The following is a 42,856-nucleotide window of genomic DNA, read 5'->3' on the forward strand; positions in this document are numbered from 1 at the left end:
GAACGTTTGAGCCTCGACTAGATACGGTTCTCTAATCGGTTGACGCGCGCCGCCCGTTCGGGCGGTGCGGCGTTCAGGCATGCGGATGCTGCGACGCACACGCGCGTTGCGGGCTACAGCTTCGCGCTCACGCGCACCCATGCGGTACGCCCCGGCTCCATGACCGGCGCGTTCGCCGGATAGCCGAAACCGGCATTGCCGGCGAGATTCAAATGCTCGGTGTAGGCCCTGTTCAGCACGTTGTCGACGCCGACCGAGATCTGTACGGTCTTGCCGACGTTGTACTGCGTATGCAGCGACAGCACGCCGAATCCGGCGCTTGGGCCGAAGTCCTTGCCGACCACGTTGCCCTCGTTCATCGCATAGCGATGCTGCGGCGCAACGATGCGCCACAGGCTGCCAGCCGACCACGCGCCGCGCGTGTATTCGAGCCCGATGCGCGCTTCGAGCGGCGGCATTTGCGGCAGCGGATCGCCGCTCGCCACGTTGCGCCCCCACGCATACGCGAGCGACGTCTCGACGCGCAGCGGCGCGACGGGCCGCCACGACACGCCGGCTTCGCCGCCCATGATCTGCGCGTTGACGTTGGTGGCCTGCGTGGTCGGGCCCATCATGCCGGCCGCATAGTTGAACAGGATGAAATCTTGTACGTAGCCCGCGTACGCGGACACCCACGCATCGAACCGGTCGCTCTTGTATTGCGCGCCGATATCGAGCTGGGTGGTCTTCTCCGGCTGCACCGCCGAGAACGCGTTGACCGAACCGGCCGGCCCGCGCGTCGCGGAAAACAGTTCCCAGTAGTCCGGATAACGCTCCGCATGGCCGATTCCCGCGTACCACGTAACGGGCAACGACGCGAGATCGCGCTCATAGCGCATGAAGCCGCTCGGCAGCACCTTCGTCCGATCGTCATCGAAAGTCGGATTCGGCTTGCTCGTCATCATCCCGCTCTTCATCGGGCGCTTGTCGCGTGCGCTCGCATAGTCGATGCGCGCGCCGCCGATCACGCGCGCGACGTCGCTCGCATACCAAGTCAGCTCGCCGAACACGCCCGCGTTCCACATCGTCGCCTGGGCATCCCACGGCAGGTCGCGGTAGTTCTGCCGCCCCATCGACGAACGCGAGTCGAGCCGGTTCGACTGCGCATCGACACCCGTGACGAGCTTGACGTCGTCGCCAAAACGGAACGTCGCGGCCGCACGCGCGCCGACCGTGCGGCGCCGCACGTCGGCTGCCATCCGCATCGGCATGCTGCTCGTCGGGTCGGGCTGCCGCAACGTGGTGTTGTCCATCACGTGATCGGCTTCGTTGTAGTACACGCGCGCCTCGATCCGGTCGAGCACGTCGCCGAGATGCCGCTTGTCGAACGACAGGCCGAACGTCTCGCGGCGGAAATGCGCGCCGTCCATCCCGCGGCCCGCGTAGCGCGCATAGCCGTCGCCGGTGCCGGCCGTCAGCTCGACGCGCGTATGGTCGTCGGGCGTCCAGCCGAGCGCCGCGTCGGCGTTCCACTTGTCCCACTGCGACGGCACGGTGTCGCCGTTGCCGTCCCGGTAGTCCTGCGCATGCGCGTGGTTCGCTGTGACGCGGCCATAGACGTCCGGCGTGCCGGCGGTCAGGTCGATGTTCTGGTCATTGCGGCCGAACGACCCGCCGACGAGGCTGCCGTCGAAGCGCATGCCGGGCCGCTCGAAACGCGGCGTCACGCGTTCGAACAGCACGGTGCCGGCCGACGCGCCCGGACCGTACAGCACGGTCTGCGGCCCCTTCACGACGGTGACCTTGTCATAGCTTTCCGGCGCGATGTACGACGTCGGCGCATCCATCCGGTTCGGGCACGCGCCGAGCGTCGGCATCCCGTTCGCGAGGATGTTCAACCGCGATCCGAACATCCCGCGCAGCACGGGGTCGCCGTTCGTGCCGCCGCTGCGGATCGACGTGAAGCCCGGAATCGTCTTCAGGTAATCGGCGCCGTCGCTCGCGGGCAGCGGCTGGCGCGGCGCCTTCGGGTCCGTGACGACGACGAGCGGTGTCGACAGCGGCGATGCGACGACTTCGACGGGCGGCAACAGCATGGCCGCATCGCCCGTCGGCGCACTTGCGGCACGCGTGGTGTCGGCGGCGGCAGCGTTCGCGGCCAGCGCGCCGACGGCCAGCGCGGGAACGGCGAGTTTCAGCATGCGCGGCAGAGGCCGCGCACCGGCATTGCGTGGCGCCCGCGGCGCACGCAACTGGAAATTGGTCATGATCGAAAGCCCGAGTGACGCCCTCCACGCGGCCTCGACGGGCCGCACGGATATCGGCGGTAATAAGAACGGAATAAACGCGTCAGGCGCGCTCGGGCGGTGCGCGCGGATAGGCGCGCGGATAGCGGTCGCCGCGTGCCGCGACGGCAGGCGACGCGGCGGCGGAAACGAAAACGACGGGAAGGGAGCCGACCGATGCGGCGGCAGGCGCGCCGATGACCGGGCTATGCGCGAAGAAACCGCAGTAGCCGCACGCGTCGAGATGCAGCGCATGATCGTGCATGCCGCGTGCATTGGACGAATGATTCGCACCATGCTCGGTACTGCAGACGATCGCATCGGGCGTGGCCGCCCGCGCGATACGCCACTGAGACACCAGCGGCGCCGCGATCGCGATCCAGATCGCGAGCAGGCCAAGCCAGGCAGTCAGGTGACGATGTCGGTGCAGCATGTACGGCAACGAGTCAGCGGAATGTAAAAAACAGCCGCGATGTTACAGAATGTTCTACGCGATGGCCAGTGCGGGCGACGGTAAACGAACCGGGGCGCATGGTTGTCAACACAACCATGCGCCCCCGCGTGCCGCGCGCGCCGGCAGCCGAACGATCAGGGCATCATGCGCCGCAGCACGTCGTCGCGCCGGATGAAATGATGGTAAAGCGCGGCCAGCGCATGCAGTCCGATCACGAAGTAGAACGCATTGCCGATCAGCTCGTGCGCCTCCTTGATCGTCGGTCGCAGCGCCTTGTCGGGGCCGAACAGCGTGAACGACACGCCGAGCCAGTCGAGCGACACCGGCTTGCCGCCCATGTTGATCATCATGATGCCGAGCAGCGGCTGCGCGATGATGAACGCGTAAAGCGCGAAATGCGCGAGCTTCGACAGCCAGCGCAGCAGCGTCGCCTGGACAATCGCTTCCGGCACGCGGCTGACGACTCGCCACAGCACGCGCAGCACCGATAGCACGAGGACGCACGTACCGGCCGTCAGGTGCACGTTCATCCAGAACGCCCGGCTGTCGCTGCCCTTCGGGCCGCGTATCTCGATGGCCAGGTAGGCCAGCGCGACCAGCAGGAAGATGGCCCAGTGGAAGAAGATCGCGGGCGAGCTGTAGCGCGTCTGTTTCGCGAGGATGTTTTTCATGCTTCGTCTCGTGTCGTATGCGGGGAGGGCGCCCACTGCAAACGGCCTGCGCCCGGCAAAGCTGTGGCGATTGTAGCCGCACGGGCGTCCGGTTTTGCACGGCGCGGTCAAATATCCGATGAATCGTCGGCGCGCGCCGCGCGATGGCTCGCCCTATGGAAAATCCGCATCGCGCGCGCGGGCCGCTGTGGCACGATGAAGCTTTGGTGCGACGGCGCGCGGGCATCATGAGCAAAGCGTTCTTCGTTGCGGCCTACCGGCTGCTCGCCGCACTACTCGCGGTGTCCACCACACTGCACAGCGTCGCCAACTATTGGCGCCTGCCAAGCTTCCATCTCGGCAACTACCTCAGCTACTTCACGCAACTGAGCAGCCTCTACGCGGCCGCGATACTGGCCGCGGGGCTGTGGCGCATCGCGCGCCCCGGCTCGACCCGCTACGAATCGATGCGCGGCGCGGCGGTGCTGTACGTGCTGATCACCGCGATCGTCTACGAGCTGCTGCTCGCACGGCTCGATGCGCTGCACCACGTCACGCCGGCGCTCAACAACTGGGTACTGCACCGGATCGTGCCGCTCGTGATGCTGTGCGACTGGTTGTATGTCGAGCCGCGCTCGCCGATTCCGCGCCGCAGTGCGTTCGCGTGGCTCGGCTTTCCAGTCGTCTATCTCGGCTATACGCTCGTGCGCGGCGCGGTGGAGAACTGGTATCCCTACCCGTTCGTCGATCCGCGGCCGCACGGCTACCTGCCCGTCGCGATCCAGTGTTCGCTGATCGCGCTCGGCGCGGCGGCGCTCGCGTTGGGCATTTGCTGGCTCGGCAATCGTGCGAGACAGTCCGGCTGCGCGACGCTCAACGAAGGATGAAAGTGGAAAAGGTGAAGGAGGCGGGAACGTGTGCGCCGCCCGGCGCACACGTGGCGATGCCGACGATCAGCCGCCGTTGCGCGGCAGGAAGTTCATCGGATCGACGACCTTGCCGTTCTGGCGCACTTCGAACTCGAACGTCGAGCGACCGCTCGCGTCGGTGCCCATTTCGGCGACCGGCTGACCTTGGCGCACCGCGTCGCCTTCGTTGACGAGCAGCTTGCCGTTGTGCCCGTAGGCCGTGATGAGCCCGTTGTCGTGCTTCAGGATCACGAGCGGACCGTATGTCTTGACGCCGGAGCCGGCGTACACGACGCGCCCGTTTGCCGCGGCCCGCACCGAATGATCGGGCCCGGATGCGGCGATCACGACGCCGCGCGTCTTGCCGGCCGAGAATGGCGTCGCGACGACGCCCGTGGCCGGCCATGCGAGCGAGCCCGGCTGGGCGGCCGCCGCCGGCGGTTGCCCGTACGAGGTCGCGGTCTGCGGCGGCGCGACGCGCAGCACCTGGCCCGGCGACACGGCGTCGGTGGGCGCCATGCGGTTCCAGTTGGCGACGTCCTGCACGCGTTGCCCGTAGGCGTTCGCGATGCCCGCCAGCGTATCGCCCGGGTTCACGCGGTAATAACCGGCAATCACGCCCGGCGTCGCCGCCGACGTGGACGCCGGCTGGCGCGTGGGCTGCCAGTTGTCGGTCCATGGCGTCATCGTGCAGCCCGTCAGCGCGATGGCTGCGGCGACGAGCGCCGCCTGCGGCAGCCAGCGCGTGAGCGCGTCGTGGATGGGAATAGTTTCTCTCAAGGGTCCTCCCGGATTTGCGTCGTTGCGCCGCCCACCGCCCCTGGCGTGCGACGCACGATGTCCGGCCGAACGGCCGGATCAATCAGTATCCGACCGCTTTCGCGGCCGTCAGTTTCCACAGCGGAACGTGGGTGCGAAGCGCTCACCGGCCCTTTTTTCGCATCGTCCCGATCGGCAAAGATACCATTTGTCGCGGTCAAGGCCCCGATAGTTGCCCGATCCGGACACAATCTTGCGGCGCCGCGCGGGCGCCGGCGGCCCGCGAGCCGTGCCGGGCGGGCCGCCCAGCGGCCGCTTGCGGCTTTTTCTTCGGAGGCGCCCTCGTCGCGTGCCGCCTCGGCGCCGTCATATTGTCCGCTTCGATCGCCGCCTATACTCGGTGATGCGCAGCGCGATCCAACGACAACGAGGAGCATGACAATGAACAACGCGACGTTTCTCTCCGTGCAGCTCGACGCCGACGATTTCGCCGGTTCCAGCGGCCTGGTCGAATTGCTCAACCGGCACCTGCTGTTCGCGACGGACGTCGCCGAAGCGGCCGATGCGCTCGTCCAGCTGGCGAGCGTCACGCACCTGACCGGCGCCACGCGTCACAGCGTCGAGTTGCCGGTCCTCGCGATCGAACGGCTGCGCGACGCGCTCGACACGCTGAGCGGTTACGACGAAACGTGGCTGCAGGTGCTGGAACCGGCCGAAGCGCTGTTCCGCGATATCGGGCGCGGCAGACGCCCGCTGCACTGAATACCGGCGCATTACGCGCCGCCCATGAAAAAGCCCGTCGTTCCGCTATGCGGAACGACGGGCTTTTGTACTACAGGGGGTCGGATGCGGTCGCCAGCGCGGCCGTACCATTAACGACCCTTGTAGACCGGTGCGCCATCCGAGATGCGCTTGACTTGCCAGCCGGTCTTGGCGGCAACCGGTGCGCCCGATTCCTGGCCGGCGGCCGGTTGTGCGCCGTAGCCGGTCGTGTCGGCGGCAGCGACGTTCTGTTGCGGGTTCACACGCGCTTCAGCAGCCTGGATGCTTTCCGGGTAGTTCGTCCGGTCGCTGCCCAGCTTGTAGCCGGCCTGTTGCAGTTGAACCAGTTCGGCCTTCACCTGGGCACGGGTGACGGGCGCGTTCTGTTGGGCGAACGAGACGGCGGGGACGGCGAGGACAGCAGCAGCAGCGAACGTTGCGATCAGCGATTTCATGATTACCTCCGAGGATTTTTTGCTCCGCCGCACACACCATGTCTGCAGCGATGGAACAGAGTTTAGTCCCGGCAGCACCTAGGGAAAACCATGAAAGAACGAAAACACTGTTTCCCGGGAGCCAACAATGCTGGCATCCGGAATAGAAAAACCCTATTCAGAGAATAGATTTTCGCAACAATGCTGCCCCCGCCCGCCGGTTACGACCAGTTCGCGTGGAAGCTGCCCGGCTTGTCGGTGCGCTCGAACGTGTGCGCGCCGAAGAAGTCGCGCTGCGCCTGCACGAGGTTCGCCGGCAGCCGCTCGGAACGGTAGCTGTCGAAATACGCGACCGCCGATGCGAACGCCGGAACCGGCACGCCGGCCTTCACCGCGGCCACCACGACGTCGCGCAGCGCGGTCTGATAGTTCGCGGCGATGTCCTTGAAGTACGGGTCGAGCAGCAGGTTCGCGAGCGCCGGATCCTTCGCATAGGCGTCGGTGATCTTCTGCAGGAAGCGCGCGCGGATGATGCAGCCCGCGCGGAAGATCTTCGCGATCGTCCCGAGATCGAGGTTCCAGCCGTATTCTTCCGATGCCGTGCGCAGTTGCGCGAAGCCCTGTGCGTACGAGATCACCTTGCTCAGGTACAGCGCGCGGCGCACCGCTTCGACGAACGCGGCGCGATCGCCGTCGAACGGCGCGGCGGCCGGGCCCGACAGGATCTTGCTGGCCGCGACGCGCTCGGTCTTCAGCGACGACAGCACGCGCGCGAACACCGACTCGGTGATGAGCGGCAGCGGCACGCCGAGATCCAGCGCGTTCTGGCTGGTCCACTTGCCGGTACCCTTCTGCGCGGCGCGATCGAGGATCACGTCGACGAGGTGCTTGCCGGTCTCTTCGTCCTTCTTGCCGAAGATCTTCGACGTGATCTCGATCAGGTAGCTGTCGAGCTCGCCCTGGTTCCATTCGGTGTACACCGCGCCGAGTTCGTCGTTGGTCAGGCCCGCGACGTCCTTCAGCACCGAGTAGCTTTCGGCGATCAGCTGCATGTCGCCGTATTCGATGCCGTTGTGGACCATCTTCACGTAGTGGCCCGCGCCGTCCGGGCCCATGTACGCGACGCACGGCTCGCCGTCCGACGGCGCCTTCGCGGCGATCTGCTTGAGAATCGGCTCGACGAGATCGTACGCGTCGCGCTGGCCGCCCGGCATGATCGACGGGCCGCGCAGCGCGCCCTCTTCGCCGCCCGACACGCCGGTGCCGATGAAATGCAGGCCCGATTGCGCGAGTTCCTGGTTGCGGCGGATCGTGTCGGTGAAGTGCGTATTGCCGCCGTCGATCAGCACGTCGCCCTTCTCGAGCAGCGGCTTGAGCGATGCGATCGTCGCATCGGTGGCTTCCCCGGCCTTCACCATCATCAGGATCCGGCGCGGCGTTTCGAGCGACGCGACGAATTCCTCGAGCGTATAGGTCGGCACCAGATTGCGGCCGGGGAATTCGGCGATCAGTTCGTCGGTTTTCTCGCGACTGCGGTTGAACACCGACACCGCGTAACCGCGGCTCTCGATATTGAGTGCGAGATTGCGGCCCATCACCGCGAGCCCGATCACACCGATTGCTTGTTTGCCCATTAGTCAATTCTCCGGAAAAAACGGGGCGCGACCCGAGCCGGGCCGCGCGCACAGGCGAAAGGATAGTGGAAACCCGGCGGCGCTGCCCGCTTGCGTGTCATTGCTCCGCGTGCGGCAGGCGCCGGAACGCGACGCTCAGGTTGTTCGCCGGCATCTCGACGACCTCGATGCAGTCGAGCCCGCGATCGAGCCCCAGCGCGACGACGGTCTCCAGATCGCGCACGCCCCACGACGGGTCGCGGCTGCGCAACTGCCGGTCGAAGGCCTCGTTCGACGGCGCCGTATGGCGGCCTTCGCGACGGTAGGGGCCGTACAGGAACAGCACGCCGCCTGGCCGCAGCACGCGCGACGCGCCCGTGAACAGCGCTTCCGTACAGGCCCACGGCGAGATGTGAATCATGTTGATGCAGACGATCGCGTCGAGCGTCGCGACCGGCCAGGGCGTGTCGCGCACGTCGAACGCCAGCGGCCCCGCGACGTTCGCGAGGCCCGCATGCGCGACCCACGCGGCGATCGAACGCCGCGCCTGCGCGTCGGGATCGCTCGGCTGCCAGTGCAGGCCCGGCAACGCCTGCGCGAAGTGAACGACGTGCTGCCCGGTGCCGCTCGCAATTTCGAGCACGCTGCCGGTCGCCGGCAGCACGCGGCGCAGCACGTCCAGGATCGGCCCGCGATTGCGTTCGGCCGCCGGCGCCGACAGCCGCGCGGACGGATCGGGCGAAGCAGCGGCGCCGGTCACGATGCAGGCTCCGTCGTGTTGCCGTTGAGATTGCTTCCGAACCCCAGCCGCGCCACGAGTGCGTCGAGCGCGGGGGCGCAGCGCGCCTCGACCTTCAGCGTCAGCATCGGGTCGGCGCGCGTATGGCCGAGATTGAGTGCGGCCACCGGCTTGTGCTGCGCCTGCGCCCACACGCAAAAGCGGTAGCCGGAGTACACCATCAGCGACGAGCCGACGACGAGCAGTGCGTCGGCCGCGTCGAGCGCCTGCGACGCCAGCGCCACACGCTCGCGCGGCACGTTCTCGCCGAAGAACACCACCGCCGGCTTCAGCAGGCCGCCGCACGCGGGGCACGCCGGGATGCGGAACGTGTCGAGCGCGGCCCATTCGAGATGCGCGTCGCCGTCCGCGGCCGGCTCGGCTTGCGCGCCCACCAGATCGGGATTGTCGGCTTCGAGCACGGTCTGGATCGCCGCCCGCGCATGATGCGCGCCGCAGTCGAGGCAGGTCACGCCGTTGATGCCGCCGTGCAGCTCGATCACGTCGTCGCTGCCCGCGCGCTGATGCAGGCCGTCGACGTTCTGCGTGACGAGGCGCTCGATCCGGCCCACGCCGCCGAGCCGCGCCAGTGCGACATGCGACCCATTCGGCCGCGCGCGGCCGACCACGGGCCAGCCGATCATGCTGCGCGCCCAGTAGCGGCGCCGCGCGGCATCGGAGCCGAGGAATTCCTGAAGCTGGATCGGCGGCGAGCGCATCCATTGGCCGTGGCGGTCGCGGTAGCCGGGAATGCCGGAATCGGTGCTGATGCCCGCGCCGGTCAGCACGAGCAGGCGCGGATGACGCTCGACGAACGTGTGCAGCGCGTCGAGCGCGGCCGGATCGACGTCGGCGAGGGAAGAGTCGGGCAAGGCTGTGTCGTTCATGTTGGCAACGTGATCGATCGCGCCGGCAGGCCGTGCACCCGCACGGGCGGCCACGCACGCCAGCACATGATACAGAACGCCGTGCGATCGGGCGGGCTGCCGCCACGGCAAGCCGGCGCACGCAAAAAGACGCCCATCGCCGCTCGGCGACGGGCGCTTCAACAATTGATCCATCGGGGTAGTGGATCAACTGACAGCACAATGTTGCGACGTCCGTCGTACCGCGATCGACGGACGCTCCCCCGGACTTCACGTGTCCCGCACTGCCGCGCCCATCGGCGCGTCGCCGGCTTTCCCGACCCGATCCCGTTCGTCGCGTTCGTCGCGCTCGTCGCGCCGACACCATGCGCGGCGTGCGAACGCATTCGCCGCGCGACGACGTGCGTTGCGCCATGGCATGACGATTCGGGATCCGGGCCGCGGCCATCCGCCTGCGTTCTCGGTTCATCCTGGACGGCCGACCGGCACCGGTCGGACGCGTGCGTCACGCATGCACGCCGTCGTTCACAACGAACCCGATTGCTCGGATGGAACGGAAAGCCGCTCGCTCACGTCGCCGCGATCAACGGCGAAGTGAATACCCAGGGAGGTCGGGGATTCATGTTTGCAACATGGCATGTTGCGTTTCGGTCTTTTTTCATTCTCTTGTCCCCGTCTTCGATATATCCGACCCACTGAAGCGATTGCCGGGCCCACTGCACCTGCGATCGCGCTCACGGCCCATACAACCATGCAAGGAGCGCACCATGCTTCATGCCGCAAGGCCTCGCGGGCCCATCCGGGGCAGCGGGCAGGCATCGCGCCCCGTCAGAAAGCGCGAATGTTTCGAAACTGAAACGCACCGCGGACGTCGCCGGTATCGTCGGGTCGGCGCTTTGCCAGGCGGCCAGTCGTCTTACAATCGCCCCACAATTAGTGTCGCGCGTAACGCCCGGAGTGGGCCTTTCCCGCGGTGCGCCTCCGACCGGAACCCGCACTCGCCGCCTGTCGGACACCCGGCACGGGCTGATATCGACTACCGCATGCTGTTCTACGGCGCCGATCGCGACAACCGCGCGTCGCAATGCATCGCGTTCCGCCCCGGGCACACGTGGCGGAGCGGGTAGCACGGGGGTCGCGTCGTCCCGCTCGTGCTTCGCGCAAACACGCTAGCATTCGGACACGGGGCGCCGCGCGCGCCCGCTGCCTCGCCGCCCAGGACCCGACATGCCCCCACCCGCTTCCGCCCATCCCGACGTCGCGCATCGTGTCTTCTCGGCCGGGCGGCTGTCGATCGGCCTCACGCTTCCGCTCCTTCGCAGCGGCCACCTCGTCGCGGACTTCAACGAGCAGCTCGAACTCGCCGCGCTGGCCGATTCGCTCGGCTTTCGCGCGCTGTGGATTCGCGACGTACCGCTGAACAGCGCCGACTATCCGGACCCGGTCGGCCACCTCGACCCGTGGGTACTGCTCGGCGCACTGGCGTCGCGCACCCGCCGGATCGCGCTCGCAAGCGGCGCGATCGTGCTGCCGCTGCGTCATCCGCTGCATATCGCGAAAGGCGCGCTGTCGGTCGCGACGCTGTCGGGCGGGCGCTTCATCCTCGGGCTCGGCTCCGGCGACCGGCCGCCCGAATATGCGGCGTTCGGCGTCGATGCGGAAACCCGGCGCGAGCGCTATCGCGCGCACTGGGACGTCGTCGCGGTCGCGCTCGGCGTGCCGTCGCGCGTGCTGCCCGACCATGCGCCGCCCGATGCGCCCGCCTTCGCGCTGCTGCCGCAAACCGGCGACGCGGTGCCGATGCTGGCGGTCGGCTCGGGCGGACAGAGCGTCGACTGGATCGCACGGCATTCGATCGGCTGGATGACGTATCACCGCGATCCGGAGACGCAGCGCGCCCGCTATTCGATGTGGCGCGCGGCGGTCGACCGGCTCGCGTCGCCGGCATTTCGCGCGTTCGGCGTATCGATGCGGCTCGATCTCGCCGCGCATCCGGATACGCCCGCCACCGCGCTGCCGCTCGGTTATGCAACCGGGCGCCGCGCGTTGGTCGACATCCTGCAGGACATGCGCGCGGCCGGGACGCATCATGTCACGCTGAACCCGGGATCGGACCGGCCGGTGCGCGACGTCATCGAGGAAATCGCCGCGCATGTGTTGCCGGTATTTCACGACGAGCAACCGTGATTCATCAGGAATCCAAATTCACAGGATGCGACGCGAGCGCTGATCGTGGCCGAGCGAACGCACGCAGGCAGCGGCGCATCGCTGACCGGAACCGCCATCGGCAAACGCGCGTTACAGACGCCTTACGTCCGGGCCGACATGACGCTCCCGCCGCTATCGGGCGACCGACGGACCGTGTCCGGCACACGGCTTGCCGGCATGTGCCGCCGACGCCCACGCCGGCGCCTTCATGCCGGATTCAAAATGTCGGCGACGGAACTATTCGGTTTCGATCGCGATCATGTTAACTTCCGTCCATCGTTCAGTCTGGCGGGCCGCGTGACGAGACGCACCCGCATGCCCACTCCATGCGACATATCTTCCTCGGCTGGCTGCTCGCCGCCGTCGTCTCGGCCGCCCACGCGGCCGCTCCCGCGCCGACCGCCGCGTCGGCCGCCTCCGGCGCCGCGCCCGCACTGACGCAGCAAGAAGCGCGGCAGGCACTGAATGTGCTCGAAAACCCGCGCGAGCGTGCGCAGGTCGAAACGACGCTGCGCGCGATCGCGGCCGTCGGCGCGTTGAGCGCGCCCGCGGTGCCGGCAAGCGCAGCGCCCGCGGCCAGCGGCGCATCGGCTGCCGCGGCGCCGGCCGCGCTCACGTCGAACGGGCTCGCCTCGATGCTCGTCCGCCAGGGATCGCGCTGGGCCACGCAGATCGGCAACGCGCTGCAGGAATCGCTGCACTCGCTGCTCGATATCGGTTCGGTGGGAAGCTGGTGGCATGCCAAGCTCGTGCGCGCCGACGAACGTGCGGACCTGACTCGCACGCTCGGCATTCTCCTCGCGGTGCTGCTGCCTGCGCTCGTCGTCGAATGGCTCGCGAAGCGGCTGCTGCGACGCGCACTGGCTGGGCTAGCCGCGCGCCGCGCGGTGCCCGATGCCGCCGCATCGGACGAGGACCCCGCGCCGCCGCCCGACACTTCCTCTCCGCCCGATACGTCCGCCCCGCCCGACGCCGCAGCCGCAGCCGCAGCCGCAGCCGCAGCCGCGGACACTGCCGACACCGCGCCCTCGCAAAGCCGAGGCCACGCCCGCCGGCACACCACGCTGCTGAACCGGATGCCGCGCGCACTCGTCAGTCTCGCGCTGCGCGCGGTGCCGCTGCTCGTGTTCGTCGGCGTCGCGAGCCTGACGATATCGTTGCTCGTCGAAGCCGACACGCCAATCGAATCGGCGCTCGAAGCGTTGATCGACACCTACGTGATCTGCCGGCTCGTCACGATCGTCAGCCGGCTGTTCTTCCAGCCGGACGCACGGCAGTTGCGGCTGCTGCATATCAGCGACGCATGGGCCGAGTTCGCGCAACGCTCGATCGGGCGGATCGTGATCGTGGTCGGCGCGTGCACGGCGGCCGTCGAGATCGCCGCGAACTTCGGCCTGACCGAAGCCGGCCACGTCGCGCTGCTGAAGGCCGTCGCGCTGGTCGGGCACGTGATGATCTCGGTGCTGATCCTGCAGTGCCGCCGGCCGGTCGCGGCACGCATCCGCGCCGCCGGCGCGGATCGTCCGGCCTTCACCGTCGTCGGCAACGCGCTCGCGGACGCATGGGCGCCCGTCTCCGTCTTCATCGTGATGGCGCTGTGGTTCGTGTGGGCGCTCGACGTCCACAACGGCTACCGCGTGCTGATCACGCTCGGCGGCCGCTCGATCGCCGTGATGATCGCGATGCGGATGGTGTCGATCGTCGTGTTCGGCGCGCTCGCGCGGCTGTTCCAGCGCCGCGAGGACGACCGCACGCTCGTTCATCTGCACGCGTACCGCTACTACCCGCTGCTGCGCCAGATCGTGTCGGCCGCGCTCGGCATCGTGACCGTCGTGCTGCTGCTGCAGATCTGGGGCGTGCCGATCTTCCGCGCATTCGAGACGGGCACGATCGGCCACCGGCTCGCGTCCGCGCTGGTCACGATCGCGATCGCGGCGATCGTCGCGCTCGTCGTGTGGGAAGCGGCCAACATCGCGATCGAGCGCCGGCTGCAACGCTGGACGCGCGAAGGCAACCTGGTGCGCGCCGCGCGGCTGCGCACGCTGCTGCCGATGCTGCGCTCGCTGCTGTTCGTGATGATCGCGCTCGTCGTCGTGCTGACGGGCCTCAGCGAACTCGGCGTGAACGTCGGCCCGCTGCTGGCCGGCGCCAGCATCTTCGGCGTCGCGCTCGGGTTCGGTTCGCAGAAACTCGTGCAGGATTTCATCACCGGGATCTTCCTGCTGATGGAAAACGCGATGCAGGTCGGCGACTGGGTCACGCTCGCCGGCGTGTCGGGCACGGTCGAATACCTGTCGATCCGCACCGTGCGGCTGCGCGCGGGCGACGGGTCGCTGTATACGATCCCGTTCAGCTCGGTGACGACCGTCAACAACACGAACCGCGGGCTCGGCAATGCGGCCGTCAAGGTCAGCATCGCGTATGGCGAGGACATCGAGCGCGCGATCGCGACGCTGAAGGAAATCGGCGCCGCGTTGCGCGACGATCCGAAGTACCACGACGGCATCCTGTCGGACTTCAGCTACTGGGGCATCGACCAGGTCGACGGCGCGGCGCTCGCGCTCGCCGGACAGATCCAGTGCACGGACTCGGCACGCTGGAGCGTGCAGCGCGAATTCAACCGGCGGATCGCGGAGACGTTCCGCGAACGCGGGATCCGGATCGCCAATCCGCAGCGCAGCGTCGTCGCCTATGCGGACGGATCGCGGCCCGTCGGCCACGATGAAAACGATCCGCGCGCCGACGCGCGGAATACCGCCGACCCGGCAGCCCCGCCGCCGTCGCCCGACGAAGCGGAGCGCAAGCCGGGTTGATCGCGATCGCCCGGGGCCGGTGACCGGCCACGCTCAACGGGCGGCAGGCTTCTTCACGCGCGCCGTGCTTTTCGCGGCGGGCGGCGCGGCCCTCGGCTTCGCCGCACGTTGTTTCGCCGCGGCACCCTGCCCGCGCTTCGGCGCGGATTCCCGGCCAGTGGCACCCGCATCGCGCTGCGCATGCCATTGCTCGAGCAGCACGCGCGTCTGGTCGGCAATCGTGTCGGTCACCAGCGCCGCGCGCTCGCCCTCGAACGCGTCCCATTCGAGCAAATGCAGCGCCGAACGCTGCGCGATGTGGAACACCGTGATCTGGCCGAACAGGCTCAGCGCGCGCAATCGCGTGACGGGATCGTCGGCCGGCCGCCCGGAGATGCGGCCGATCAGCTCGGCGCTCACGTCGTTCAGCGGCTTGCGCATGCGCGTCATCAGGATTTCGCTCGCGCTCGCCGGTTCCTGGCCGCCCTGCTCGCGCGCGAAGAACATCCGCTGGTTCATCGTCTTCGGCGCGGTGAACATCCGGTCCGACAGCGCACGCAGCAGCCCGATGAATGCGTCGATCAGCGCGTCGACGCTCGCGTGGGCGTCGAGCATCGCCCGCGCATGGCCGACCGCCGGCGCGAATACCTGCCAGCCGGTCTCCGCGATCGTCTCGACGCACGCGCGGTACACGCCTTCCTTGTTCTCGAAGTAATACTGGAGCGCTGGCGCGTTCACGCCTGCCATCGCGGCGATCTCGCGCGTCGACGCGCCCGCGAACCCGCGTTCGCCGAACAGTTCGATCGCCGCCTCGATGATCCGCTGGCGCGTTTCGTCGCCGCGCGCGTAGCCGCCCGCCGACGTGCGGCGCAGCTTCTTCGCTTCGTTCATGCCTTCCTCGTCATTCGCTCGATCGACATTCTACTTGACACAATTTTATCAACTGGAATAATTATTCCACTTGGAATAAATTGGATCCCGCATGTCGACGCCACAAGACCCGCCACAGAAAGCAGATCGTCAGGAAAACGGAACAATGCCCCGCAGCGGCAACGGCGGAACGAGGCGGCGCATCCTGCTCGTGGTCGCCGTGCTCGCGGCCGTCGGCGGCGCGGTGTGGCTCGGCCGCTGGTGGACGGTCGGCCGCTTCATCGAAAGCACCAACGACGCGTACCTGCAGGCCGACAGCATGACCGCCGCGCCGAAGGTCGCCGGCTACGTGACCGACGTCTACGTGCGCGACAACCAGCCCGTGAAGGCCGGCGATCCGCTCGTGCGGCTCGACGTCCGCCAGTACCAGGTGGCGCTCGCGCAAGCGCAGGCTACCGTCGACGCCCGCCGCGCCGATATCGCGCGCGCCGAGGCCGACATCAGCCAGCAGCGCGCGAATCTCGACCAGGCCGACGCGCAGGCCAAGGTGTCGCGCATCAACGCGCAGCACGCGGGCGACGAATACACGCGCTATGCGCCGCTCGCGGCGACCGGCGCCGAAACGCACGAACGCGTGGCCGACCTGAAAAGCACGCGCGACCAGGCGCTCGCGACGCTCGCCGCGAACAACGCGTCGATCGCCGCCGCCCGCACGCAGATCGCGTCGTTCACCGCGCAGCTCCAGCAGGCGCGCGCGCAGCTCGAGGCCGCGCAGGCCAGCGCCGCGCAGGCGCAGCTCGACCTCGACAACACGATCGTGCGCAGCACGCTCGCGGGCCGCGTCGGCGATCGCACGGTGCGCGTCGGGCAATACGTGCAGCCCGGCACGCGCCTGCTGACCGTCGTGCCGGTCGACGCGGTCTATCTCGTCGCGAACTTCAAGGAAACGCAAATCGGCAACATGCGCATCGGCCAGCCCGTCGAGCTGCATGTGGACGCGCTGCCGGACGGCCCGCTGTCCGGCGTCGTCGACAGCTTCGCGCCCGGCACCGGCGCGCAGTTCGCGCTGCTGCCGCCGGAGAACGCGACCGGCAACTTCACGAAGATCGTCCAGCGCGTGCCGGTGCGCATCCGCCTCGCCGCGAACGCCCGCGCGCAACGCATGCTGTTGCCCGGGCTGTCGGTGACGGTCGACGTCGATACGCGCTCGGCCCGCGACGAGCAGCATCATGGCTGATACGCCCGCCACGATACCCATGCCGCCGCACGAAGGCCGCGCGAGCGTGACCGACTGGATCGCGGTCGCGGCCGGCGCGCTCGGCGCGCTGATGGCGACGCTCGACATCTCGATCACGAACTCCGCGCTGCCGCAGATCCAGGGCGAAATCGGCGCGACCGGCACCGAAGGCACGTGGATCTCGACCGGCTACCTGATGTCGGAAATCGTGATGATTCCGCTCGCCGCGTGGCTCACGCGCGTGTTCGGGCTACGCAATTTCCTGCTGACGAACTCCGCGCTGTTCATCGCGTTCTCGATGATGTGCGGCTGGTCGCATTCGCTGCCGATGATGATCGCCGGCCGGATCGGCCAGGGCTTCACCGGCGGCGCGCTGATCCCTACCGCGCAGACGATCATCCGCACGCGCCTGCCGCTGTCGCAGTTGCCGGTCGGGATGACGCTGTTCGGCCTGATCGTGCTGCTCGGGCCGCTGTTCGGCCCGGTGCTCGGCGGCTGGCTCGCGGAAAACGTGAACTGGAGCTGGTGCTTCTTCCTGAACCTGCCCGTGTGTCTGCTGCTGATGGCGCTGCTGGTGTTCGGCCTGCCGTCGGACCGCCCGCAATGGAGCGCGTTCTTCAACGCGGACTGGCTCGGCATCTTCGGCCTCGCGATCGGCCTGAGCTCGCTGACCGTCGTGCTCGAGGAAGGCCAGCGCGAACGCTGGTTCGAATCGCAGATGATCGTCACGCTGAGCGTCGTGTCGTTCGTCGGGATGGTCCTGATCGCGCTGTCGCAGCGCTTCGCGAAGCGGCCGATCATGCGGCTGTCGCTGATGCGCAACCCGCGCTACGCGAGCGTGATCGTGATCGTGTCCGCGGTCGGCGCCGGGCTGTACGGCGTGTCCTACCTGCTGCCGCAGTTTCTCGCGATCGTCGCCGGCTACAACGCGGAACAGGCCGGCGCGATCATGCTGCTGTCGGGGCTGCCGGCCTTTCTCGTGATGCCGATCCTGCCGCGCCTGCTCGGCAAGGTCGATTTCCGCATCCTCGTGATCACGGGGTTGCTGCTGTTCTGCCTGAGTTGCATGCTCGACATCAGCCTGACCGCGCAGAGCGTGGGCCACGATTTCGTGTGGTCGCAACTGATCCGCGGCCTCGCGCAGATGCTCGCGATGATGCCGTTGAACCAGGCGTCGATGGCGGCCGTGGCCCGCGAAGACTCCGGCGATGCGGCCGGGCTCTACAACATGGCGCGCAACCTCGGCGGCTCGATCGGGCTCGCGATCATCGGCACCGTGATCGACCGGCGCACGACCTTCCATACGGCCGCGCTGCGCGAATCGGTGACCGCGAATTCGCTGATCGGCCAGGACCGCCTGTCGGCCTATGCGGTCAACTGGTTCGCGCACACCGGCGATCTCGCGTATTCGAACATGCGCGCGCTCGGCCAGCTGGCGCAGCAGATCCAGATCCAGGCCGTCGTGATGACCTACTCCGAAACCTTCTATCTGCTGGGCCTCGCGCTGCTCGCCTGCGTGCCGCTCGCGCTGCTGCTGAGAACGCCGCGCGGGCCGCAACCGATGTCGTCCGGCCATTGACCCGTCATACGCGATGAAATCCTTTTCCCTGCCCCGCCGCCCCGCGCTCACCCTGTGCGCGGCCGCGTGCCTGCTCGCCGGCTGCACGGTCGGCCCCGACTATCGCGGCGCGCCCGCCGCACCGGATGCGCCGACCTTCGTGCGTGCGCCGGCCACCGGCGTCGACACCGCCGCGCCTGCACCGAGCGCGTGGTGGCACGCGCTGAACGATCGCCAGCTCGACGAGCTGATCGTCGCCGCGCTCGTGTACAACCCCGATCTGCACGCGGCACAGGCCCGCTTGCGCGCGGCGCGTGCGCAGCTTTCGCAACAGCGCGCGGCGCAGCTGCCGAAATCGTCGGCCACCGTCGCCGCCATCCGCATGCGCGAACCGGACGTCAGCGCGCTCGGCTCGCTGTTGCCGTCGAACGGCTCCGGCCAATCGAGCGGCACGTCGCCGTCGCTCGGCGGCTCGGGGCCGCTGCAACTCTATTCGGCGGGCTTCGACGCGACCTGGGAAATCGACCTGTTCGGCGGCACGCGCCGCGCGGTCGAAGCCGCATCCGCGCAGGCCGAGGCCGTCGACGCCGATCTCGCCGACACGCAGGTGTCGATCGCGGCCGAAGTCGCGAATGCGTACGTCGACCTGCGCGACCAGCAGCAACGACTTGCGTTGTCGCGACGCACCGCGCAATTGCAACAGCAGATGCTCGAACTCACGCAGCAGCGCCGCGCGCGCGGCGTCGCGGCCGATGCGGACATCGAGCGGCTGACGACGCAGGTCGAGAACACGCGCGCGTCGCTGATCCCGCTCGATGCCCAGGTGACCGAATCGCTCGACCGGCTCGCGATCCTGACGGGCCGCGCGCCCGGCGCGCTCGACGCCGCGCTGTCGGCACCGGACGCCGCATTGCCGACGCTGCCCGGCAGCGTCGCCATCGGCGATCCGGCCACGCTGCTCAAGCAACGCCCCGACATCCGTGCGGCCGAACGCCGGCTCGCGTCGAGCAATGCGCAGATTGGCGAGCATATCGCCGACTATTTCCCGAAGGTAACGTTGCTCGGCGATCTCGGCTTCAGCGCGACCGACCCCGGCCACCTGTTCCGCAAGCAGAATTTCACGTGGGTCGGCGCGCCGTATCTGCAATGGAACATTCTCGATTTCGGACGCACGCGCGGTGCGGTGCGCGCGGCCGAAGCATCACGCGACGAAGCGGAAGCGAATTATCAAAAGGCCGTGCTCGGTGCCTTGCAGGATGCCAACACTGCACTGCAGCGTTACGGGCATCAGCGCGAGCACGTCGTCGCGTTGACGAAGGTGCAGACGTCGGCCGTGCATTCGCGCGCACTGATGGACCAGCGCTATCGCGCAGGCGTCGCGTCGATGATCGACCTGCTCGACACGCAACGCGAAGCGCTCGCCACGCAGCAGAACGTGATCGCCGGGCAGGCCGAACTGATCAAGGATTACGTGTCGGTGCAGAAGAGCCTCGGGCTCGGATGGCAGGCAAACGCCGGTTGACGGCGCGGCCACAAATCATGCACGACCGATGCGTCATGCTCGTCGAAACAATTCGGCCATCACTCATTGCGCGCGCAACAATACTGCTGCGTTCCCTGCGCGACGAGCAGGCTCGCGCCGCATCGACGCCGCGGCTATCGAAAACATATCGAATTTCAATTAGCCAATCGTCTGACGATATCTTCTAATTCAGTCGGCTTCCCCACCACCGATCGGATTCAAGGAGTTCCATCGTCATGTCCTCATCTTCCCATCGCGTGCTGCGGCACGCAGTCGCCGCGATCTGCGTCGCACTGTCCGCCTCTCCGTACGCCGCCGAACTCACGCGCGACACCGGCGCGCCTGTCGGCGACAACCAGAATTCGCAGACGGCCGGCCCCGCCGGCCCGGTGCTGCTGCAGGATTCCGCGCTCATCGAGAAGCTGCAGCGCTTCGATCGCGAGCGCATTCCGGAACGCGTCGTGCATGCGCGCGGCACCGGCGCCTTCGGCGAGTTCGTGCCGAGCGCCGACATCTCCGACCTGACGAAGGCGAAAGTCTTCACGCCGGGCACCCGCACGCCGGTGTTCGTGCGCTTCTCCACCGTGATGGGCTATCGCGGCTCGCCGGAGCAGGCACGCGACCCGCGCGGCTTCGCGGTGAAGTTCTATACGCAGCAAGGCAACTGGGACATGGTCGGCATCAACTGGCCGGTGTTCTTCATTCGCGACGGCATCAAGTTCCCCGACTTCGTGCACGCGAACAAGCCGAGCGCCGTGACCGGCGTGCAGGACCCGAACCTCGCGTTCGACTTCTTCGCGCACACGCCCGAAGCGACCCACATGCTGACGCGGCTGTACACGGACGAGGGCATGCCCGATTCGTATCGTCACATGGACGGCTTCGCGGTGCATGCGTTCAAGTTCGTCAATGCGCAAGGCGAGGTGCACTACGTGAAGTTCCACTGGAAGAGCCAGCAAGGCGTGCACGGTCTGCGTCCGCAAGAAATCGCCGCATCGATCGGCCGCGACTGGAACCTGATGACGAACGACCTGTACGGCGCGCTGAAACGGGGCGATTTCCCGAAGTGGGACCTGTACGTGCAGGTGCTCACGCCGAAGGACCTGAACCGCTTCGACTTCGACGCGCTCGACGACACGAAGGTGTGGACCGGCGTGCCTGAACGCAAGATCGGCACGATGACGCTCAACCGCGTGCCCGACAACTACTTCCAGTCGACCGAGGAATCGGCGTTCGCGCCGTCGCGGCTCGTGCCGGGGATCGAGCCGTCCGAAGACCGGATGCTGCAGGATCGCCTGTTCGCGTACGCCGACACGCAGATGTACCGGCTCGGCGCGAACTACATGGACCTGCCGATCAACCGCCCGGTCGTGCCGGTGGTCAACAACAACCAGGACGGCAAGATGAATGCCGGCGACCGCAAGGGCGAGGTGAATTACGAGCCGTCGACGCTGAACGAACTCGCGCAGGATCCGCAGTACAAGTCGGTCCGCATGGCGCTCAGCGGCACGACGCAGCAGGAAGCGATCCGCAAGAAGCTGCCGTTCCGTCAGGCGGGCGAGTACTACCGCAGCCTGTCGCAGCAGGACAAGGACGACCTCGTCACCGCGCTGTCCGGCGACCTCGGCCAGGTGAAGAACGCGCAGAACCAATACGCGATGCTGTCGTACTTCTACAAGGCCGACGCCGACTACGGCACGCGCCTCGCACAGGCCGTTCACGCGAACGTCCAGCAAGTGCAGTCGCTCGCGGCGAAGCTGGGCGACAACTGATCTCGCGACGCCGGTCGCCGCCGACGTGTGCGCTCCCGCCGCGCACGTCGGCCCGCCCCTTTCATCAGGACTTCCCCATGCGATCCGAACGCTTCACCCACGCGATTCGCGCGGCCGCGGCGGCGCTCGCGCTGACTGCACTCGCCGGCTGCGCGCACCTGCCCGACCAGCCGACGTACGGCAAGGCCGACCCTGCCGCGCTGCACCGCTATGACGACGACTGGTTCGACGCCGCGCGCGTCGGCCGCGTCGATATCCTCCGCGCGCTGCATGACGCCGGCTATCCGGTCGACGCGACCGACAGCCACGGCTATACGGCCGTGATCCTCGCGTCGTACGACGGCCAGCCCGCGGCGCTCGACTACCTGTTGTCGGCGGGCGCGGATGCGTGCATCGGCGATCGTCACGGCAACACCGCGCTGATGGGCGCGCTGTTCCGGAACGAACCCGACATCGCGCGGCGCCTGATCGACACGCGCTGCCCGATCGACCAGACGAACGGCGCCGGCGAAACCGCGCTGGGGTTCGCGACGCTGTTCAACCGCTTCGAGCTGATTCCACTGCTCGTCGCGCATGGCGCGAATCCGAACCATGTCGACCGGCGCGGCCAATCGCTGCTTCAGCTCGCGCTGACGCACGACAACACGTATGCCGCGGACGCCCTGCGCAATGCCGGCGCCAAACCGTAGCGCGCCTGCGCGTCGAATCGAGCGCCCCATTCGCTGACCCGATCGGCGTCGCCGATCGCGCGAGGCGCCGTGTCCCCCCACGCGTGTGCCCAGCGGCCCCGTCGTCGCCGGCCAGTTGCTGGCGCGCCGCCTCGTCGGATGGTTCGGCTGGCGCCGACGAGCCCCGGCGATTCGAACGTTTCCTCGATAACGAACGGCCGTTTCAATACGCATCGGAAAGGATCGGCGAGTCGCTTTCTGCATTACCTGTCATGCCGGTTTCGAACATTACAAAATGCCGCCGATCTTTCAAAATCATTGCGTCTTATTCGATTTAATATTGTTTCATATAATCAAAAAAAGTTTGACACCGTACTTTCGTTCTTGATACCGTCCGATGCAAGCAATCCGACGGATTGCCCGCCACGCAATCGATTCCGCTCCACGTTTTTTCGCTTCCGCTGCACCGAAGTACGCGCTGCCGAATGACTCGTTCGCTCGCCGGCGCGTGCAGCATCCCGATGCATTTCACTGGACGGCTGCCATCCGGCAGCGGGCCGAAGGATCGAATCAAATGAGCAGGATAACGAAGCTGTTGCTCTAGCAATCCCGCCCGCGCCGACTCCGGCGCGACTGCCCCGCCCTGCGGTGCAGCCTTTCCCGTTACCGCGTTTTCCGTATTTCGCCCCCGGAGAAAAACCACTTTCCGGATCGGGCGAAAGGCCCTGTCGCGTCCGTGCCATCCGCCTGCATGCGACAGAAAACGGCGGTGCATGACCCGCACCGCCGTCGACCGTTGTTGTTCGTGCCGTTCGTTGTTCAACCGGAGGGGTAATTCAAATGAATCAGGTTGCAAACAAGAAACAAAAGCACATTCGCACCGTCAATCTCGCACTCGCCGTCGCCGCAGCCGCCGCTTCGTTCGGCATGGCGGCCGCCCATGCCGCGCCTGCGGCCGGCTGGACGGAAACGCGCACCAAAGGGTTCCTGCCGCTCGTGCAGCAGAACGAAGCCGGCACGACCGGCGCGCCCGCCGCGAGCACGGCCGCCGCTGCCGCCTCGGCCATCGACATGGCGCCCGGTGAATCGGTGGACATCGTGCTCGGGCTGAACCTGCGCAACGAGGCCCAGCTCGACCAATACCTGCGCGACCTGCATACGCCCGGCTCGCCGCACTACCGGCAGTTCCTCACGCCTGCGCAATTCGCCGCGCAATACGCACCGACCGACCAGCAGGTCGCGTCCGTCGTCGCCCACCTGCGCAAGGCCGGCTTCGTGAATATCGTGGTCGCACCGAACCGGCTGCTGGTCTCCGCGTCCGGCACCGCGGCAACCGTCCAGGCCGCGTTCCGCACGACCCTCAAGCGCTTCACGCGCAACGGTCGCAGCGTCTATGCGAACACCGACGCCGCGCAGGTGCCGAATGCGATCGGCAACGTCGTCGGCTCGGTGCTCGGCCTGCAGAACGTCGAGCTCGTGCATACGGGCGCGGGCAGCAAACCGCAAGGCAACACCAGCAACCTGACGATCCCGGCCGGCGCGTCGGCGGTGCCGCACAATCCGACCGAGTTCTCGTCGATCTACGGCGGCGACGGCACGCCGACGGCCTCGCAGACCACGGTCGGCATCATCTCCGAAGGCGACCTGTCGCAGACGGTGAGCGACCTCAATACGTTCGCCGCGAACAACGGCCTCGGTACGATCAGCAGCAGCATCGTGAAGACGGGCCCGTCCGGCAGTTCGTACACCGACACCGACGGCACCGTCGAGTGGAACCTCGACAGCCAGTCGATCGTCGGCGCGGCCGGCGGCAGCGTGAAGCAGGTCGTGTTCTACGTCGCGCCGTCGATGACGCTCACCGCGATCACGGCCGCCTACAACAAGGCCGTGACCGACAACGTCGCGAAGGTGATCAACGTATCGCTCGGCGTGTGCGAATCGTCCGCGAACAGCACCGGCTCGCAGGCGACCGACGACACCATCTTCAAGCAGGCGGTCGCGCAAGGGCAAACCTTCTCGGTTTCCGCCGGCGACCACGGCGCGTACGAATGCGCGAGCGGCACGCCGTCGCGCTCGACCTACACGGTGAGCGAGCCGGCCACGTCGCCGTACGTGGTCGCGGTCGGCGGCACGACGCTGTTCACCAATACGTCGACCAATGCGTACAACAGCGAAATCGTCTGGAACGATCCGAGCTGGCAGCCGGGCACCGTGTGGTCGACGGGCGGCGGGTACAGCAAGTACGAGACCGCGCCGACGTGGCAGTCGTCCACCCTCACCGGCTCGACCAAGCGCGCGCTGCCCGACGTCGGCTTCGACGCCGACCTGCGCACGGGTGCGATTCTCGTCGTGAACGGCCAGACGTCCGACACGCTGTGGGGCTCGGGCTATCTGAACAACGAAGGCGGCACGAGCCTCGCCGCGCCGATCTTCACCGGCATCTGGGCGCGGCTGCAGTCGGCCAACAACAATGCGCTCGGGTTCCCGGCGTCGAGCATCTACAAGTACTTCCCGACCAACGCGGCGCTGCTGCACGACGTCACGTCCGGCAACAACGGCAGCGGCACTTACGGCTACAAGGCGAAGGCCGGCTGGGATGCGACGACGGGCTTCGGCAGCGTGAACATCTCGAAGCTGAACGCGTTCATCCAGAGCACATCGGATTTCGCACGCTGATGAATCGCTGACAGAACCGGGGGCGGGAGCGCGACGTATCACGCGCGCCGGGGCCGCACCCCACCCATCGCGTTGAATAAACCCGCGAAGGCTGCGAAGCCATCGCGGGTTTCTGCATTCAGCACCCAGTCGCCACGCGCGGCGAGCGACACGCGCGCCCCAACCTTGCAATCGTTGCGCAAACAACTTTCATGTGGGTTACCGCGCGCCCGCCTGCCTGCTTACGCACTGCAAGGTACACACTGTTACACAACACCGCGACAACTTCCGTGCATATCGTGCGTTTAACTAAAGGTATCGATTCGTCGCGGGCCAACCACCATGCGAACACGATCCAGCCGCCCGATCCGGCCAATGCCACCGGAATCTGCGCGGACGTCCGCAACACGGTGTTCAAGTCGATCGCGCGGCCCGCGTGCCTGCCAACGCTGCCATCACACAGAACGAACAACATGAACCACACACGTGCACACCGCCCCGTCAGGACGCTGATCGCGTCGTCCGTCATCGTGTCGCTGCTCGGCCTGTCGGCCTGCAAGCACGACGACGGCAGCACCGCCGCGCCGGCCAGCGATGCGAACGCCGCCTCGGCGGCCCAGCCCGCGTCGACGCCCGTCGCGTACACGCCGCCGAGCGCCGACCAGCTCTATCAAATGGTCGCGCCGATCGCGCTGTTCCCCGACAAGCTGGTCGCATTGGTGCTGGCGGGCGCAACCTATCCGGACCAGATAACCGCCGCGAATACATGGGTGACGCAAAATCCGTCGTTGAAGGGCCAGGCGCTAGCGACCGCCGCCGATGCACAACCGTGGGACCCGTCCGTCAAGGCGCTGACCGCGTTCCCCGCGGTGCTGTCGCAAATGGCGTCGAACCAGGCCTGGACCACCTCGCTCGGACAGGCGTACTACAACGATCCGACCGACGTGATGAATGCGATCCAGGTGATGCGCCAGCGCGCGCAGAAGTCCGGCCATCTTCGCTCCAGCGGCCAGATGCGTGTCACGCAAGTCGCGCAGGCTGCGCCGGCAGGCTACACGCCGGCCACCGACGCACCGGTGGTCTACAGCGGGCCGGCGATCGTGCCGCCGCCCGAACAGGCGATCGCGATCGAGCCCGCGCAGCCCGATGTCGTGTACGTGCCGTCGTACAACCCGGCCGTCGTCTACGGCGAGCCGGTTTCGTCCTATCCCGGCTACGTGTATCGGCCGCCCGCCTACAACACCGGCGAGATCGTCACGGCCGGCCTGATCACGTTCGGCGTCGGCGTCGCCGTCGGCGCCGCGATCTTCGGGCATCACGACTGGGGCTGGCATGCATGGGGCGTGAACTGGGGCGCGCCGCGCCCGGAAGGCCCGGCATGGCACGGCGGCTGGCAGCGCCCGGCCGTGGTGTACAACCACACCACGTACGTGACGAAGTCGACCACGGTGATCAACAACATCACGAACATCCGCAACACACGCATCACGAACAACTACGGCGGCAACGTCACCAACAATAGCGCGACGATCGAGCGCAATACGATCCGGCCGGGCGCGGAGCCGATGCATGGCCAGGCCATGGCGCGGCATCCGGGCGCCGCGCCGATGACGATGCCGCACTTCGTTGCAAACGACGCGCGCCCCGGTGCGCGACCAGCGCCCGAAGCATTCGCGCAGAATCGCGCGAATGCGCCGCATGCCGAGGCGCCCGCGTCGCATCCGCCCGGTGCGACGCACGACGAGCGGCAGCAGGCGATGCAACGCGAGCGGGCCGCGCAGGAAACTCGCGTGGCGCAGCAACAACGGCAACGCGAGGACATGCAGCAACGCGACGCAGCCCGGCAGCGCGAAGAAATACAGCAACGCAATGCCGCGCAGCAGCAGGCACGCGCTCAGGCGCAGCAACGCAACGAAGTGCAACAACAACAGCAGCGCATGGAAGCGCAGCAACGTAACGAGGCTCAGCAGCAACAGCGGAGCGAGGCGGCCCAACAGCAACAACGCAAGGAGATGCAGCCGCACCCCGAAGCGCCACCACACGAACATGCGTCACCGCAGCCTCGGCAAGCGGCGCCCGAGCATGCGCACACGTCGCATCCGGCCGAGTCGCACCCGCAACACGAGTCGCGCGAACATCGGCCGGGTTAACGCACGACGCGCCGGCATCTCGGCCATGCGGGCGCGATACGGCCCGTCATGCCATTCAATCGGCCCAGTTCCGGACATAGTCCGGCACCGGCACGTTGCCGCCCGCATGAACCGGTGCGCCACGTGCCGTCTTCAGCGGCAGGATCCCGGCCCACACCGCCAGCCCGAGATCCTCTTCCTTGTCGGACGGCAGCGAATCGCTGATTTTCACGGCCGCTTCCGCCATCGAAATCCGCAGCACGCTCGTCGCATTGATTTCCTTCGAATTGCCCGGCCGCGCTTCGTGCTTGCGGCCTGGCGCGATCTTGTCCATCAACGCATCCAGCGCGGCGAGTTTTTCCGCGCTGCCTTCGATCATGTCGAACTGCCCGTAGATCACCGCGGACCGATAATTCATCGAATGGTTGAAGGCGGCCCTGGCCAGCACGAGACCATCCAGCAGCGTTATGGCGACGCACGCCTGCGCGCCCGCCGACAGCGCCTTGATCATCCGGCTGCCGTTGGACCCGTGGATATAGAGCACGTCGCCCGTCCTCCAGTGCGCGGTCGGGATGCAGTGGGTGTTCTGCCCGTCGCCGAACGCGACGTGACAGACGTACGCGTCGTCCACGATGCGGTAGAGCATCGTGCGATCGTGACTCGCCAGTTCAGGCAGGCGGCGAATGGTCGTGCGTGGTGTGGAAGAGAGCGTGGTCTGTTCATTCATATATCTGTACTGCAAAATTAATTGTATCGGTATCGTGCAGTATCCCGGCGTGAGCACGCGATTGCCTAGCCCATCGACAGTTGCTCGCCGAATCGAGCCAAATACACGCACATCGAAAGTGGCTAGTCGCGCCGCTCGCCGGCCATGTGCGGCGCTGAGCACCGCTCACAGTTGCGATTCGATCGGAAACAGCCCGAGGAACCACACTTCCATCCGCCGCCCGGCGGACACCTCCGGCTCGTGATCGATTTCGGTGACTTTCCCGTCCGCATCGGTCTGAACCCACTTGAGCCGCCCTTCGCCCGCGGGATCGGTTCTGGCTTCGACACGCCACGCGATCCGGTCGAGCCGCGATTCCAGATCGTTGGCCACCTGCGACGCAATCGCAGGGCTCTCGCAGTAAAGGCCGATCTCCGTATTGAGGTTCAGCGAGCGCGGATCGAGATTCATCGATCCGATGAAGATGCTCGTGTGATCGAACACGTAGGTCTTCGCATGCAGCGACGCGCGCGACGAGCCGATGATGACCTGCTTCGAAATGCTCTTGTCGCCCGAGGGCCGGCGCTCGTAAAGCCGCACGCCTGCGTTCACGAGTTCGCTTCGATAGCGCCGGTAGCCGGCATGTACGGCCGCCACGTCGGTCGACGCGAGCGAATTGGTCAGCACCGTCACGCGCACGCCGCGCGCCACGAGCGCGCGCAGCCGCTCGACGGCGTCCTTGCCCGGCACGAAATACGGCGACACGATCAGCAGGTCGTGCTGCGGCTGCAACGCAAGCGCACGCAACTGCGGCATCAGGTGCCCGTCGCGGTCCTTCGGCGGGTGCGCGATCTTCGACGGATCGTCGTACAGCACCGTCGCATGCCCCCACGACAATTCCGTGCCCTGCCCGTGGACGATCCGGTCGAGCCGCTGGCGGGCCTCGAGCACGTACGGATTGTCTTCCATCTCTCTCAGGTAGTCGCGCAACCGTTCGCGCTCGTGGTCGAGGCCGCCCGGCGCCGCCTCGTGCCCGACCAGCGTATCGACCGGATACGCATACGGCGAATTCCAGAACGTATCGAATTCGGTCGAGATGTCCTTCACGACAGGGCCGTGGACGACGACGTCGAGATCGCCGAATTCCAGCATCGACGATGCGCCGAAATATTCGTCGCCGATATTGCGGCCGCCGACGATCGCCGCCTGGTTGTCCGCGATCATCGCCTTGTTGTGCATGCGCCGGTTGACGCGCGAGAACTCGAACACGGTGCCGATCTTCTTGAACCGGCGCGTGGCCACCGGATTGAACAGCCGGATCTCGATGTTCGGATGCGCGCTGATCTCGAGCAGCTTGCGGTCGTCCGCGTTGGTGCCGAGATCGTCGAGCAGCGCGCGCACGCGCACGCCGCGATCGGCCGCACGCATGATCGCGTCGGCCAGTTGGTGCCCGGTCAGGTCGTCGTGCCAGATGTAGTACTGAAGGTCCAGCGAGCGGTCGGCGCGGTCGGCGAGCAACACGCGCGCGTCCAGCGCGTCGACCGGATCGGTCAGCAAATGAAACGCGTCCTGCCCCGGATGCGCGGCAGCCTGCTGGCGAAATGCCACGCCGAGGCGCGTGTCGTCGGTATCGGCGAATGCATGCGTCGGTGCGCGATCAGCCAGCGGCGGCAGGCTCGCGCATGCGACAAGCATCAGCAACGACAGAATCGCACTCCACGAACGCAGCATGATCATGTTGGCCGCCCCCCACTGTCGGGCGAAGTCGGATTGTGTTTGTTCTGGCTGGGCTGCCGGACGGAGCGCGGCGCGGCTCCACGGTGCGCGCTACGGAGCCGCGTGCGACCGGATCGCGCTACAGCATACTTCGATTGATATCGGGGCGGCACGCTTTCCGTGTTTCCGCGGTGGCGAAGATGCGACAGGCGGCGCCGGTGCGCCAAAGAAAAACCCGCGACGTCATGCGGCATCGCGGGTTTCGCGGCTTCCGCGGACAACCGTGGAAGCGAATCTGGTGGGCCCCCCGGGAGTCGAACCCGGCACCAACGAATTATGAGTTCGCTGCTCTAACCAAGCATGAGCTAGGGGCCCAGACGAGAAGCAAGGCGTGCTACACGCCACCCCGGCAACGAGGCCGGGCCGGCATTGTAACAACAAAGACGACAAAGGGAACGAACGCCACCGGCATCATGCGGATACCGGCGGCGTTCGTGGCAGAGACGCCGGAAATCAGTTCCCTTCGAGGAACGACTTCAGCTTGTCGGAACGGCTCGGGTGACGCAGTTTGCGCAGCGCCTTGGCCTCGATCTGACGGATCCGCTCGCGCGTGACGTCGAACTGCTTGCCGACTTCCTCGAGCGTGTGATCGGTGCTCATCTCGATACCGAAGCGCATCCGCAGCACCTTCGCCTCGCGCGGCGTCAGCGAATCGAGCACGTCCTTCACGACGTCGCGCATGCTCGCATGCAGCGCGGCATCCGCCGGCGCGACCGTGTTGGTGTCCTCGATGAAGTCGCCGAGATGGGAATCGTCGTCGTCGCCGATCGGCGTTTCCATCGAGATCGGCTCCTTCGCGATCTTCATGATCTTGCGGATCTTGTCTTCCGGCATCTCCATCTTCTCGGCGAGCGTGGCCGGATCCGGCTCGAGACCGGTTTCCTGCAGGATCTGCCGCGAGATGCGGTTCATCTTGTTGATCGTTTCGATCATGTGAACCGGAATACGGATCGTGCGCGCCTGGTCGGCGATCGAGCGCGTGATGGCCTGACGGATCCACCACGTCGCATAGGTCGAGAACTTGTAGCCGCGACGGTATTCGAACTTGTCCACCGCCTTCATCAGGCCGATGTTGCCTTCCTGGATCAGGTCGAGGAACTGCAGGCCGCGGTTCGTGTACTTCTTCGCGATCGAGATCACGAGACGCAGGTTCGCCTCGGTCATTTCACGCTTCGCCTGACGTGCCTTCAGTTCGCCGGCCGCCATCTGGCGGTTGGTTTCCTTCAGGTCCTTCAGCGGCAGCACGACGCGCGCCTGCAGGTCGAGCAGGCGCTGCTGCTGTTCGCGGATCGCCGGAACGTTACGCGACAGCACCGCACTGTACGAATGGCCTTCGGCCGTGATCTTCTCGGCCCAGTCGAGATCGGTCTCGCTGCCCGGGAAGCGCGCGATGAATTCCGAGCGCGGCATGCCGCACTTGTCGACGACGATGTGCAGGATCTGACGCTCGACCTGACGCACTTCGTCCACCTGCGCACGCAGCGTGTCGCACAGGCGTTCGACGGTACGCGCGGTGAAGCGGATCGTCATCAGCTCGCTCTGGATCGTTTCCTGCGCCTTCAGGTAGGCCTTCGACTTGTAGCCTTCCTTTTCGAACGCGCGGCGCATCTTGTCGAACCACTCGCTGATCTGCGAGAACTTCTCGAGCGACGCACGCTTGAGGGCTTCGAGTTGGGCGGCGTTGGCCGATGCCTGCGCGGCACCGTCGTCTTCCTCCTCTTCCTCTTCTTCCTCTTCCTCTTCGGCTTCCTCGTCCTCGTTCTCGATGGCTTCCGCTTCCTTCGCGGAGAAACCGTCCGTATCGGCGGAGTCCGAAGCATTCGGATCGAGCAGGCCGTCGACGAGCTCGTCGACGCGGATCTCTTCGTTCGCGACGCGTTCGGCCATCGCGAGGATGTCGGCAATCGTCGTCGGGCACGCGGAGATGGCCATCACCATGTGGCGCAGGCCGTCCTCGATCCGCTTCGCGATCTCGATTTCGCCTTCGCGCGTGAGCAGCTCGACCGTGCCCATCTCGCGCATGTACATCCGGACCGGATCGGTCGTGCGGCCGAATTCCGAATCGACGGTGGACAGCGCGACTTCCGCTTCCTCCTCGACTTCGTCGTCCGACGACGCGGCGGGCGCGTTGTCGTTCAAGAGCAGCGTTTCCGCGTCCGGCGCCTGCTCGTAAACCGCCACGCCCATGTCGTTGAACGTGCCGATGATGCCCTCGAGGGCTTCCGTCTCGGTGAAGTTGTCCGGCAGGTGGTCGTTGATTTCGGCGTACGTGAGGAAGCCGCGCTCCTTGCCGAGCTTGATCAGCGCGCGCAGCTTCACGCGGCGCTCTTCGAGCTCCTCGGCCGTGCCCGGCGTGCTCGTCGCGAACGCTTCCTTCAGCAGCGCCTTTTCCTTGGCGCGACGATCGCGCACCTTGGACTTGCCCGGTGCAGCCGCGGCTGCGGGCTGCTCGTCGCTCTGATTTGCGTCGTCTTCGACGGATACTTCGTTCAGCTTTTTGGTCATGGAGTTCGCCGTACCGGCTATATCGACTCGCGGCTGCTGGACGACAGCCGGTTGAACCGTGGGTGCATGAGTAGTACGTACTGCCGTTTCGTCCGCGTCGGCAGTCGTGTCCCTTGCGCTTTTCGCACTTGCCCGCTTCGCCGCCGGCTTGGCCGGCCCGGAGTCGGGTCTCGCGGCAGCCCGTGTTCTGGCTGCCGGCGCCGGCGCAGCCTGAGCAGTGCCGGCCGCGGTTTTCTTTCCTGCAGGGGCTGACGTGGCTGAAGACGTTGTCCTGGCGGAAGAAGCAGACTTGGCCGCTGTGACCTTCTTGGTCGGCTCCGTCGAGCCCTTGCCTGCTGCTTTCTTTCCGCCTGTCGTCTTTGCCATCGCGATTCTCGCCTCTGCTTGGAAAACAAACCGCTGGAAACCTTATATTATAGCATGCTGGGGAGCCCTCTCTAAGCGCCCCGGCCGCCTACAGCCCGAGCCGACGCTTCATGTCGGTTCGCTGCTGGTTCAAGTCCGTCAATTCGGCCAATTCCTCGGGGGTGAAGGTGGATTGCCGCGCCAGCCTGTCCAGCCGGTCGCAGCAAGCGTCATAGCGCATCTTGAGCACCGCTGCCTGCAGCTCCTCCCCCGCAATCCGCTCCTGCTCACGCTGCCGCTCGGGCACCGTCTCGTCTTCCGGATTCTGTAACAGCAAATCGCGGACGTTTTCATCATAGTCCAGAATTTCGCGGAAGATTTCCTCGTAAGTCGCCCCATTCGAGGACGTCCTCAGGACATCCGACAGCAGCCGGAACTCCGCGCCGTCGCCCAGCGCACGCGCATGATCGACGACTTCCGCGAACAGCTCGCCGATGCGCGGCAGCGCGCGCAGGGTCGCAATCTGTTCGTCGTCGAGCTGCGATGCGACGCGCGGATGCATCACCAGCGTACGCAACGCGCGCTTTTCGCTGTCCGTCACGCGGCGCCGCTCGCTGCGCGCGGGCGCCTGCCGCGGCGGCGTCGCGATGCGCGTATCGACGTCGGACAGCGCAGCGACCTCTTCGAACGGGATATCGAGGCGATCGGCGAACATATGCATGATCTGCGCGCGCAACGCGTTCGCGGGCAGCGCCTGCAACAGCGGCTTCGCATCGAACAGCGCCTTCGCGCGGCCTTCCGGCTGATCGAGCGCCTTGCCGGCAATTGCTTCGTTCAACAGAAATTGCGACAGCGGCATCGCGCGTTCGACCTGCTCGGAGAACGCATCCGCGCCGAACTCGCGCACGTAGCTGTCCGGATCGTGCTCGGTCGGCAGAAAAAGGAACCGGATCGTGCGGTTGTCGCCCGCATGCGGCAGGCAGGCCTCGAGCGCGCGCCGGGCCGCGCGCCGCCCGGCCGAATCGCCGTCGAAACTGAAAATGACCGTGTCGGTCTGGCGCAGCAGTTTTTGCACGTGAATCGGCGTGCACGCGGTGCCGAGCGTCGCGACCGCGTTCGGAAAGCCGAGCTGCGCGAGCGCGACGACGTCCATGTAGCCTTCGACGACCAGCACGTACTTGCGCTCGCGAATCGCGAGGCGCGCCTCGAACAGCCCGTACAGCTCGCTGCCCTTGTTGAACAGCGGCGTTTCCGGTGAGTTCAGATACTTCGGCTCGCCGCTGCCGAGCACGCGGCCGCCGAAACCGATCACCTGCCCCTTCACGTTGCGGATCGGGAACATGATCCGCTCGCGGAACCGGTCGTAGCGGCGCGCGACGCCCTGCGCGTCGGTTTTCTCGCTGACGATCACGAGCCCCGCCTCGACGAGCGATTCGTCGCGATAGTCGGGGAACGCGGCTTCGAGGTTCTGCCAGCCGTCCGGCGCATAGCCGAGACCGAAGCGCGCGGCGATCTCGCCGGTCAGGCCCCGGTTCTTCAGGTACTGGATCGCGACGGTCGCGCCGCGCAACTGCTTGCGGTAGTAGTCGCACGCGGCCGTCATCGCATCGGACAGCGCGGTCGCCACCGATTTCGACACGGGCGCCGGATAGTCGCCGCCACCGCCTCCGCCGCCACCGCGCATCGACGGCTCGTGCGGCACGGTCAGCCCGACGGATTGCGCGAGTTCCTGCACGGCTTCCGGGAACGTGAGCCCCGCGTGTTCCATCAGGAAGCCGATCGCCGTGCCGTGCGCACCGCAACCGAAGCAGTGATAGAACTGCTTGGTCGGGCTGACGGTAAACGACGGACTCTTCTCGTTATGGAACGGGCACAGCCCCATGAAGTTGGCGCCGCCCTTCTTGAGCTGCACGTACCGGCCCACCACGTCGACGATATCGACGCGGTTCAGCAAATCCTGCAGGAACGAATGCGGAATCACCGTGGGATCGAGCGAAAAAAGACAATACGACGCCCGGCGCACGCATCGCTGGGCGCGCCGGGAACGGGTTTTACTTCGTGAGCGCGGCCTTGACCTGCGCGGAAACGGCCGTCATGTCGGCACGGCCGGCGAGCTTGCCCTTCAGCACGCCCATCACCTTGCCCATGTCCTGCGGACCGGCTGCGCCGGTTTGCGCGACCGCCGCCTGGACCTCGGCCGCCACTTCGGCGTCCGACAGCTGCGCGGGCATGTAGCCGCCCAGCACGGCCAGCTCGGCCTGCTCCTTCGCGACCAGATCGTCACGGCCGGCCGCCTGGAACTGGCTGATCGAATCCTTGCGCTGCTTGATCATCTTGTCGATCACGGCCGTGATGCCCGCGTCGTCGAGCGTGACCCGGTCGTCGACTTCGCGCTGCTTGATCGCGGCCATCAGCAGGCGAATCGTTGCCAGGCGCTCGCTTTCCTTCGCGCGCATCGCGGCCTTCATGTCTTCGCTGATCTGCTCTTTCAAACTCATCTTTCACCCGGGATGGAAACGTGAATCCGACGCCCGCGAACGGGCGTCAACACAAAAACCCGCTTGGGACAGTGTCTCAAGCGGGTTGCTCGAATCCGGCATCGGCGACTCGCCGCCTGATCGGCTGCGCGACCGCACCCGATCGCACGGAGTCGCCGGTGCGCCGCTCAGCGAACCGCGCGGCGCCCAATCGTTCAGTACAGTTTCTTCGGCAGCGTCTGGCTGCGAATACGCTTGTAATGACGCTTCACCGCAGCGGCCTTCTTACGTTTGCGTTCTGCGGTCGGCTTCTCGTAAAACTCACGCGCACGAAGCTCGGTCAACAGACCGTTCTTCTCGATCGTGCGCTTGAAGCGACGCATTGCAACTTCGAACGGCTCGTTCTCTTTAACGCGAATGATCGTCATGATCCGACACGAATAAAGGTTTGCAGGGAAAGACTACCGAGTATAGCAGAGCGATGGGTCAAAGGCACGGACCCCATCCCCGCCGGAACGTCGCCGGCCGGCGCGTCAGGCGCCTCGCGCGTACTCGGCCGCGGCCTGCCCGGCCGCCGTGCCGGACGCCCACGCCCACTGGAAATTGTAGCCGCCCAGCCAGCCCGTCACGTCCACCGCCTCGCCGACGAAGAACAGCCCGGGCACGCGCGCGCTCATCATCGTCGCCGACGACAGCTCCCGCGTATCGACCCCGCCCTTCGTCACTTCGGCCTTCTTGTAGCCTTCGGTGCCGTTCGGCGTCAGCGTCCAGCCGGACAGCGCGTCGCCGATCTGGCGCAGCGTCTTGTCGGGCAGATCCGCGAGCCGCGCGTCGGCCGCGACGCGATGCGTATCGAGCCACGCATGCGCGAGGCGCGACGGCACCCACTCCGCGAGCAGCGAACCGATCTGGCGCTTCGACGTGCGTTTCGCGTCGAGCAGGTCGGCCACCGTGTCGCGCTGCGGCAGCAGGTCGATGCGGATCGGATCGCCGGGCTGCCAGTAGCTCGAGATCTGCAGGATGCCCGGCCCGGACAGCCCGCGATGGGTCAGCAGCAGGTCCTCGACGAATTCGCCACCGCGTTTTTTGTCGCCGGTCGATACGCGCACTTCGAGCGACACGCCGGACAGCGCCGCGAACGGCGCCCAGTCCTGCGGCGCGAACGTCAGCGGCACGAGCGCGGGCCGCATATCGACGAGCTTGTGGCCGAACTGCTTCGCGAGCCGGTAGCCGAAGTCGGTCGCGCCGATCTTCGGGATCGACAGGCCGCCGGTCGCGACGATCAGCGCGCGCGCGCCGATCGGGCCGGCCTGCTGCGTGTCGAGCGTGAAGCCGCCGGCCGGCGCATGGCGCACCGCGTCGACGACGACGGGCCGGCGCCACGCAATGCCGCCCGCGTCGCACTCGTGCTTCAGCACGTCGATGATCGCGTCGCTGCCGTGATCGCAAAAGAGCTGGCCCTTGTGCTTTTCGTGCCAGCTCACGTGATGGCGCTTGAGCAGCCCGAGGAAGTCGCGCGGCGTATAGCGCGCCAGCGCCGAACGCGCGAAATGCGGATTCGACGACAGGTAGTTGTCGGGCCCGGCGTACAGGTTCGTGAAGTTGCAGCGGCCGCCGCCCGAGATGCGGATTTTCTCGGCGAGCCGCGGTGCGTGATCGATCAGCACGACGCGGCGGCCGAGTTGCCCCGCAACCGCGGCGCTCATCATGCCGGCGGCGCCCGCGCCGATCACGGCGATGTCATAGGTTTCCATGGCGCGGATTGTACCTGTCCACCCTCGGGCCCGGGCCGCCCGCGGCGGCCGCGAGCCCCGGCCTGCTATAATTTCGGGTTACGTCGACCTACCCGCGGCGCGTCCGAAACGGGCGCGCCCTGCCCTCACCCATGCTCGTTCTCGGCATCGAAAGCTCCTGCGACGAAACCGGCCTCGCGCTCTACGACACGCAGCGCGGCCTGCTCGCACACGCGCTCCATTCGCAGATCGCGATGCACCGCGACTACGGCGGCGTCGTGCCCGAACTCGCGTCGCGCGACCATATCCGCCGCGCGCTGCCGCTGCTCGAGGAAGTGATGGCGCAAAGCGGCGCGCGCCGCGACGACATCGACGCGATCGCGTTCACGCAGGGGCCGGGCCTCGCCGGTGCGCTGCTGGTCGGCGCGAGCATCGCGAATGCGCTCGCGCTCGCGTGGAACAAGCCGACCGTCGGCATCCATCACCTCGAAGGCCACCTGCTGTCGCCATTGCTGGTCGACGAGCCGCCGCCGTTCCCGTTCGTCGCGCTGCTGGTTTCCGGCGGCCACACGCAACTGATGCGCGTGACGGACGTCGGCGTGTACGAGACGCTCGGCGAGACGCTCGACGACGCGGCCGGCGAAGCGTTCGACAAGACGGCGAAACTGATCGGTCTCGGCTATCCGGGCGGCCCCGAAGTATCGAAGCTCGCCGAAACCGGCACGCCGGGCGCGGTCGTGCTGCCGCGCCCGATGCTGCATTCGGGCGATCTCGACTTCAGCTTCAGTGGCCTGAAGACGGCCGTGCTCACACAGATGAAGAAGTTCGAAGCGGCGAAGCTCGAGGGCGAAGCACTCGAACGCGCGAAGGCCGACCTCGCGCGCGGCTTCGTCGATGCGGCCGTCGACGTACTCGTCGCGAAGTCGCTCGCCGCGCTGAAGCAAACGAAGCTCAAGCGCCTCGTGGTCGCGGGCGGTGTCGGCGCGAACCGCCAGTTGCGCGCCGCCCTGTCGGCGGCCGCGGCCAAGCGCGGCTTCGACGTGCACTACCCCGATCTCGCGCTGTGCACCGACAACGGCGCGATGATCGCGCTCGCGGGTGCGCTGCGGCTCGGCCGCTGGCCCGAACAGGCGAATGCCGACTACGCGTTCACGGTGAAACCGCGCTGGGATCTCGCGTCGCTCGCGAGCTGAATCGCGCCGCGCAACGCTCCAGGCAGGAAAACAAAAGGCCGCTCGGTTCCGAGCGGCCTTCGTCATTGGCGCGACAAAACGCCGCGGCGTTATGCCGCCAGCCGCTTGTCGCGCTCGATCAGCGCATACGCGCTGTGATTGTGGATCGACTCGAAATTCTCGGCTTCGAGCACGTACGCGATCACCCGCTCGTCCGCATCGAGACGTTGCGCGACGTCACGCACGAGATCCTCGACGAACTTCGGGTTCTCGTATGCACGCTCGGTGACGAACTTCTCGTCCGGACGCTTCAGCAGCCCCCACAGTTCGCACGACGCTTCCTCTTCCGCGATGCGAATCAGCGCCTCGACCGGCAGATCGGCGGCCAGCTCCGCATCGATCGTCACGTGCGAGCGCTGGTTGTGCGCGCCGTACTGCGAGATCTTCTTCGAGCACGGGCACAGGCTCGTCACCGGCACGAGCACCTTCAGGAACACGCGCGTGTCGCCGTCGCGGCTTTCGCCCGCGAGCGTCACTTCATAGTCGAGCAGGCTCTGCACGCCGGACACCGGCGCCGTCTTGTTCACGAAATACGGGAACGTGACTTCGATGCGGCCGGCCTCGGCTTCCAGCTTTTCGAGCATCGACGCGAGCATCGCGCGGAAGCGCTCGACCGTCAGCGGCGCACGATTCTCTTCGAGCAGCGCGACGAAGCGCGACATGTGCGTGCCTTTCTGATCGGCCGGCAGACGGACGTCGAGGTTCCAGACACCGACCGTCGGTTGCACGTCGCCGCTTTCGGTACACACCGTCAACGGATGCCGAACCGCCTTCACGCCCACGCGCTGAATCGGGATCTGACGGGTATCCACCGTGCTCTGCACGTCGGGCATCACGAAGGCGGGATTCATCTGGTTCATTTGTTCAATCCTTGTAAGCCGCGCGTCCGACGACGCGCACACCGCATCATGCGGCGGCCGGAAAAGCAACATGGGCCCGCAGGCCCATGTTTTCCGCATCAATGAAGACCGGTTGCGCCAGTCGCACCGACGCCGCCCCCGGGCGGCGTCGACTTATGCGACGCGCTTCGCCTGGCCGGCGACATCGGCCGCCGGATTCAGAAAGCGTTCGCGAATCGATTTCGCGATGCCCGCGCCGTCGAGGCCGCATTGCGACAGCAGCTTCGCGGGGTCGCCGTGATCGATGAACAGGTCAGGGAGGCCCAATTGTAGTACGGGTCGGATAACCCCACTCTCCATCAGGGCTTCGACGCAGGCCGAGCCCGCGCCGCCCATCACGCAACCTTCCTCGACCGTGACGACGTAGTCGTGCGTTTCGGCAAGCTCACGCACGAGCGCCGCATCGATCGGCTTCACGAAGCGCATGTTCGCGACCGTTGCATCGAGCTCCTCCGCGGCGGCGAGCGACGGCGCCACCATCGTGCCGAACGCGAGGATCGCGACGCGCTTGCCTTCCGGCTGCGACGTGCGGCGACGCACCTCACCCTTGCCGAGCGGAATCTCGGTGAATTCCTTCACCGTCGCCACGCCCGTGCCCGCGCCGCGCGGATAGCGCACCGCGGTCGGGTTCGGTTGCTGCAGCGCCGTGTGCAGCATCTGGCGGCATTCGTTCTCGTCGGACGCGGCCATGATCGTCATGTTCGGGATGCAGCGCATGAACGCGAGATCGTACGCGCCCGCATGCGTCGCGCCGTCCGCGCCGACGAGGCCCGCGCGGTCGATCGCGAACACGACCGGCAGGTTCTGCAGCGCGACGTCGTGAATCAGCTGGTCGTACGCACGCTGCAGGAAGGTCGAGTAGATCGCGACGACGGGCTTCAGCCCTTCGGTCGCGAGACCGCCCGCGAACGTCACCGCGTGCTGCTCGGCGATGCCGACGTCGTAGTAGCGATCCTTGAAGCGCTTCTCGAATTCGACCATGCCCGAGCCTTCGCGCATCGCGGGCGTGATGCCGACCACGCGCGTATCGCGCTCGGCTTCGTCGCACAGCCACTCGCCGAACACCTGCGTGTACGTCTTCTTCGCCGGGGTGGCCGATGGCTTGATGCCTTCGGCCGGATTGAACTTGCCAGGGCCGTGATAGAGCACGGGATCGGCTTCGGCGAGCTTGTAGCCCTGACCTTTCTTCGTCACCACGTGCAGGAACTGCGGGCCGCGCAGCTCGCGGATGTTCTGCAGCGTCGGGATCAGCGAATCGAGATCGTGACCGTCGATCGGGCCGATGTAGTTGAAGCCGAACTCCTCGAACAGCGTGGCCGGCACGACCATGCCCTTCGCGTGCTCCTCGAGCTTGCGCGCGAGTTCGAGCACCGGCGGCGCCACGCTCAGCACGCGCTCGACGCCCGCGCGCGCGGCCGCATAGAAGCGGCCCGACATCAGGCGGGCGAGATGGCGATTCAGCGCGCCGACCGGCGGCGAGATCGACATGTCGTTGTCGTTCAGGATCACGAGCACCTTCGCGTCTTCCGACACGCCCGCGTTGTTCATCGCCTCGAACGCCATGCCGGCCGTCATCGCGCCGTCGCCGATCACGGCGATCGAGAAGCGGTCGTCGCCGTTCAGCTGGCTGCCGATCGCCATGCCGAGCGCGGCCGAGATCGACGTGCTCGAGTGCGCGGTGCCGAACGTGTCGTATTCGGATTCGCTGCGGCGCGGAAAGCCCGAGATGCCGTCCTGCTGACGCAGCGAATGCATCTGGTCGCGGCGGCCCGTCAGGATCTTGTGCGGGTAGGTCTGGTGGCCCACGTCCCAGACGATGCGATCGTTCGGCGTGTTGAACACGTAGTGCAACGCGATCGTCAGCTCGACCGTCCCGAGGTTGGACGACAAATGGCCGCCCGTCTTCGACACGCTGTCGAGCACGAACGCGCGCAGTTCATCCGCGAGCGGTTGCAGTTGGCGACGATCGAGGCGGCGCAAATCCGCCGGGTCGTCGATGGTTTTCAGCAAGTCGTACATCGTCGTTCCATTGTAGGAAATCAACCGCGCCCGCATTCTTTTGCACGCACCGTAGCGTGTGCGCGGCGGCGGGCTTTCGCGTCAGCTGACCCGGTTCACTACCAGGTCGGCAAGTTCGGCGAGACGCTGTGCGCGTGCGCCGAACGGTTTCAGCGCGTCGTGCGCTTCGGCGCGCAGTTGCGCCGCCAGTTCGCGCGACGCCTCGAGACCGAGGATCGATACATAGGTCGGCTTGTCGTTCGCCGCATCCTTGCCGGCCGTCTTGCCGAGCGTCGCCGAATCGGTCGTGACGTCGAGAATGTCGTCGACGACCTGGAAGGCCAGACCCACGGCGCCCGCGTAAACGTCCAGCGCGGCCATCGTTTCCGCCGACGGCGTCTCGCCGGCCAGCGCGCCCATCCGCACGGCTGCGCGCAGCAAGGCGCCCGTCTTCATCCGGTGCATCGTCTCGAGCTGTTCGCGCGTCAGCTTCAGGCCGACGCTCGCCAGGTCGATCGCCTGCCCGCCGGCCATGCCGATCGAGCCGCTCGCGAGCGCCAGCTCGCGCACGAGCGCCGCCTGCTGCACCGGCGACAGCGCATCGGCGTCGGTCAACGCGACGAACGCCTGCGACTGCAGCGCGTCGCCGACCAGCAGCGCCGTCGGCTCGTCGTACTGCACGTGCACGGTCGGCTTGCCGCGACGCAGCGCGTCGTCGTCCATGCACGGCATGTCGTCGTGCACGAGCGAGTAGACGTGGATCATCTCCAGCGCCGCCGCCGCCGCGTTGCGCGCCGCTTCCGTCGCGCCGGTCAGTTCGCCCGCCGCATGGCACAGCAGCGGGCGAACGCGTTTGCCGCCACCGAGAACCGCATAGCGCATCGCCTCGTGAAGTTTCGCGGGCGTCGCGTTTTCAGCCGGCAGATAGTGGCCGAGTGCGTCCTCGACACGGTCGAGCACGGACCGCATCCATTGTTCGAATGTCATAGATCGTCGTCTTCGCCGTCCGTGGCGGCCGTTCCGGACGAAAGCGGCTTCAGCGTCGCGCCGTCGAGCACGCGAACCTGCTGCTCCACTTTCTCGAGCTGCTGTTGGCAAAACGCAACGAGGGTCGCACCGCGGCGATACGCCGCCAGCGAATCCTCGAGGCTCAACGCGCCGCCTTCCATCCGGGCAACCAGCGTCTCGAGTTCCGCGAGCGCCATCTCATAATTGTCCGGCAACGGTTCGGTGCCATTGCCGGGCGGCGTGGCGCCTGGGGATGCGGTTTTCGCCATGGACGAGGTGTCAAATTTCAAAACAAGTCGGACATTCTACGGCAAAAGAGAATTTTCCGACCTGCCGTCGTGGGCGCCCGCGCACAATTCCGGCCCCATCTACGACGCACAGTGTGCGCCTTTCGACGGTCGCCCGACAAAAAATTGACACAAATCAGGCACTTAATCCTAGCCTTGCGGGGCGAACCGGGTATAATTCTCCGTTTCCCTAAATCGATTTTTCGATGGTTGGGTTGTTCACTGCTTTCACGCTAACACCGGGAGTGGGAATGTCCAATCTGAGCGATGCGCTTCAGTTGAAGTCGGCCCACAGCCAGCTTCCAGTCACTGCATATTTCGATGAGGCGCTACTCGAGCGCGAGATCGAAACCCTCTTCAAGAAAGGTCCTCGCTACGTCGGGCATGAGTTGATGGTGCCCGAGGCGGGAGACTATTTTGCGCTGCCCTCCGAGAAGGAAGGCCGCGTGCTGGTCCGTAACCAGACGAACCAGATCGAACTGTTGTCGAACGTGTGCCGCCACCGGCAGGCGATCATGCTCAACGGGCGCGGCCATGCGCAGAACATCGTGTGCCCGCTGCACCGCTGGACGTACGATCTCGAAGGCCAGCTGCTCGGCGCGCCGCACTTCCCCGACAAGCCGTGCCTGAACCTCGGCAAGAGCCCGCTGCAGAACTGGCAGGGGCTGCTGTTCGAGGCCGAGGGCCGCGACGTCGCGCGCGATCTCGCGAACCTCGGCACGAAGCATCATTTCGACTTCTCCGAGTACCAGTTCGATCACGTCGAAGTGCACGAGTGCGACTACAACTGGAAGACGTTCATCGAGGTCTACCTCGAGGATTACCACGTCGTCCCGTTCCACCCGGGCCTCGGCAGCTTCGTGTCGTGCGACGATCTCAAATGGGAGTTCGGCGACTGGTACAGCGTGCAGACGGTCGGCGTGCACAACGCCCTCGCGAAACCGGGCAGCACGACTTACCAGAAATGGCACGAGCAGGTGCTGAAGTTCCG

At 66.7% G+C, this 42,856-nt stretch carries 33 protein-coding genes and 1 tRNA gene; 13 read left to right on the plus strand and 21 right to left on the minus strand.

What is annotated here, in order from left to right; all coding sequences use genetic code 11:
* Nucleotides 1–113: 113 nt before the first annotated feature.
* The 3 genes from AC3IFE_RS13665 to AC3IFE_RS13675 form a co-directional block, all read right to left on the minus strand.
* Nucleotides 114–2,246 carry a TonB-dependent copper receptor gene (locus AC3IFE_RS13665; RefSeq protein WP_489190841.1) on the minus strand — a complete coding sequence of 711 codons (2,133 nt, stop codon included), beginning with the start codon at nt 2,244–2,246 and terminating at the stop codon, nt 114–116.
* 82 nt (nt 2,247–2,328) lie between these two features.
* On the minus strand, nt 2,329–2,697 hold the full coding sequence (locus AC3IFE_RS13670) for a DUF2946 domain-containing protein (RefSeq protein WP_489190842.1): 369 nt from the start codon (nt 2,695–2,697) through the stop codon (nt 2,329–2,331).
* Between the two features lie 155 nt (nt 2,698–2,852).
* Nucleotides 2,853–3,389: a cytochrome b gene (locus tag AC3IFE_RS13675; RefSeq protein ID WP_489190843.1), complete on the minus strand. Its 537-nt coding sequence runs from the start codon at nt 3,387–3,389 to the stop codon at nt 2,853–2,855.
* Nucleotides 3,390–3,616: 227 nt separating this feature from the next.
* On the opposite strand from AC3IFE_RS13675, the gene AC3IFE_RS13680 reads away from it, so the two are divergent.
* Nucleotides 3,617–4,255, plus strand: a complete 639-nt coding sequence (locus AC3IFE_RS13680; RefSeq protein ID WP_489190844.1) for a Pr6Pr family membrane protein — start codon at nt 3,617–3,619, stop codon at nt 4,253–4,255.
* Between the two features lie 66 nt (nt 4,256–4,321).
* On the opposite strand, the gene AC3IFE_RS13685 is transcribed toward AC3IFE_RS13680, so the two are convergent.
* Nucleotides 4,322–5,056 carry a peptidoglycan DD-metalloendopeptidase family protein gene (locus AC3IFE_RS13685; RefSeq protein WP_489190845.1) on the minus strand — a complete coding sequence of 245 codons (735 nt, stop codon included), beginning with the start codon at nt 5,054–5,056 and terminating at the stop codon, nt 4,322–4,324.
* Nucleotides 5,057–5,476: 420 nt separating this feature from the next.
* Here AC3IFE_RS13685 and AC3IFE_RS13690 point away from each other — a divergent pair, with 420 nt between their 5' ends.
* On the plus strand, nt 5,477–5,797 hold the full coding sequence (locus tag AC3IFE_RS13690) for a hypothetical protein (RefSeq protein ID WP_011694691.1): 321 nt from the start codon (nt 5,477–5,479) through the stop codon (nt 5,795–5,797).
* 110 nt (nt 5,798–5,907) lie between these two features.
* Here AC3IFE_RS13690 and AC3IFE_RS13695 read toward each other — a convergent pair whose 3' ends face one another.
* The 4 genes from AC3IFE_RS13695 to AC3IFE_RS13710 form a co-directional block, all read right to left on the minus strand.
* Nucleotides 5,908–6,252 (minus strand): DUF4148 domain-containing protein, encoded by a 345-nt coding sequence (locus AC3IFE_RS13695; RefSeq protein ID WP_489190846.1) that lies wholly within the window; start codon nt 6,250–6,252, stop codon nt 5,908–5,910.
* 200 nt (nt 6,253–6,452) lie between these two features.
* Nucleotides 6,453–7,865 (minus strand): NADP-dependent phosphogluconate dehydrogenase, encoded by a 1,413-nt coding sequence (gene gndA / locus AC3IFE_RS13700; protein ID WP_006479382.1) that lies wholly within the window; start codon nt 7,863–7,865, stop codon nt 6,453–6,455.
* A gap of 97 nt (nt 7,866–7,962) precedes the next feature.
* Nucleotides 7,963–8,604 (minus strand): DUF938 domain-containing protein, encoded by a 642-nt coding sequence (locus AC3IFE_RS13705; protein ID WP_489190847.1) that lies wholly within the window; start codon nt 8,602–8,604, stop codon nt 7,963–7,965.
* Nucleotides 8,601–9,509 (minus strand): NAD-dependent protein deacetylase, encoded by a 909-nt coding sequence (locus tag AC3IFE_RS13710; protein ID WP_489190848.1) that lies wholly within the window; start codon nt 9,507–9,509, stop codon nt 8,601–8,603. The genes AC3IFE_RS13705 and AC3IFE_RS13710 overlap by 4 nt, the downstream gene beginning before the upstream one ends.
* 1,206 nt (nt 9,510–10,715) lie before the next feature.
* Here AC3IFE_RS13710 and AC3IFE_RS13715 point away from each other — a divergent pair.
* Together AC3IFE_RS13715 and AC3IFE_RS13720 are read left to right on the plus strand one after the other, a co-directional pair.
* Nucleotides 10,716–11,675: an LLM class oxidoreductase gene (locus AC3IFE_RS13715; protein ID WP_489190849.1), complete on the plus strand. Its 960-nt coding sequence runs from the start codon at nt 10,716–10,718 to the stop codon at nt 11,673–11,675.
* Between the two features lie 347 nt (nt 11,676–12,022).
* Nucleotides 12,023–14,509, plus strand: a complete 2,487-nt coding sequence (locus tag AC3IFE_RS13720; RefSeq protein WP_489190850.1) for a mechanosensitive ion channel family protein — start codon at nt 12,023–12,025, stop codon at nt 14,507–14,509.
* Nucleotides 14,510–14,542: 33 nt separating this feature from the next.
* On the opposite strand, the gene AC3IFE_RS13725 is transcribed toward AC3IFE_RS13720, so the two are convergent.
* Nucleotides 14,543–15,379, minus strand: coding sequence for a CerR family C-terminal domain-containing protein (locus AC3IFE_RS13725; protein WP_489190851.1), 837 nt, complete (start codon nt 15,377–15,379; stop codon nt 14,543–14,545).
* A gap of 91 nt (nt 15,380–15,470) precedes the next feature.
* On the opposite strand from AC3IFE_RS13725, the gene AC3IFE_RS13730 reads away from it, so the two are divergent.
* From AC3IFE_RS13730 to AC3IFE_RS13760, 7 genes are all read left to right on the plus strand, one after another.
* Nucleotides 15,471–16,595 carry an HlyD family secretion protein gene (locus AC3IFE_RS13730; protein WP_489190852.1) on the plus strand — a complete coding sequence of 375 codons (1,125 nt, stop codon included), beginning with the start codon at nt 15,471–15,473 and terminating at the stop codon, nt 16,593–16,595.
* Nucleotides 16,588–18,174, plus strand: coding sequence for an MDR family MFS transporter (locus tag AC3IFE_RS13735; RefSeq protein ID WP_489190853.1), 1,587 nt, complete (start codon nt 16,588–16,590; stop codon nt 18,172–18,174). Before AC3IFE_RS13730 ends, AC3IFE_RS13735 begins: the two co-directional genes overlap by 8 nt.
* 13 nt (nt 18,175–18,187) lie before the next feature.
* A complete protein-coding gene (locus AC3IFE_RS13740; RefSeq protein WP_489190854.1) occupies nt 18,188–19,675 on the plus strand; it encodes an efflux transporter outer membrane subunit in 1,488 nt (495 codons plus the stop codon).
* A 236-nt stretch (nt 19,676–19,911) separates the two neighbouring features.
* A complete protein-coding gene (locus tag AC3IFE_RS13745; RefSeq protein ID WP_489190855.1) occupies nt 19,912–21,447 on the plus strand; it encodes a catalase in 1,536 nt (511 codons plus the stop codon).
* A gap of 77 nt (nt 21,448–21,524) precedes the next feature.
* On the plus strand, nt 21,525–22,136 hold the full coding sequence (locus AC3IFE_RS13750) for an ankyrin repeat domain-containing protein (RefSeq protein WP_489190856.1): 612 nt from the start codon (nt 21,525–21,527) through the stop codon (nt 22,134–22,136).
* Between the two features lie 819 nt (nt 22,137–22,955).
* Entirely contained in the window at nt 22,956–24,791 is a 1,836-nt protein-coding gene (locus AC3IFE_RS13755; RefSeq protein ID WP_489190857.1) for a S53 family peptidase, read from the plus strand.
* A gap of 452 nt (nt 24,792–25,243) precedes the next feature.
* Nucleotides 25,244–26,920 carry a DUF3300 domain-containing protein gene (locus tag AC3IFE_RS13760; protein ID WP_489190858.1) on the plus strand — a complete coding sequence of 559 codons (1,677 nt, stop codon included), beginning with the start codon at nt 25,244–25,246 and terminating at the stop codon, nt 26,918–26,920.
* Nucleotides 26,921–26,975: 55 nt separating this feature from the next.
* On the opposite strand, the gene AC3IFE_RS13765 is transcribed toward AC3IFE_RS13760, so the two are convergent.
* The 8 genes from AC3IFE_RS13765 to AC3IFE_RS13800 form a co-directional block, all read right to left on the minus strand.
* Nucleotides 26,976–27,626 carry a pyridoxamine 5'-phosphate oxidase family protein gene (locus AC3IFE_RS13765; RefSeq protein ID WP_489190859.1) on the minus strand — a complete coding sequence of 217 codons (651 nt, stop codon included), beginning with the start codon at nt 27,624–27,626 and terminating at the stop codon, nt 26,976–26,978.
* Nucleotides 27,627–27,791: 165 nt separating this feature from the next.
* Nucleotides 27,792–29,342 carry a phospholipase D family protein gene (locus AC3IFE_RS13770; RefSeq protein WP_489190860.1) on the minus strand — a complete coding sequence of 517 codons (1,551 nt, stop codon included), beginning with the start codon at nt 29,340–29,342 and terminating at the stop codon, nt 27,792–27,794.
* A 275-nt stretch (nt 29,343–29,617) separates the two neighbouring features.
* Nucleotides 29,618–29,696: transfer RNA gene (locus AC3IFE_RS13775), tRNA-Ile, on the minus strand.
* Nucleotides 29,697–29,834: 138 nt separating this feature from the next.
* Nucleotides 29,835–32,252, minus strand: a complete 2,418-nt coding sequence (gene rpoD / locus AC3IFE_RS13780; RefSeq protein WP_489190861.1) for an RNA polymerase sigma factor RpoD — start codon at nt 32,250–32,252, stop codon at nt 29,835–29,837.
* An 88-nt stretch (nt 32,253–32,340) separates the two neighbouring features.
* The gene (gene dnaG / locus AC3IFE_RS13785; protein WP_489190862.1) at nt 32,341–34,212 is read right to left on the minus strand and encodes a DNA primase; all 1,872 of its coding nucleotides are present in this window, start codon (nt 34,210–34,212) and stop codon (nt 32,341–32,343) included.
* Nucleotides 34,213–34,282: 70 nt separating this feature from the next.
* A complete protein-coding gene (locus AC3IFE_RS13790) occupies nt 34,283–34,729 on the minus strand; it encodes a GatB/YqeY domain-containing protein (protein ID WP_050011331.1) in 447 nt (148 codons plus the stop codon).
* Nucleotides 34,730–34,923: 194 nt separating this feature from the next.
* The gene (gene rpsU / locus AC3IFE_RS13795) at nt 34,924–35,136 is read right to left on the minus strand and encodes a 30S ribosomal protein S21 (protein ID WP_006479415.1); all 213 of its coding nucleotides are present in this window, start codon (nt 35,134–35,136) and stop codon (nt 34,924–34,926) included.
* Between the two features lie 105 nt (nt 35,137–35,241).
* Nucleotides 35,242–36,471, minus strand: coding sequence for a BaiN/RdsA family NAD(P)/FAD-dependent oxidoreductase (locus tag AC3IFE_RS13800; protein ID WP_489190865.1), 1,230 nt, complete (start codon nt 36,469–36,471; stop codon nt 35,242–35,244).
* Between the two features lie 122 nt (nt 36,472–36,593).
* On the opposite strand from AC3IFE_RS13800, the gene tsaD reads away from it, so the two are divergent.
* The gene (gene tsaD / locus AC3IFE_RS13805) at nt 36,594–37,634 is read left to right on the plus strand and encodes a tRNA (adenosine(37)-N6)-threonylcarbamoyltransferase complex transferase subunit TsaD (protein WP_089469323.1); all 1,041 of its coding nucleotides are present in this window, start codon (nt 36,594–36,596) and stop codon (nt 37,632–37,634) included.
* A gap of 89 nt (nt 37,635–37,723) precedes the next feature.
* Here the strand turns inward: tsaD and folE2 are convergent, their stop codons facing one another.
* From folE2 to AC3IFE_RS13825, 4 genes are all read right to left on the minus strand, one after another.
* Nucleotides 37,724–38,533 (minus strand): GTP cyclohydrolase FolE2, encoded by an 810-nt coding sequence (gene folE2, locus AC3IFE_RS13810; protein ID WP_301739137.1) that lies wholly within the window; start codon nt 38,531–38,533, stop codon nt 37,724–37,726.
* Nucleotides 38,534–38,686: 153 nt separating this feature from the next.
* Nucleotides 38,687–40,591 carry a 1-deoxy-D-xylulose-5-phosphate synthase gene (gene dxs / locus AC3IFE_RS13815; protein ID WP_089469321.1) on the minus strand — a complete coding sequence of 635 codons (1,905 nt, stop codon included), beginning with the start codon at nt 40,589–40,591 and terminating at the stop codon, nt 38,687–38,689.
* Between the two features lie 81 nt (nt 40,592–40,672).
* Nucleotides 40,673–41,557, minus strand: a complete 885-nt coding sequence (locus AC3IFE_RS13820; protein ID WP_489190863.1) for a polyprenyl synthetase family protein — start codon at nt 41,555–41,557, stop codon at nt 40,673–40,675.
* Nucleotides 41,554–41,847 carry an exodeoxyribonuclease VII small subunit gene (locus AC3IFE_RS13825; RefSeq protein WP_006479428.1) on the minus strand — a complete coding sequence of 98 codons (294 nt, stop codon included), beginning with the start codon at nt 41,845–41,847 and terminating at the stop codon, nt 41,554–41,556. The genes AC3IFE_RS13820 and AC3IFE_RS13825 overlap by 4 nt, the downstream gene beginning before the upstream one ends.
* Nucleotides 41,848–42,116: 269 nt before the next feature.
* On the opposite strand from AC3IFE_RS13825, the gene AC3IFE_RS13830 reads away from it, so the two are divergent.
* The coding region (locus AC3IFE_RS13830) for an aromatic ring-hydroxylating oxygenase subunit alpha (protein WP_489190864.1) at nt 42,117–42,856 on the plus strand (740 nt) is incomplete at its 3' end.

It is taken from the genome of Burkholderia sp. APQ4-4ca, assembly GCF_057837105.1.

What these genes read in the sequence shown, in the direction of transcription:
- AC3IFE_RS13665 (WP_489190841.1), bottom strand. Translation starts at nt 2,246, where the DNA reads ATGACCAATTTCCAGTTGCGTGCGCCGCGGGCGCCACGCAATGCCGGT.
- AC3IFE_RS13670 (WP_489190842.1), bottom strand. Translation starts at nt 2,697, where the DNA reads ATGCTGCACCGACATCGTCACCTGACTGCCTGGCTTGGCCTGCTCGCG.
- AC3IFE_RS13675 (WP_489190843.1), bottom strand. Translation starts at nt 3,389, where the DNA reads ATGAAAAACATCCTCGCGAAACAGACGCGCTACAGCTCGCCCGCGATC.
- AC3IFE_RS13680 (WP_489190844.1), top strand. Translation starts at nt 3,617, where the DNA reads ATGAGCAAAGCGTTCTTCGTTGCGGCCTACCGGCTGCTCGCCGCACTA.
- AC3IFE_RS13690 (WP_011694691.1), top strand. Translation starts at nt 5,477, where the DNA reads ATGAACAACGCGACGTTTCTCTCCGTGCAGCTCGACGCCGACGATTTC.
- AC3IFE_RS13695 (WP_489190846.1), bottom strand. Translation starts at nt 6,252, where the DNA reads ATGAAATCGCTGATCGCAACGTTCGCTGCTGCTGCTGTCCTCGCCGTC.
- gndA (WP_006479382.1), bottom strand. Translation starts at nt 7,865, where the DNA reads ATGGGCAAACAAGCAATCGGTGTGATCGGGCTCGCGGTGATGGGCCGC.
- AC3IFE_RS13710 (WP_489190848.1), bottom strand. Translation starts at nt 9,509, where the DNA reads ATGAACGACACAGCCTTGCCCGACTCTTCCCTCGCCGACGTCGATCCG.
- AC3IFE_RS13715 (WP_489190849.1), top strand. Translation starts at nt 10,716, where the DNA reads ATGCCCCCACCCGCTTCCGCCCATCCCGACGTCGCGCATCGTGTCTTC.
- AC3IFE_RS13720 (WP_489190850.1), top strand. Translation starts at nt 12,023, where the DNA reads ATGCGACATATCTTCCTCGGCTGGCTGCTCGCCGCCGTCGTCTCGGCC.
- AC3IFE_RS13725 (WP_489190851.1), bottom strand. Translation starts at nt 15,379, where the DNA reads ATGAACGAAGCGAAGAAGCTGCGCCGCACGTCGGCGGGCGGCTACGCG.
- AC3IFE_RS13730 (WP_489190852.1), top strand. Translation starts at nt 15,471, where the DNA reads ATGTCGACGCCACAAGACCCGCCACAGAAAGCAGATCGTCAGGAAAAC.
- AC3IFE_RS13735 (WP_489190853.1), top strand. Translation starts at nt 16,588, where the DNA reads ATGGCTGATACGCCCGCCACGATACCCATGCCGCCGCACGAAGGCCGC.
- AC3IFE_RS13740 (WP_489190854.1), top strand. Translation starts at nt 18,188, where the DNA reads ATGAAATCCTTTTCCCTGCCCCGCCGCCCCGCGCTCACCCTGTGCGCG.
- AC3IFE_RS13745 (WP_489190855.1), top strand. Translation starts at nt 19,912, where the DNA reads ATGTCCTCATCTTCCCATCGCGTGCTGCGGCACGCAGTCGCCGCGATC.
- AC3IFE_RS13750 (WP_489190856.1), top strand. Translation starts at nt 21,525, where the DNA reads ATGCGATCCGAACGCTTCACCCACGCGATTCGCGCGGCCGCGGCGGCG.
- AC3IFE_RS13755 (WP_489190857.1), top strand. Translation starts at nt 22,956, where the DNA reads ATGAATCAGGTTGCAAACAAGAAACAAAAGCACATTCGCACCGTCAAT.
- AC3IFE_RS13760 (WP_489190858.1), top strand. Translation starts at nt 25,244, where the DNA reads ATGAACCACACACGTGCACACCGCCCCGTCAGGACGCTGATCGCGTCG.
- AC3IFE_RS13765 (WP_489190859.1), bottom strand. Translation starts at nt 27,626, where the DNA reads ATGAATGAACAGACCACGCTCTCTTCCACACCACGCACGACCATTCGC.
- AC3IFE_RS13770 (WP_489190860.1), bottom strand. Translation starts at nt 29,342, where the DNA reads ATGATCATGCTGCGTTCGTGGAGTGCGATTCTGTCGTTGCTGATGCTT.
- rpoD (WP_489190861.1), bottom strand. Translation starts at nt 32,252, where the DNA reads ATGGCAAAGACGACAGGCGGAAAGAAAGCAGCAGGCAAGGGCTCGACG.
- AC3IFE_RS13790 (WP_050011331.1), bottom strand. Translation starts at nt 34,729, where the DNA reads ATGAGTTTGAAAGAGCAGATCAGCGAAGACATGAAGGCCGCGATGCGC.
- rpsU (WP_006479415.1), bottom strand. Translation starts at nt 35,136, where the DNA reads ATGACGATCATTCGCGTTAAAGAGAACGAGCCGTTCGAAGTTGCAATG.
- tsaD (WP_089469323.1), top strand. Translation starts at nt 36,594, where the DNA reads ATGCTCGTTCTCGGCATCGAAAGCTCCTGCGACGAAACCGGCCTCGCG.
- folE2 (WP_301739137.1), bottom strand. Translation starts at nt 38,533, where the DNA reads ATGAACCAGATGAATCCCGCCTTCGTGATGCCCGACGTGCAGAGCACG.
- dxs (WP_089469321.1), bottom strand. Translation starts at nt 40,591, where the DNA reads ATGTACGACTTGCTGAAAACCATCGACGACCCGGCGGATTTGCGCCGC.
- AC3IFE_RS13820 (WP_489190863.1), bottom strand. Translation starts at nt 41,557, where the DNA reads ATGACATTCGAACAATGGATGCGGTCCGTGCTCGACCGTGTCGAGGAC.
- AC3IFE_RS13825 (WP_006479428.1), bottom strand. Translation starts at nt 41,847, where the DNA reads ATGGCGAAAACCGCATCCCCAGGCGCCACGCCGCCCGGCAATGGCACC.